The organism is Photorhabdus laumondii subsp. laumondii (assembly GCF_003343245.1).
Taxonomy (GTDB): Bacteria; Pseudomonadota; Gammaproteobacteria; order Enterobacterales; family Enterobacteriaceae; genus Photorhabdus; species Photorhabdus laumondii.
Genome location: NZ_CP024901.1, coordinates 5189737 through 5247407 on the forward strand (window position 1 = coordinate 5189737; position 57671 = coordinate 5247407).

A 57671-nucleotide genomic window follows, 5' to 3' on the forward strand; every position below is an offset into this window, starting at 1 on the left:
TAAAGCACTTCATTTTGAAAAATAGATTAACGGATTAATGGACTCATATTATCATTTATCTTTCTCCCCGAAAACATAACCAAACCAATTTTTATTTCTCCGCTTCCATTAATGGCTTTATAATTGGCAGATTTTAAATTATTATTAAAAGTCATTTTTTAACCGATGATTTTAATTAGCATAAAACTTTAACCGTTGTTTTTACCACTTATAACACTTGCTTTTTCACTAAGTTTAATCATTATGAAATATCATACTTTACGTTTACCTAACGTAGGTTACCCCGGCTTTTTATCTTTATTAACACTATTTTATAGATAATTTTAAGCAGTTTTTATAGACCACCACCATTTGTTTTTTACATGAATTAGCCAATAAATAATCTAATGATATAAAGATACCCCTTTATTTTTTCGGATAATCACCTCTTTTTCAGGGCTTAAATCCGGCCAAATTAACCGTTTTATCCCTTTTTTATTACATTGTTTTTTACAGTTTGCTTCACAAAATAACAGTGAGAAAATACTTTCATATCATCCTGTTAGGATAATAACATTTTACGTACTAGTTTGTTTTCAACTCTCTATTAATAGACTTATACCCGTCATCTTTCAAGTTGCCTCTTTGTTGGCTGCACTCGTTCACCCCGGTCACATAGTTATCTATGCTCCCGGGGATTCACTCCCTTGCCGTCGCGATGCATCTTGAAATCCATAGGGTATAGATTAAATACAATCAACCATTATTATGAATGAAAGTTTATTTATAAAAAATCAATCACTTAAACAAAAACCCCCGACATTTTCGTTTTTAAATAGCCATAACAGGTTAGTAAAATACAAAATAACCGAAGAATAACATTGCCGATAAATGCATTAAACATGGTAGTCAATAGGCCGTTTTTAGTCCCCCTTCACCTTTTAAAAACCTCGCATTAATGGAGCACCTGTTTTTTTAACTCTTAGCTGATTAATCACCGATAAAAATGATCGTGTGATCACCAAAAAATTAATATGCAGGTAAAAAGAAATGGTTAACCATGTTAATAGAGATGATAAACCTATAAAGCAACTCCCGTTACAAGGTTTTTCATCTTTTCAATTAAAAATTCATTTAGAAAATAGTTTTTATTGAGTAGTTTACTGCCTATCTCAATAGGGCTATTTTATTTGCCATTTTGAACCTGGGCAGTGCTCAAACTGCCTGCAACAATTACGTCTATTGAGATAGGCTCTTAATGTAAATATAATAGTTTTTTCATCTCCTAACCCGGTTTAAAACCAGAAAGGGTAAAAGGTATGTTAATGGTATTAAAATCAACGCCCATTTCTTTAATAAATTTTAATCCCGTTAATCCCGTTAAATGTTTTGATATAACATCGTATTATTAGGTTAACACTGTTATTTTATCACTTTGGTTAATCAATTTAAAACCCGTTTCCTCCGATGTTTTCTCTTTTAATATCAATATAACGTCAAGTTTTTTACCCGCTTTAAAAAATCCTTAATCACTTCTTTTTACCTTTGATGATTTAAGTTTTTACCTGTTTACTCATAGTACACTTGCCTCTTTATCACGTTCAGGATAAAGCATATTTACTTCTACTTGAATGAGAGAAAGTTTCTGTAACCCTTTGCTTTCAGATAACACGAAAAACGATAAACCACATAGTCTAGCCTGAGTAAATCAGGATCTGCGAAGTAAGTAAAAAGCGTTCTTTAGGTTAATTGGCGCAGTGTATAAATCTACTTTCTGGGTTGGTCGTGCCGATTTTCACCTTTCTCTACCGCTCTTTTATGACTGATTTCAAGTTTTTTCCGGCCATAACTCAGTCTTTATTGACCGCTTTCGCCAATATCTTAAAGAAACAAAGATAGGTTTCCCGGCTATGCCGACTTGAGTTACGTCAACATAAAATAAAAAACCTTCGTAGTGATTGTAATGATAACTATTCTCACATTAAGATGATGCCGTGATTATTGACTTTTGATGTTATAGGGTATGTCTGACCGCATTGTTGTTTCCGCTGAGCTAACGTTTGAATCGCTTTACGGCGCGCATCATGGCTGGCTGAAAAACTGGCTCACACGCAAATTGCAATCGTCTTTTGACGCCGATGACGTAGCGCAGGATACCTTCCTGCGTGTGATGGCCGGCGACTCGCTACAAGCCATTCGCGACCAAAAATCCTTCCTCTGTACGATCGCCAAAAGGGTAATGATTGATCTGTTTCGCCGCAACGCGCTGGAAAAAGCCTATCTGGAACTGCTGGCGCAACGGCCCGAGGCGTTTATGCCCTCACCGGAAATCCGTCAGTGTCAACTTGAAACACTCCAGCAAATCGACCAGATGATCGATGGCCTGAGCAACAAAACGCGCCAAGCGTTTTTACTGTGCCAGCTTGAAAATCTGACCTACAGCGACATTGCTTCACGCCTCAATGTGTCTGTCAGTTCCGTAAAAAAATATATGGCCAAAGCCACCGAGCACTGCCTGCTGTTTCGCCTGGAACATGGACTCTGATATGAACACCATGTTAACCCACTCTCGCCGCCAGGCATTAAAATCAGCATCACACTGGTATGCAATACTGAGTAGCGATCAGGTCAGTCCGCTGCAAACTGAAAAATGGCAGCGCTGGTACGAACAGCATCAGGATCATCAGTGGGCGTGGCAGCAAGTGGAAAATCTGCGCAACCAGATGCTGGTCGTGCCCGGCAATGTGGCAAGCCATGCACTTCAGGAAACTCACCTGTCACGACGCAGAGTGATGAAAAGCATACTGTTGCTGCTAGGAGCTGGCGGTGGCTGGCAACTGTGGTGTTCGGAAGTGGGTGAGGGCCTGCGGGCCGATTATCATACAACTAAGGGGGATATTCAGCATCATCGACTGAGCGATGGCACACTGCTTACACTCAATACCGACAGTGCCGTCGATGTCCATTTTACTCCTCAACAACGTCTGGTACATCTCCGGTACGGCGAAATTGCCATCACTACCGGGCATGATACCGAAGCAAAACTATTGCGTGTACAAACCCGTCATGCGCAACTAACCGCGCTAGGTACCAAATTTACGGTTCGTCAGGAAGCCAACACCACACTACTTAGCGTGCAGCAACATGCCGTAGAGGTGATACTGACCAGCGCTGACCGCAAATGTATTGTGCGTCAAGGTGAAAGCCTAAGATTCAGCGCCACCGATTTTGGTGAACTGACCGCAGCAACCGACGAAGACAACGTATGGACGCAAGGCATACTATGCTTCAGCGATCAGCCTCTGAGTGAAGTAATAGCAACCCTCGCTCGCTATCGAAGCGGTATATTACGCTGCGACCCGGCCGTTTCCTCATTACGGTTAAGCGGTACTTTCCCGATAAAAAATACCGATACGATATTAACCGTCATAGAGAAAACACTTCCCGTTAAGATTCAGTATATTACCCGTTATTGGGTGAATGTTCTGCCCGCAGAAAAATCGTTAACGTAAAAAATTATCATTTTCAATTGTCCTTTTTGTTTCCTCGTTCGACTTCATAAGTGAATACAGCAACAAAATGATTATGGAGACGTTATGATGCCTTTACGTGCACAGCCACTGCGCGCGCTTCACAAAGCAACACCGCTGGTAATGGCGATTCGTTTGAGCCTGTTACCGGTGGCTTGCCTAACCTCAGGGATAACGTATGCTGCGGTAGAGCCAGCTAGCACACACTATGACATTAATGCGGGCGAATTGGATAAAGTTCTTAATCAGTACTCCACCCACGCCGGTATTACCCTTTCAGTAGATGCCAGCTTAACCCGCGGCAAACAGAGTCGCGGTCTACACGGCAATTACTCCATCACCGATGGACTGAACACCTTGCTGATCGGCACTGATTTGCAGGTGAAGACATTGGGTGATAACACGTTCACACTCAAACCCGCCCCTGTTGCGCAGAAAGATGTGCTGACCGTGGTAGGCGACTGGCTAGGTAGTGCGCGTGAAGCTGACGTGTTTGAACATGCAGGCGCACGTGATGTTATCCGCCGGGAAGATTTTGCCAAAACAGGCGCAACCACTATGCGTGAAGTGCTGAACCGCATTCCCGGCGTCAACGCACCAGAAAACAATGGTACCGGCAGCCACGATCTGGCGATGAACTTTGGCATCCGTGGCCTGAACCCTCGTCTCGCCAGCCGTTCTACGGTTTTGATGGACGGCGTTCCGGTACCCTTCGCGCCTTATGGACAGCCACAGCTATCGTTAGCGCCAGTATCTCTCGGCAACATGGACGCAGTAGATGTGGTACGCGGCGGCGGCGCTGTGCGCTACGGGCCACAAAGCGTCGGTGGTGTGGTGAATTTCGTGACCCGCGCTATCCCGCAGGATTTTGGTATTGACGCAAGTGTGGAAGGACAACTTAGCCCCACATCTTCACAAAATAATCCAAAAGAAACCCATAATTTCATGATTGGCGGTACAGCAGATAACGGTTTCGGCACGGCGCTTCTCTACTCCGGCACACGCGGCAGCGACTGGCGCGAACATAGCGCCACACACATTGACGATGTGATGCTCAAAAGCCGCTATGCTCCCAATGAAGTGCACACCTTCAATAGTCTACTGCAATATTACGATGGCAGTGCGGATATGCCCGGGGGCCTTTCACGCGCCGATTACGATGCCAATCGCTGGCAATCCACTCGCCCATATGACCGCTTCTGGGGCCGCCGTCAGCTCGCAAGTCTCAGCTATCAGTATCAACCCGACCAGCAGCACAAATTCAATATTCAGGGCTTATATACTCATACCTTGCGCAGCGGTTATCTTGAGCAGGGCAAGCGCATTACTCTTTCCCCACGAGAATATTGGGTGCGCAGCATCGAACCACGCTATAGCCAGCTCTTCAATTTAGGGCCTTCGGCCCACGAAGTAGGGATCGGCTACCGTTATGTGAATGAATCCAGTCACGAAATGCGTTACTACACCGCCACCAGCAGCGGCGAATTACCCAGCACGTCAAGCCCTTATGACCGTAATACCCGCTCCGGCACCGAGGCACATGCTTGGTATATTGATGACCGCATTGATATCGGCAACTGGACCATCACGCCGGGGATACGATTCGAACATATCAAATCCTTCCAAAACAACAATGTAAAAGGTACCCGCCAAGAAGTCAGTTATGATGCGCCGTTGCCCGCACTCAATGTGCTTTATCACCTTACTGATAGCTGGAATCTTTACGCCAATACGGAAGGCTCGTTCGGTACCGTACAGTACAGCCAAATTGGCAAAGCGGTGAAAAGCGGCAATGTAGAACCTGAAAAGGCGCGAACCTGGGAAGTCGGAACTCGCTACGACGACGGCGCATTGGCAGCGGAAATGGGGCTGTTCCTGATTAATTTCAACAATCAATACGACTCCAACCAGACTAATGATACGGTTACGGCACGTGGAAAAACCCGACACACTGGGCTGGAAACTCAGGCACGTTACGATCTTTCCGAACTTACTCCCAAACTGAATAACGTTTCGGTTTACGCCAGCTACATATATGTCAACGCGGAAATTCGTGAAGAGGGCAACACCTACGGGAATCAAGTGCCGTTCTCACCGAAACATAAAGGGGCATTTGGCATAGATTACAAACCGGGTAACTGGACCTTCAACCTCAATAGCGCATCCCAATCCAGCCAATTTGCGGATAACGCGAATACCGTGCAGGAAAGCGCCAATGGCAGCACCGGCCGCATTCCGGGCTTTATGCTGTGGGATACGCGCGTGGCGTATGACTTCGGTCCACAAATGGCTAATCTGAGTGTGGCCTTTGGGGTGAAAAACATCTTTGACCACGAGTATTACACCCGTTCCTATGATGATAATAACAAAGGCATCTACGCCGGGCAGCCACGTACGTTCTATATGCAGAGTTCGCTAAAGTTCTGATGTTACATTAATCCGTTCGCCGGGCCATTGCCCGGCTTTGCTATTTCTGGAGTTAAGTTATGTCTGCACTGATTCGCGTTACGTTTATCGCTTTGCTCTTCTTCACCAGCCTGCCCCATGCCATTGCGGTCACGGTACAGGATGAGCAGGGCAGTTTTACCCTCAATACCGTTCCCCAGCGCGTAGTCGTGCTGGAATTGTCATTTGCCGATGCATTGGCCGCCATCAATATCAGTCCGGTAGGTATTGCCGATGATAACGATCCGCAGCGCATTCTCACCGATGTTCGCCAGCGTATTAAGCCCTGGCAATCAACCGGCACTCGCGCCCAACCAAGCCTTGAAGCCATCAGCGCGCTGAAACCTGATCTCATCATTGCAGACAGTCAACGCCACGCGGGGATTTATCGGGCACTCAAGGGCATCGCTCCTGTCCTGCTGCTAAAATCCCGCAACGAAACCTACGAAGAGAACCTGCAATCTGCCGCGATCATCGGCAAAGTCATGGGGAAAGAGAGTGAGATGCAGAAACGGCTGGCAGAGCACCGTGAACGCATGAAAGGCTATGCCAGCCAGTTGCCACAAGGCGTCAGTGTGGTTTTTGGCACCTCGCGCGAACAGCAATTTAACCTGCACTCCAGCGATACCTATACCGGCAGCGTCTTAACAGCATTAGGGCTAAAAGTTCCCGCATCAGTTAATCATGCGGCAATGGTTTCTCTCAACCTGGAACAGTTACTGGCACTCAATCCTGACTGGCTTATCGTGGCCCACTATCGTCAGGAAAGCATCGTGAAACGCTGGCAGCAGGATACTCTGTGGCAGATGATGACAGCACAGCACAAGCATCAGATAGCAGCGGTAGACAGCAACACCTGGGCTCGTATGCGCGGGATATTTGCCGCTGAACGCATTGGCAGCGATGCGGTAAAAATCTTCCACCATCAACCGGTTAATGAAACACCATGAGACGCCGCCATCATCCGGTCTGGCTTTGGGGATTGCCGTTGGTTGCACTGCTTAGTGCATTCTGGCTAAGCCTGTTTTGCTATTCCGCTATTCCCATTCCCGCCATCAGCGCACTCAAGGCACTGGTGCCAGGTCATACACCGACATTGCCTGAAGCACTGGTTATCAATCTGCGGCTACCACGCAGTCTGGTTGCTATTCTGCTTGGCGCGGCTCTGGCATTGGCCGGTGCACTCCTCCAGACGCTCACTCATAATCCGCTGGCCTCCCCCTCCTTACTGGGCATTAACAGTGGTGCAGCACTGGCTATGGCGTTGGTCAGCGCTTTCAGCCCGGCACCGCTAGCCGGATATTCCATTTCTTTGGTGGCGGCCTGTGGCGGTGGAATTAGCTGGATGATGGTGATGGCCGCAAGCGGTAGCTGGCAACAAAAATACGATCGCAACCAACTAATTCTGGCAGGCATTGCCTTATCTGCCTTATGTATGGCACTAACACGTATTACGCTACTGCTTGCCGAAGATCATGCTTACGGCATTTTTTACTGGCTGGCGGGGGGAGTCTCCCATGTCCGCTGGCCTGAATTCTGGCAACTATTCCCTTTCGTGGTGGTCACTGTACCTGTAGTTTTGTTGCTGGCGAAATCACTTAATCTGCTCAACGCTGGCGATGTCAGTGCCCATACGCTTGGCGTGAACCTGACGCGACTGCGCATCTTCGTCAGTCTGGCAGTACTGATTCTGGTAGGGGCCTGCGTCAGTGTAGCGGGACCAATCGTGTTTATTGGTCTGCTAATGCCCCATCTGGCGCGGTTCTGGGTTGGCTACGATCTGCGCCGCACACTGCCAATGTGCATGTTGCTGGGAGCGGTATTTATGCTACTTGCGGATTTACTGGCCCGTGCGCTGGCCTGGCCCGGAGAACTCCCGGCAGGTGCGGTACTGGCGCTGATTGGCGCTCCTTGCTTTGTCTGGCTAGCAAGGAAGCGAACATGAATCGTCAGGTTATCTTACTTTTAGTCGTGTTGCTGGCAGTTACGCTGGTGCTAGCGCTACGCATGGGCACGCAACCACTTCCCTGGGACGCTTTAATAAGCGGCTGGCAACCCGGTGACAAACACCACTTTGTGCTAACGCAGTACCGCTTGCCGCGTATTTTACTCGCCATCGCTGTAGGCGCTGCGCTGGCGCTTTCCGGCGTCTTGGTCCAAGGGATTGTTCGTAATCCTTTAGCCTCCCCCGATGTACTGGGGGTCAATCATGCAGCAAGCCTGGCGTCGGTAAGTGCGCTGATCCTTTTCCCTTCTCTGTCAGTGCAGTGGCTTCCGCTACTCGCTTTTGGCGGTGGAATGGCTGCGCTAATCCTGCTACGAGCGATCGCCGGCCCCTCTTCTCCACTGCGCCTTGCATTAGTTGGCGTGGCACTTTCAGCTACCTGGACAAGCATCACCGATTACCTAATGCTCTCACGCCCACAAGATATCAACAACGCGCTTTTGTGGCTGACAGGCAGTCTGTGGGGGCGCGACTGGCAGTTTGTAGCTATAGCCCTACCGGTATTGATGATACTGATACCACTCAGCCTACGCTTTTGTCGCGATTTAGATTTGCTGGCACTCGGTGATGACAGCGCCAGCACACTGGGCGTTTCGCTCCCACACGTACAATCCTGGGGATTAATGTTGGCAGTAGCGCTCGCCGCAACAGGCGTCGCCGTTTGTGGTCCGATTGGCTTTATCAGCCTCGTAGTACCCCATCTCGTTCGCAGACTTGTGGGAGGACGGCATCGCTGGCTTATACCCGCATCCATGCTTATGGGTGCACAAGTTCTGCTGCTAGCCGATTTGCTGGCAAGGACCATAGCGCCACCGATAGAGCTGCCTGCTGGCGTGCTGACCGCCATCATTGGTGCCCCTTATTTCTTCTGGCTTTTAGTGAGGACACGTTAAATGCAACTGGCTACGGAAAAGTTATCTGCAGGCTATGGGGAGAAACGCATTCTGAATGACCTGTCGCTCACCCTCCCGACCGGAAAAATCACGGCGCTGCTCGGCCCCAATGGCTGCGGAAAATCAACATTACTGAAATGCTTTTCGCGGCTATTAACGCCATTATCCGGAAAGATAACAATAGATAGTGAACCTTTAACGCACTTTTCCTCACGCAAGCTCGCCAAACATCTGGCGCTTTTACCACAACATCCTCTCACACCAGAGGGGATCGCCGTCCATGAACTGGTTGCATACGGACGTAGCCCTTGGCTTACATTTTGGGGGCGTTTAGCACCTCATGATCGTCATCTTATACAACAAGCAATGGAAAAAACGCAGATTAGCCATCTTGCCGATAAATGCGTTACCGATCTTTCAGGCGGGCAGCGCCAACGCGCTTTTCTGGCAATGGTTCTGGCCCAAGATACGCCGGTGGTACTGCTCGACGAACCCACTACATATCTTGACATCAACCATCAGGTGGAATTGATGAAGCTACTGCGTGAACTGAACAACGAAGGAAAAACGGTCGTGACCGTACTTCATGACCTCAATCAGGCTAGCCGGTACTGTGACCACCTGGTGCTGCTTTCCCAAGGGCAGGTTGTCGCCCAAGGCTCACCCGAGGAAGTTATGACACCGAAATTATTACAGCGGGTATTCAGCATCGAAGCGGAAATTCACCCCGAACCCGTTTCAGGTAAACCAATGTGTGTAGTGTGTTAAGCAGGAATCTAATGTAACGTGTTGGTTCTCTTTTCCAGTGTAGCTTAATATGTTCGGCTTTTTGTTAAAGGTTGTTTCGGGATTAATTGTTTATACCTTCCAACCCAAAAAGCCGAGCTTGAATTTATGTGATGCTAATAATTGCTGTTCTTAGGTAAAGTTAACGTTATTTAGGCTTTGCGGTCTCGATTTGACGAACATTAGGCTTCATTTTGGGGCTCATTTTTATCGAAGTGAAGATGCTCTCGCATCCGCAACATCAGGGAATAATTTTATTAAATTATCCATTTAATTTGCTGTTCTCCTCTGGCTATTTCTTCATCACAGCAAATATACGACACTTAACCTATCTTGTAGCTAGCATTCCCGAATAGTGCTTCGTGATAAGGAAGATGAATAAAGTATGGGGGGCTTTGTTACCAGACTGTGACGTATGTCATAACGCTTAAGCCAAACGCCTACAAAACCCATATTGATTGCTGTACTCTTATCATTCAAGGCATTTATTAGATAATTCAAAGAGCTATGATGGCCGCAATTTCCCTTTCGAATGATATTCTCCGTACCTGGCAACGTATAGAATTCTTCCAACCTTATACACTTGAAAAAAAAGATAAAAGCTTACTAATTCCGCTTAAAACACTCTATCAGCTGGGAGATAAGGCACTACCCTGGCTTTCGTCAGAACTCCGTCAACAACATGATATTCCCGATCAAAAAGTCTTATACAACTTGTACGTCGGTTTGTTTGATAAAGCTATCGCTAACGCGATCAGCCAAGCGGTGTTTGGTCCAGATGAAGGGTATTATGCAGAAGAATTTGAGCAACGGCTGGATAAAGAAGGAACAACCTGCTTTGCCAAAATTCCATTAGGCACGGAAGGAAACCCTGCTCTGGATAAATTTTCAGTGAGTTCTCTTCCTTGGGCTTTAGGGCACCTGCGTGATGAACGTTTTGAACAGCTTAATACGAAGGTATTTTCAGCCAGTTGCGAGCATCTTAAAAATACCCTCGGCAACTTTAGCGTCTCTCTGAAGCCAATACGAGAAAATGGCCCCGGTATTTTAAAAGCAAATGATATTTTAACACTGTTGACGACACATCTGGTGAGTTGGGCAGATTTTGAACCCCAATGGCAATATGCTTTACAAATAGACTGGATGGAGGGAAATGGCGACTGTACAGAAGCATCACAAGAAAATAGCGATGAAATTGAAGAAGAAGTCAGCTCTAATGATAAAACCTTTGCACTTCCTATTTTAAATAGTTTTTTCTTTGAGGACATTGAATACGCTATTACGGCCCTAAAACGAGGAGATAGATGCAAAGCTCTCAGAGCATATCTTTCTCATCATAGTGTCCCCAGGAATCCAGACCTTTATTCACAAGACGGGCTTGCCTCCATCATCAGTAAACTCCATCCAGCGAAGATGCCTCATGGACGCTGGCCTTCCGATCCCAAACATGCCATGTCGCTAATGCAGCAATTTGCTATTAATACGGCGATAGAAGAGCTCGCTGATGGTGGGCTGCTTTCCGTCAACGGCCCTCCGGGAACTGGAAAAACAACGCTTCTGCGCGATCTAATAGCACATAACATTGTTGAACGAGCGAAGATACTTACGCGTTATCAAAAAGTTGATGACACGCTGGACAATTCCGGTTTTATTGTGAATGCGCTCACTGGTTTCGAAATGGTCATTGCGTCATCCAACAACGCCGCAGCAGAAAACATATCAAAAGAATTGCCGCAAAAGAAATCATTGGCTGAAGAATTCCAATCGCTTGACTATTTAGCACCAACCGCAAACCAGATAGCTGCCGAGAACCGCCCGAAGCGCGAACATAAAAAAAGTAAAAATAGTCAGGGAAAAGTTAGAACCTATCACCTCTATCGTCCATTGAAGGAAGAGAAACAATGCTGGGGGATCATTTCCGCTGCTTTGGGCAACAAACCAAACCGGACTAAATTTTCTGATCGCTTATTTTTTGATGAACATTTTTTACGCGACACCCCAACTGAAGCCTCTCGTCCCGCTGAAGAGAACTTTCTCAGTCTTTGGCGCTGGAGGCACTATCACAACCCCATCTCTTTCGCCACCGCTAAAAAACGTTTCCTCGTATGTCTGGAAAAAACAAAAAAACTTCAACAGCAATTAGAAATGCTTGTGTATCTGATAGAAAAACAGCATAACGATTCACTCGACACGTTATCACTAAAGTTGAAGCAAACAGAAGAACTGTACGCAACACAGCTTAACAGGCTGGAACAGGTGGAAACAAAACAGGATGTATTAGAAAAACAGCTCCAGCATGCAGAACAGCAACAAAAAATTATCGAAAGTGATGCACCAGGATGGCTAATGCGTCTGATGAATCGCAAGCGAGTGCATGCATATAAAGAAACGTTGCGGTGTGCACAACACGAAGTATTAAGACTGATGGGGTTGCAAACCGAACAAGCCCAGCGCATTGCGGAACAACGCAAGTCAGTTAACGGCATAGCTGAAAAAAAGCGAATCTTACAACAGGATATCGAAAAAATTATCCAACAGCGGGTGAATGACCATCGTTCTCTACAAACTTTGAAGCAGCAGTTTTCCGATATCACATTGCCAGATATCAACCAACCTATCACTGATGCAACATTACAACGAACGGCCCTTTGGCAGAACGCACAGATAAATCGTCAACGTTCCGCATTATTTATCACAGCGATGGAACTTCATCAGGCTTGGCTTTATGAAGCACTAGGAGTACCTCGTTTTAGAGACTTCATAATATTTAATCTCGCGGCTTTTTTAGCACAACCTCATTCCAAAATCACGCCTATACGCTGGTGGCAAACGCTGTTTATGTTTGTGCCCGTATTATCCACAACTTTCGCATCTATAGGGCGCATGTTCCACGGAGTGGAAAGCGAAGAACTTGGCTGGTTAATGATCGATGAAGCCGGCCAAGCACCTCCACAACAAGCTGTCGGGGGACTCTGGCGTGCAAAACGGGTACTGGTTGTTGGAGACCCTTTGCAGATTGAACCGGTATTTACGACCCCTCCGCCGTTGGTTGAACGTCTTTGCCTAGATGCTCTGAATGAAAAGGCTAAAGACTGGAATCCGGGATTACTTTCAGTGCAGCAGGTTGCTGATCGCGTCAATCATTGGGGATGTGAATTAGAAGTCATGAACAACCTGATCTGGCTAGGTATTCCATTGTGGGTACACCGTCGTTGTATTGAACCAATGTTCAGTTTGGCTAATAAGATGGCCTACAATGGCCGCATGATTCATGGGCTTGATGCTGACAAGATTCGCTGCCAACCTGTGAACAACATTCTGGAAAACCATTGGCTGGCATCGGTTGGAGGGACAGGTGAAAAACAATATCGTGACAGCCACGGTAAAGATTTGCTCAAGTTATTGGACCAACTGCTTGTTGCAAATGTTTCTCTTCATTCGATTTATGTTATTACACCGTTCAAAGCAGTTAAGTCAGCACTGTGTGAATTATTAGGAAAGCGTGATCTGGCTACCTGGCGGCAATCTATGCCATTGATGACACGAAAAGAACTCAACGTATGGCAAAAAAATTGTATTGGTACAGTGCATACTTTTCAGGGCAAAGAAAACGATATTGTCATTTTTGTCCTAGGCTGCGACGAAAATAATGATGGTGGCGCAAAATGGGCTGCCAGCAAGCCTAATCTGTTAAACGTTGCGCTCACCCGAGCAAAAAAACACATTTTCATAATTGGCGATCCAGCGGTATGGCATGGTTTGCCTTGGTTTCGTGATGTAGCCAAGGAGTTGCCAGTGGGGACATATCATCATTTACAATAACTCCAAGGTGGAATGATCAAAAAACGAATAACGAAATGAGTAAACAGTCCTTATACCGTTAGGTAATACTGCCTCACAAATTGCATTATTCGTAACATGAACCTGAAGGTGATTAGGGTTATCTAAGCTAATGAATGGTGAGCTAATTGTATAAACAAGGAGTGATAATGAATCGAGCTCAGGCCCAACAACTACTACAAACTGCACTAGCCAATCCAAATGCTGAGTTTCACGATGGTCAGTGGGAAGCTATTGATGCTTTAGTTAACCAACGGCAGAAACTGTTGGTAGTACAGCGTACTGGCTGGGGTAAAAGCTCAGTTTACTTTATCAGCACCAAAATTTTCCGTGATCGCGGCATGGGGCCGACGATTATTGTTTCTCCTTTGCTGGCTCTGATGCGTAACCAGATTGAGTCCGCCCAGCGCCTGCGCATCATAGCCGAGACTATGAATTCCACCAATACAGCGGACTGGCAGACGGTGACACAAAGGATTATAAATAATCAAATAGATTGCCTGCTGATTTCTCCTGAGCGGCTCGCCAATGATAACTTCATTGAAACCGTGCTTCATCCTATCGCTGACCGTATTGCTCTGATGGTGATCGACGAAGCCCACTGCATCTCCGACTGGGGCCATGACTTCCGCCCAGACTATCGGCGTATAGTCAATATTTTGCGCCAGTTGCCACCTAATACACCGGTATTAGGCACAACGGCCACTGCCAATAACCGCGTGGTGGCTGATATCCAAACACAACTGGGTAATATCCAGATCCAGCGTGGTCCACTGATCCGTGAAAGCCTCTCGCTACAAACTATGGTGCTGCCTGATCAATCCTCTCGCCTAGCTTGGTTGGCGCAAGTGATTCCCACATTGCATGGTACTGGCATTGTGTACACCTTAACAGTGCGTGATGCCGAACAGGTAGCAAATTGGTTGAACGTCAATGGCATAAATGCCAGAGCCTACCATAGCAGTATTGAGGCTGATGGTTTTGAAAACAGTAACGATTACCGACAATATCTTGAAGAGTTATTGCTAACCAATCAACTTAAGGTGCTGGTGGCAACTACTGCATTGGGTATGGGGTACGACAAGCCGGACTTAAGCTTTGTGATTCACTATCAAGCACCAGGTTCTATCGTGGCTTACTACCAGCAGGTTGGCCGCGCAGGGCGTGGTATCGACAACGCTATTGGTGTGTTGATATCTGGTATAGAAGATCAAGATATTCATAAGTTTTTCAGGAATTCGGCATTCCCATCAGAAACTCAGGTAAACGAAATTTTGCAAGTACTAGATAATAGTGATGGTTTATCGCTTCGTAGCATTGAAGAGCAAACCAACCTACGCTATGGCCAGATTGAAAAGGTATTAAAACTGCTAAGTACAGAGAACACCGCTCCTGTGATTAAAGTCGGAAACTTATGGCGCAGAATACCCGTGCCTTATGCTATGGATCGCACCCGTATCGCTCACCTCACCAACCAGCGTAAGCAAGAGTGGGCTGAAGTACAGGCTTATCTGTCAGATACCAGATGTAAGATGACTTTCTTGCGCCGTGTACTGGATGATCACGACCCTACACCTTGTGGCAAATGCTCGTCATGCATCGGCCAGCCTGTTGTTAATCAGGCTATTAATCCAGTGTTAGTTCATCAGGCAGGCACTTTTCTTAAACATGCCGAAATGATTATCCAGCCAAGAAAACAGGTAGCAACTTCTAATCGAGCCTTTCCTACATATTGTTTTCCACGGCAGTTAGGTTGCTTAGTTGCTCAGCCAGGTAGGGTTCTCTCTCGATGGGGAGATGCTGGTTGGGGAAAGACTGTTATTGAAAATAAACATTCGGGTTATTTTTCTGATGAACTAGTTGATGCTATGGCTGAAATGATCTCACAGCGTTGGCAGCCTAATCCTAGTCCAACTTGGGTGTGTTGTGTTCCTTCCTTAAGACACCCGAATTTAGTCCCTGCATTTGCATGTCGTTTAGCACAAAGATTGAACCTGACATTTGTTGATGCGGTAGCAAAAGTTCAAGATAACCAGCCCCAAAAGGAACAACAAAATAGTTTTCATCAATGCCACAACCTTGACGGTGTTTTTGAGATAACACAAATTATACAAAATCAACCAGTACTCCTTATCGACGACATCGTTGACTCTGGTTGGACTCTTACCGTTATTGCAGCTTTGTTACAGCAAGCGGGTAGTGGTATTGTATATCCCGCAGCACTTGCCTCTTCTTCGGTGAAAGACTCATGAATTTATCGCCAACAGCACAAGCCACATTATTGCTCACTAGTTATTTTTCCAAGGCGAGCAGTGATGATGTCAAACCCCTCACTAATGCTGAATGGGGTAGGTTTGCGTTATGGCTGAAAGAAAAATCCACAACACCAGCAGATTTGTTGGTATCTGAGCCTAAATCAATATTAAGCACCTGGCAGGATTCCCGCATCAGCACAGAACGCATTATACAGTTACTGAATCGTGGCCACAGCCTGGCGTTAGCCGTTGAAAAATGGCATCGAGCAGGTCTTTGGGTAGTTACCCGCTCTGATCCTGAATATCCCAAGCGCTTAAAACAGCAATTGAAAACCGACTCTCCGCCTGTGCTATTTGGTTGCGGTAATAAAGCTTTACTGAATGTTGGTGGTTTAGCGGTTATTGGCTCACGTGAGGCCAACAATGCGGACTTGTCTTATACCGAGCTGGTCGGTTCAAGAGCGGCATCAGAGGGCATTGCGATTGTATCCGGTGGTGCCCGTGGTGTGGATGAGACGGCTATGGTGGGAGCAATGCTTGGTGGCGGCAACGTTATTGGGGTACTGGCAGATAGCCTATTGAAAGCCGCTACCAGCGCAAAATGGCGCAAGGGTTTGATGAATGGCAGTGTAATGCTGATTTCGCCCTTTTACCCCGAGGCTGGCTTCAGCACTGGAAACGCTATGGCCCGAAACAAATATATCTATTGCTTGGCAGACAGCTCGCTGGTAATTCACTCGGGGAAAAAAGGCGGCACACTAAGCGGGGCAGAAGAAAACCTGAAAAAGTGTTGGGTGCCATTATGGGTAAAACCAACGAATGACAGTAGCGCGGCAAATACTGATTTAGTTGCGAAGGGAGGGCATTGGTGTGAGGCAGATGTTCACAACCTTAAGGTTTCTGATTTGTTCTCCGTAGAAAACTCTACTGCTTCGCAGAAAGAAGCTGAACAGGTTGATCTATTTTTCATGCCAGCACAGTCAGAATTATTTGCGAAACCTGCATCGGAATTTGATCTAGAGGTAGCGGAAAATCGAATAATTGTTGCTCACTCAATCGAACAAGATGAAATCCAGGGTTCAATCGATCACGAAGCAGAAGCAGAAGCAGCAGCAGCAGCAGCAGAAGCAGAAGCAGAAGCAGAAGCAGAAGCAGAAGCAGAAGCAGAAGCAGAAGCAGAAGCAGAAGCAGAAAAAACTGTAATGCAGGCTGTGGATTTTTATCAATTGTTTATTACTGAGCTCCATCGATTGACAGTAAGCCCTATTACACTTGATACCCTTATCGAGAACACTGGTCTGCATAAATCTCAATTGAAGGAATGGTTAAAACGAGCTATTGATGAGGGACAAGTGAAAAAACTCGGTCGTCCTGTTCGTTATCAAATAGAAAAGAAAAATCAAAAAGTTGTTTAAATGATTGTTGTTGTGACTATAACAGAAAAAACCAATGTTCAAGAGGTAACGGCGGTTTACTTGCTGAATAGATTACAGTTGGATGGAATCTGCTATGAGCATGTATGAACGGTTAGATAAGGAATATGATTCACGCTAAGCTTAAGGGTAGGTTCAGAAACGCTGACCTGATAACTTCACTATATGTCAAATAGCTAAAATTGCGATCCTCTGGTTATTAACCAGTACAAACCGAGCTTTGACTTAGTGCTTTATAGCTAGCGGAGAAAGAGGCGTTGCGCCTGGCACTGTATTAGTGTGCAGCTAAATTGCTGTGCACCTTTGCCAATATCAAATAATACTTGAGGTTATTAAGGGGCTAATAATTCAGCCCCAGCCTGACATTTTCTTGTTTTTCTACCTCCTTTTTTTACTGAGATTGATGCCATTACAGATCATTATCTTAATACTATCGTGTTGCTCCCTAGCTTTCCCTACCCGCAAACCGATATTTCAGATACCACCATTTTGAACAACTGGGTTTGATGAGAAGAGACAAACCTTATACATCAGTAAGTTTGTATTCTTTTTCACGAGACTTTGCCGCACAAGCTTCCATGTCTGTTAAATGCATAATTACGGAGTTAAGTGACCAGCCAGCGCTGATAAAAAATTGCGCCCTTGACCACTCGTCTGAATACCTGCGTGAAGCCCTCTCAGTGTGGTTAGCCGCCGGTGTAGAAATTAAATATTCAGCGCAGGACAGAGATATTTTAACAGCCATCGGATTCCGGCCTCACATGGCTTCGCTGGCAGATAATCAGGAAAAATATACACCCGTGCAGAACCTGATTTATGCACTCCGTAAGGCTGAACTGGTCAGGCAGGAGCCTGTGTAAAATCCCCGAAAATCCCGCTATTTTTCCTAAAAAACCATGCATGCATAAGGTGCATGGCTTTACATGCGTTTTCCTTCCTTGCAATCCCCTGCCCGCGCCAGTCCCAGCACAGCCTGAGCACATCCATGCAACAAAACCACCCCAGCGCGTCGTAATGGCGCTGTTGTGTTTCGTATATGCTGACATGTGTGTCGTGTAGTGATGATGCGTATGCGGAGCGCCCGTCTGAGATGCGTTGCTGCAAGATGAGAAACACCGCCCAATCGCGGTGCTTAACGACTTATTTAGAGTTACCGGGGCTATATACCCGTGCTCATTGAAACTGCTTGATTTTCGCCCAAATGAGGTTCATGGTATCAGTCATGAAAATATTCATTACCGATGAACAAAAAGCTGAACTTGAACACCTCCATCACACCTGCCGGGATAAGAGAGAGTGTGATCGCATCAAAGCGGTCCTGCTGGCCTCTGAGGGCTAGAGTTCAGTGATGATCGCTCAGGCCCTGCGTCTTCATGAAACGACCATTAATCGTCATATCAGTGATTACCTTAATCACCGCAAAATCAAGCCCGAAAATGGCGGCTCTCAGAGCCATCTCAGCGAAACACAGACTCAGGAACTTATCGCTTATCTGACCGCGAATCTTCTGCCCACCACACAAGCGGTTATCCGCCTTGTCAAAGAAACATGGGATATCAGTTACACTGTTCCCGGCATGAATAAATGGCTGCACCATAATGGATTTAGTTATAAAAGACCGACCGGCGTGCCGCACAAGTTCAACGCGGAGCAGCAACGGGCCTTTATGGAAACCTACGGGAAACTCAAGCAGGAAGCCGGAGACCATGAACCCATCCTGTTCATTGATGGCGTCCATCCCACGCAGGGGACCAAACTCGCTTATGGCTGGATGCGCAAAGGGCAGAAAACCGCAGTGAAAACCACAGGAAGCCGTACCCGTCTGAACCTGATGGGGGCCCTGAATCTGGCTGATATCAGCAAAACGGTAGTACGTGAGTATGACCGTATCGACAGTTATCACATCGCCGAGTTCTTCATTGCCATCCGTGAGACTTATCCGGTCAGTCAGAAGGTTCATATTATCCTTGACGGAGCCGGTTACCACCGAAGCAGACTGGTGAAAGACTGGGCTTATGTGATGAATATTGCTCTTCATTACTTGCCGCCATACAGCCCGAATCTGAACCCGATAGAAAGGCTGTGGAAGGTGATGAATGAACAGGTCAGGAATACCCCTTATTTCGCCTCGACGGTCTTGTTCAGACAGGCAATACATCGTTTTTTTACGGAAATATTACCGGAACTTGCCAGGAACCTGTCGGGCCGTATTAATGACAACTTCCAGGTTCTGAATCCTGCATCTTCAAGTTAAGCGGGTATATATTAGTGAGCAACAAAACATCTGCACGGTGACTACCTATTGTTGCTTCGAGTTGAGCATTCAATATTTTAACTTTTCTGCGAGGTATATCTACTTCTCTTCCCAAAACCGATAATTTAACTTCTGGTATATCTAAAATTTCCTGTTCAGAAAAATACTCTTGGAAAAATCGATGAAGCATTGTCATATAACATGATTTTTTCTCAGATGTTGCATGCGCGAAATGATGCTCTTTGATTTTACCTTGCTTAGCGATCATCTGATCGTCACAGCCGGGGCAAACACAATTACACTTTCGCCCATTCTTAGCATCGTCCACATGAAGTAGCCGCTTTGTTTCATTACTTATTGCATACTCAAACATGGCCATAAAATGAAACTCCGTTAATCACCTCATTTGCAATTTTTAGCATAACCCCAAATCAATCCCCTTGCCCGATGGTAGTTAACCCATATAAACATAGAATCCATAACGGATGAATCCTATATAGGTAATCCTAGGCTCTCTTTACATGCATTCACTAAGTCGACGTTATAAAAATTGCAGCTTCATCTCCTTACTTTAAAAATATGTAATCTCCGATAACTCTGCTCAGCTCACAACTGTAAATATATATAGGTTTTACTATTCATAAAACAAAAAAAGTGAGATACTATTAAAATAGTCCAGATAAAATTATTTCAACATACTAATAAATAAGAGGTTTTAAAAAAATGGGCGAATTAATTGGAATTCAGGCAGATTTAGCCCGGTTAGTAAGATTGGTTATTAACGAGCAGTACGATGATGTTAGGCTATATGTAGCACGGCTAGTACGTAAGTATCGAGAGAACACGCCGGAGCTATCAGCACAGCTTGACTTGTATTTACGTAGTAAGCCCTTCAAGAAAACTCAAAGCTTACGTAAGGCAACTACACCACCTAATATAATTTCAGAAGCCTTACCAGTAGATGAAGATTCAAGACTAACGCTATTAAAAACATCACCAACGACAGATGCGATACCAAAGCCATTATTAAATACAGGGATTGAAGATGCGTTAGACCAGCTAATTCTTGAACGTAAAAACATTAATAAACTAGAAAAAATCGGATTACAACCGACCCGTTCAGCTATCTTTGTTGGTCCTCCCGGGGTAGGTAAAACATTAACGGCAAGCTGGCTAGCCCAAAAATTAGGCGTGCCTTTCTATGTACTTGACCTAACAGCAGTAATGAGTAGTTATTTAGGCAAAAGTGGTAATAACCTTAGAGCAGCCTTAGATTTTGCCAAAAGAGGTCCATGTGTTTTATTACTAGATGAAATCGATTCAATAGCTAAAAAAAGAAGTGACGATTCGGATGTTGGCGAACTTAAACGTTTAGTTACAGTGATTCTTCAAGAAGTCGATCAATGGCCTTCGTCTAGCGTGTTACTTGCTGCGACAAACTATGAAGAGCTTATCGATCCCGCATTGTGGAGAAGATTTGACCTTGTACTTCATTTTGAAAAACCTGATAGCGAAACAATCAAAGAAGCTATACAACGCTTTCTAGGTTCAGATTATGCCATTTTTGCTCGATGGATCGATATTCTTGTAATCCTGTTTAAAAATGAGTCTTTCAGCAATATTGAACGTTCAATTAACAAATTTCGTCGTTCAATAGCTTTAGGTATCGCATCTGATGAGGTACTAATTGAAGATTTCATTAAAGATAGCTTATCAAAGCTTGATAAAACAGAAAAAAGAAATGTCGCTATTAATTTAAGTAAAAACTCTAAACTATCTCAGCATGCAATATCAGATTTAACAGGTGTTAGTAGAGACACCATTAGAAAATACAGTGCTGCTTAACGGGCTTTAGTAAGGAAATTATATGGCTAATACTAATTTTTTGATCGGTCGTGGCGAACTATTAACACATGATATCCCATCGCCTAAAAGAAGAATGGATAAATCTGAGGTTTATACACTAACAGAAGCAAAAAAACGTTTAACACCTCAAATACAAACAACTAACGATATATTTAAAAAGCTACCAGCACACTCCTGCCCGCATGATTATGCAGTAGCCAAATTAACAATGAACCCTAGCTATATTGCAAGGTCTTATTTCCCTACGGCTATGTTGAGAAATACAGATTTAAAATCTGTGGGTAGCAAAACTGTAAAAATTGTACCTGAAAAATGGAAAAGAAAAATAGATGTTATTGAGCACCCAACTACTCAGCTATTTGTAGCCGGAAAACGTTCAGCATTTAGAAATTTATCTGAGTGGATCAGTGAATTAGAAAATAACTCTGCTGAATCAATTGATTTCGCCAGAATAGAAGCGTTTGAAGCATATCTACCGGAAGAACGTTTTATTATTCCTGAAAATATACAAGAAACACATTTCGAAGTAGGAATTCATCTTCTTCAAAATGATGATGAGGATTTTGTCCAGCGTAAATTTATCGATTATGCAAAGTCATTGGATATAACCGTATACTCTGATCTAACCTTTACGGCCGGCTCTTTATGGTTTTTACCCGTGCAAGGTAATATATCCGCTATAAAAAAACTAGCTCAGTTTACCTTCGTTAGGGTAATAAGGCCTGTTCCTAAATTAAGAGGTTTAAGGCCTTTAAGAAGAACATCCGGTACCGCAATACCGTGTACACTCCCCGAAGAAGCCCCGCTATCAAATGATATAAGAGTTGCAATACTTGATGGTGGGTTGCCTGATAAGCATCCAATAAAACCGTGGTTAAAATCATATCGGGTGTTAGACGAGCATGCGAATGACAATCCCGATGCTTTAGAACATGGTTTAGGCGTTTCGTCTGCATTTTTATTTGGACCGATAAAAAGCAATGTTAAGCCCCCTATCCCGTACGCGTATATTGATAATTTAAGAGTTCTAGATAATAAAGCATATGAAGAAGACCCGTTAGAGTTATACCGAACTTTAGGTTTAATCGAAGAGGTTTTACTCTCTAGGCAATATCAATTCTTAAATTTAAGTTTAGGCCCTGATTTACCGATTGAAGATACTGAGGTTCACGCTTGGACATCCGTTATTGACGATCTTCTAAGTGATGGCGAAACTTTAATGACCGTCGCTGTTGGAAACAATGGAGATATGGATAAAGAATCAGGAAATGCCAGAATTCAAATCCCCGCTGATTGTGTAAACGCTTTAGCAATTGGTGCATCTGATTCAACTAATGATGATAACTGGCAAAAAGCTTCGTATAGTGCAATTGGACCGGGAAGAAGTCCCGGTGTAATGAAACCTGATATTGTAGCTTTTGGGGGTGAAACATCTGAATATTTTCATGTTCTCACGGAAGGCTCTAAGCCTAATATTACTCCTGAGCGTGGCACTAGCTTTGCTGCTCCATATGCACTAAGAAATGCTGTAGGCATAAGAGCTATTTTAGGTAACAATCTCAACTTATTAGCAATTAAAGCACTATTGATTCACTCATCAAAAAATAAAGATCATCCAAGCATTGAAGTTGGGTGGGGGAAAATACCTGAAGATTTAAATGATATTATTGTTAGCCCTAATGGTGTAGCACGCATCGTATATCAAGGGGAATTAAAACCCGGTAAATATTTAAGAGCCCCTGTTCCGTTACCAATCTCAGGCTTAACAGGAAAAATAAATTTAACCGCTACTTTCTGTTACGCAACGGCTACAGATCCACAAGACTCAGCATCATATACAAAAGCCGGGTTAGAAGTATCTTTTAGGCCGAATGACTCTAGAATTAAAGACGGTAAAAAGAACGCTGAAACCGCAGGTTTTTTCGAACTTAAAAAATTTGCCACTGAAAGCGAGCAACGTTCTGATATGGGAAAATGGGAAACCGTCCTTCATGCATCTAAAAATATGCTAGGTTCCACTCTAAAAAGTCCAGTATTCGACATACATTATAATGCTAGAGAGTCCGGGGGAAGTGTTCCGGGAAATAAAGCAGACAAAATTCAATATGCACTAATCATTACTGTAAAGGCCGCAAAACATCAAGATTTATATAATGACATATTACGAGCTTATAATAAAATTTTAGTGCCTATACAGCCTCAAACGTCTATACCGATTCGTTCGTAACGAATCTCATTAATATAGCCTCGTCACAACCATACGAGGCTATTAGATAATTTTTAGCATGGTTCAAAAGTCACACTATCTACTCAGGCAGATTTACCTATAAGCAGCGACATTTTGAGGCGGTACGGGTTGCTGGTGGCAAGGAAAACCATAAAGTAAATCCAGTTCTAAAGTTTCATCCGATGCGGTTAAGCAGCCTAAGATAAAGCTTTCAGCTATTGCCATGCGTTTACGGACTTCACTTTCATTTAACTTATATTTACGGCCTATAGAACGTTTCGACATGCCTTTAGCATAGTGACATTCGATAAAATCGCATTCTTGTTCCATCTGGACGTTACGCAATTTCGCAATACACCCATCAATGATCAGTCCATCCTCGTCACAGCATGAAAGCTTAGTAATGCTCGTTCGGCTCACCAAGCCTTTAAATCCAGCGGTAACAGATGACCAGCCAAGGCCAGAGCGCCCATGAACAACCCAACCACCCCAATGTAAAAGTATCTTCTGAATATCTCTTTGCATTTTTACACGCGCAGTTTTCTGTAGTTAGAACCTATAGTTTTCTATAGTGAAAGCTATAAAGTGATCTGGGTTTTTCTGTACCAGTTGATACATTTTATCAAAGAAAAGAGATAAAACGAATCGCACATAACTAATTGATTTATATTAATTATACTGGATAAGCAGAGTTGAGTTTTAAGGGTGTAGTATTTTGCAAATTGAGGTGGTGGTTTTCAGGCAGGGTTATCTATCACCCGCCAGCTTTTAGAAGTGAATACTTATAGCCAAAGTGTTCACTCTAAAACTTATTAATATTATCAAATAATTAATTACTATATTTATATAAAAATGAACACTATGAACACTTATATATAAGTTTTTAAAATCCTAAATTATCTAAAAGAGTAGATAACTACATTTCAGTGGTGGAGATGTTATCCCCTGCCTGTTGATTGGGCGTAGTCATAGGGTGAAATAAATCCTTGCCTATTAGCATCTAGGTAATCCGCCCACCATTGCAACATAAGGCGACATTCATCTAAATGATGTGATGTGTGTAGGTAAGCCGCTTTAACATTATTTCTTTCCAAGTGGCTCAGTTGCCTCTCTATAACATCATCAGCCCAAATCCCAGACTCTCCCATAGCGCCCCGCGCCATTGTTCTAAATCCGTGGTAACAAATTTCTGTCTTAATGTCGTAGCCCATAACTCGAAGTGCTTTATTCACCGTGTTTTCGCTCATGACCTTATTGGGGTCTCTATCACCGGGGAATAAACATCGATTATCACCGCTATATTCTTTAAGCTTTTCGAGTAGTGCCATAGCTTGACTGCTCAACGGTACTATGTGCGGTGTTTTCATCTTCATCCCGCGTTCTGAAAACTTAACGTTTTCTATGGCTTCGCGCTTACCGGGTATTTCCCATATCGCATTATCAAAGTCGAATTCATCCCACCTAACGAAACGTAGCTTACTGGCTCTAACAAAGGTCAATAAACCAAATTCAATAGCGATACGTGTCACTTCACGCCCTTTAAACAAAGCAGTCCTTTCGAGTAATTCAGGTAACCGGCTAGGCGGTAAAGCAGGATGATGTTCGGTTTTCGTTGTAGAAAGTGCCCCCGCCATATCTAAAGCGGGATTGCTTTCAATAATTCCACATTGCACAGCGTAGCGCATAATAGCGGTAACACATTGCTGTAGACGTTTAGCAACATCGACCTTATCAGCATCATCAACGGCTTTTATAGGTACAAGTAGCTCACGGGTCTTTAACTGACGGATATCAATTTTACCAATATGAGGAAAGATGTATTGTTCAAGGCTGCGCAGTACACGCGCCCGGTTATAGTCACCCCACCGCTTATTACTGGAGTGCCATTTCCTAGCAATAGTTTCAAAATTGAATTCGCCTGATGCCTCAGCTTGTGTCTCTTTCTGTGTTGCTTTGGGATCTATACCATTAGCTATCAGTTTTTTAGCCTCATTACGTTTAGCTCTGGCATCAGCAAGAGAAATTACCGGGTAAACCCCAAATGCTAACCTGTCTTCTTTTTTATCAGTAGGTCGGCGGTATTTCATACGCCAGTATTTTGAACCTCGCGGAGTAATTTCCAGATACAACCCGCCACCATCAGCGAGTTTATAGGCTTTATCTTTTGGCTTTGCTGCCTCTATTTGCCTGGCATTGAGTTTCATGTTGGGGGCACATTATTAATCGAATCGGAAGATGCCCCCACAGATATGTGGATTGTAACGGACGATAATAGACCTTGATAGACTATTTTATTTGATTTATAAGGAGTTTTCTTAGATAAGTGGACTTTGGTGAACTGCTATGAACATAGTCATGGTCGAAGGCCGGACTCGTCAAAAAATACAGTCTATTGATTTTTAATGTATTTCATAAATTAAATATTGTATTGACCACCATTTTGACCCCCTGAATTTTTTATACAACGCTATTTTGGGCAATCTTTACGGCAGATATGAGGGGGAATATTCCCCCCTTTAATCAAATGAGATGAACAAATCTGACAGCCATTAATAACGAGGAACGAACATTGACAAAATTTGTAATTGGACATTTATTGCAGACGTGAGGTCAATCTGCTCTCGCCAAGATTTTACCACATACACAAAACTGATAATCTCTTAATTATAACAAGATTGTTATAATTCATACTGAATCCATTTATCGTTCATAGCAGAAATCGAACACCTCGCTAAAACTGGCTTCCTCCTTCAGTAATCGTGCTTCTAGATCGTCAAGTTTATCAACTTTAGGCAGAGCATTTGTAGGTGAAATCGCGACGTGAAACTCCGCATTGTACTGACGACCTATTCTCGTAAACTCGTTACCCAGCAACTCTAGTATATAATCACGCAAAATCAGCTGGTTTCGCCGAAACCGAATCAGACGATGACAAACGAAAAAGTCTGAACGTTTTGACGAATCATACTTTCTACCATTCCAACCAGTTTCACGGGTAGCACGGTACAATGCTCGCTCTTGCGTATCCCTCCAAACACAAAAATCAAAGTCGTTCTTTGGGTTTGGATTTTCATGTGTCGCCTTAGGAAAGAATCCAGTGCCGTCATATTGGTGTCCATCCAAGACCGCTAAAGTCCGATTCTGTTCAGACAGCATCCGTTTAATTGATCTTGGCATACTAAAGTGCATCAATTTAGCTCTATCCAAGATACGTAATTCTCTGGGATATTCCCTGTCCTCACTATTCCAGTTCTTTTCACATCGTTGTGGCACTAACTGAAAATATATATTTAAAAAACTGAAAACGCCGATTCCACTGAAAGACGCGATGCAGATATTTTCCTCTTCAGGAAAATCATGAAGAAAGTAGTATGCCGTACCGAACGAAACCAATGATCGAGCTATTTCCTCAACTAACTCACGCATTTTTTTATCAATGTTGTGAGATCTATGTCTTGTCTTAATATACCTAAATAATGTTTTTGTAAGCTCATCGTCATTAGACTCGATACTAAAAAGGTTGCTACTTTGTCTGGAGCCAGAACAAAAAATTCTCGCAAAATCCTGATCAAACATGCTTCGGTTAAACGTAGGCCGCTCACTCTTGAGTTTGATAAAAAGCCTATCAATGAAACTGAGATTAACATCAGCAAAGTAATAGCGATCAAATGGGGAGGTCCTGACAATTTTCATTCTGAACCCTCGTCACATTCCTCATCTAAAAACCTGGCGAGAGAAGTGATATGATAATCAATCTCAAAGTCAGTTGGAGAAAAAAGTTGGGGAAGAGCCTCAATGGCGAAAAACAGGTGAGACGCATCTGAATCGGAATAAAGAAACGCTCTAACAATTTTGTTCTTATGAGATTTTCCTCCACTCATCCCCATTTGATCACTGAATCCGTCGTGTCTTGCTCGATGCTCAAATGCCATTTTCCACTTTGACCTAATCATATTTCTGGGCGAAGCACTCAAACTGAAACTATATGAGTTTGACAGGCGTACCATTCTCGTCAGGTACTGTTGTTTGTTTGCCGTTTTATCAATAAGTAGTTTAAATTTATCAAGTGCGGCTTCAGACAATTTCATATTGTCAAAATAATTACTGTAAAGGATAGCGAAGCCGAGGACTGACGCCAAGTCGTTGATCACCGATGAAATGAGATGTAGGCGAAACTCGTCATTCACATTGAGTGCTGGATCAACAAATTTGGAGTCTATCGCCAGCAATGCCAAGGACATAAACATTGGGAAAACTTTACTGAATTTTTTTTCATCATTCTGTTCAAGGTATTGAATACAGGCCTCAGCCAGCTCGAAGTATATCTGTCCAAAATGGTCTGGCAATTCGTCGTTATGTTCGCCCGCAAAAATATGCCCAACAATGTCTGCTCTACCAAGCATCGCGATAGCTTCATCTCGCCCATATGTAAGACGAGCGATCATATCGGCTATATTGATATTCGGTAACTCGTAGTGCTTTTCGGGGTAGTGATTATACTCCCCACATCTTTCTAAGATGTTGAGAAATTTCATCAAACCAGTTAGGCAACTTCCAATAGTTATGCAAACTTGCGAGAATCACTTGAGTTGCAGCTTCTGACATATTCATTTTTGTCAATGAGCTAATAAAACCCGGCACCATACCTCCGTAAAAATCAGATATGATTGGCAATATCTTTGCATATTGCTGCAACAACTTTTGAACGGCTAATTGTTGAACATATTTTGGTTTAGATAATTTCTGTCCTTCAATCTCTTGTTCAAAGTTAATGCGCTCAATAATAAAAGCTAATTCAACCTGCAAGAAAAGGAGGTAACGTCTGTAGAGACTTTTCCGTCCAAATGTCGTTATTAAAGAATTGTCTCAGTTCCTTCTCAAACGTTATCATACGCCGCAACGTTTCAAGGCAAAGATTACTACCTAATGCGGCCCACGAATCTGCAATTCCTATCCGCAGAGTGACTTCTTCATTCCCTGGAATGATATCTGACGAAACAAAGGCTTCTTCAATGAGTTCCTTCATACGCTGAAGCTCTCGCATCCCAATGTCGAACTGGAACTGCTCAGCATAAGTTGATATTCGCGATGAGAATCGGCTAATAAGTTTCAATCCTAGTTTGAAATCACCCATCTCAAACGCAAGCTCAATGTGACCAGCCAACCTTTCAATAATTACATTTTCTAGCCATTGATGGTTTGCTTCTTCTTCGATAGATAATTGGCTATTTGTTTGCAGAGCAGTTGTAGTCGCTAGATCCCCTGCCAAAAACCATTGGTTGTGCTTTTGTCGCCTAGGAAACCAGTAGCTCTGATGGTCGATTCTGTGTTTTTGATGAATGTAGTGTAGAAGCAATACCATATAATCATCACTCAATGCAGGTAAATTATCGCCAAGCCCTACTTTTTCTCCTTTCATACGGTCATCAATATAGCAGAGCTGCTCAAAAGCTGAGCGTGCGACTTTTGAATGATGGTTGGCCAGAGATATTGAATTATTGGGATTAGCTGCACCTTCAATATGGTGCGCAATCCTTGGGAGTATTTCGCTACGCGCCAACTGGTTAAGGTTAAAAAAATTGAATAACCTTTGACCTAATGGAAACAAGGCCAGAGAGCTTATAAGCGTTAAGAATGTCCCTATCGCAGTAATGAAGAGACCGGGTTCAAATCCAACCAACTGGAGAGTAGTTGCACCAAGACAAAAAACAGCTGAAAGCACCAAAACCCGCGAATAAATACTACCAACCTGCTCGGTAGTGAGTAATTGTATTATATCCCGTCTGAGTCTGGTATAGCCAGTACTCAATATGATGCCAATAGTCGCGAAATATATTGAAAATATCGCAGTAAGCAGTTGTGCATATAATCTTAGTTGATCAATATAAAATTTTTTGTCGTCTGCACTAAGCGGCTTGAGTAAAACAGTTTTACTACGAAGATAATCCTCAACGAAACCTAGAATAGATAGCGTCAATACAACCCAAAATAGACTATTTAAGCCAACCCACGTGAAAGATCCAAGAATGCGAACATTAGCCTTCGCCTTAGAAACATACGTGCGGCGTTTGTACGTGCTGTTCTCAAAGAGAAAACTAATTTTTGCAATTCTAGCCCTGAATCGCCAAAACCATGATTGAGAAATCAGCCAGACCCTTATTATATCAATCAAGAAATACCTGCCTTATCGTCAATCCATACAACATAGAACCTCTCCCAGTAGGTATTATTGGTGCAGCCAGTTTGGCACGAACAGCGTGCAAAATCCGGAGCAAAATACATAAGGATTTTGAACACAACGCAAGTTCGAAATGGCAATTGAGATGGTTTCTAAGTCTGCCAGACATAATCAAACCAACACCTTCAACCCATGCTTCTGCACCACGGTAAGCAGTTTCAGCGCCAATCCACCAGGGCGTTTTACGCCGCTTTCCCATTTCTGCACCGTTGACACACTGGTATTCAGATAACTGGCAAAAACTGGCTGGCTGACGTTCAGCTTCTCGCGCAGCGCCTTAATCTCAACAGGTTGCAGGTCGTCCACGTTATTAAGGCACGCTTTATCAAAGTGGCGCATCGTTTCCTGCGGGATAGCATCGACGCTGAATAATCCAGAAGCCGCGCTGTGGATGGCCTCAAATGCAGGACTCTTGAATTTACTTTTTGCAGCCATGGCAAATCTCCACCAGTTCTTTATTCTTAATCAGTGCCGTAATCTTTTCATCAGCAAGGGCAGCGTAGTGCTTTGCTAACTCACGGAATCCGGCCAGTTCGCGATTATCAATGTTTGCCATATCCTGTTTGGCATACAGGAACGTGTAAAACCAGTGTTCCCCACCTTTCGCCAGGATAATGGCGCGATCGCGATTCTGGTTCAGCCGCTTCTTGTAAACTCCCCCGCCGAGGTCGTCAGCCTTACCTTGCATCGCCGCCTCAATAGCCTGGCATAACTCACTATCTTTAATTGCGTGCGATTTAGCCGCCTTGCTGAACCATTTAGTTTTAAATACGCGCATCAGGCTGACATCCTGTTACCTTAACTATAGCACCTGGTGCTAGGTTACTCTCTTTTTTCACTGATGCAAAGTGCTTGAAGCCAACATAATTTTGCCGTATTTTTAACCACGCATACCCGCTGTCAACGACAGCCAGCCAATGTTTCCAGTATCAGGATGATACGAGTGACCTGTGAGAAACGCCTTCGGGTGGTCACGAGCCAAAGTCATATGGAATGGAGTGTGGTCTGAGACTGACGCCTTCGGGCGACCACAAAGAAAGTTGTCGTAACCTGAAAGACAACGCTGGATGCGGTAAACCTGCCCACCTTTGAAAGCAGGTATCGTCAACAAAAACGCACCTATGACGTGACGATAAAGGTTCCTTAAACTTAAGAGACGGCTAATAACGAGCGTTTCCTCGCCGATCGGCATTATTTGTAAAGAATGCTGTATTCGGTCTTCTCCTCAGTGAATGAGTTGCTGCAAGCAAGGCTACAGCTTTTGCCTGCGATGACAGCAGTATCATCACCCGCTTAACGACAGGTACATCCCGTACTGACGGGTTTTCTGTACCTCTTTTCTGGCACGTATTAAACGCCGCTGGCTGCGCCTTGCTATGCCGTCAGGTATCTGCATGCGCCTGCCTTGCTGCGCGCTAATACGTGGCGTCACTTTTTGCGTGTTAACGCATGAAAGTGACGCCACAGCACGAACCAGCCTCAGCCTTTGAGGCAGGCAACTTCACTCAACGAGCCATGAATCTGACGCACAAGTTCGGGAGCCGAACTGACCACTTTTTACAGGAGATTTGAACCGATACCGAGGCAGGCCAACAGCCTGAGGGGATAACCTGCAATCGCAGGAGGCTGCACAGAGTGCATTACCGATGCCCCGCAATACCTCAACTGCTGCCCGCTCTGGCGCACAGGTATCGTTCAGGGCAGGTCAATGTCGATTGTTTCTGCCATTTAGCCCACGCGCCAGAGAAATGCAGCTCGTTGAAATTGAGAAAAGTTAGCTATGAGTAAATTAAGCCGTGAAATGAAGATGCTGGCGAAACAAGTCGGCGGCAGCTTTAAAACTGTTCATGATCGCACCCGCATTATTGACCGATTTTGTCGGCACCTGATTGCACTCAATATCCAGGTCCGGGATGTTCAGCATCTGAAAGCTAAACATATCGAAAGCTATATTGCCGATCGCCAGGCAACAGGTATCTCTGCTCGTACTCTGCATAACGACATGTCGGTGTTTCGGTTGGCCGGCAGGGAAAAGCTCGTTACATCAATACGTTTAGCGAATAAAACGTTGGGATTAAGCGGAGCAAGTCGTGCAGGCACGAAATTCGCGATCCCGGATGAGCGATTTCAGGCCGTATTGCGCAGCGCACAGCAGCATGACCGGGGACTGACTTGCGCCCTTCAACTTGCCCGGTTGCTGGGATTACGTTCACAGGAAGCAGTGCAATGCGCCAGTTCGCTGAAAACATGGGAAAAACAGCTTGAACGCAATCAATCAACGCTCACCATTGTTTTTGGCACTAAAGGCGGCAGGCCACGTGAAACGCGGATCATCGACCGTCATGCTGTTCAGCAGGCGGTAAAAGAGGCTCTGCTGGTTACTAAAACACATAATGGCAAGCTAATCGACAAGCCAGATTTAAAAACTGCCATGAACTTCTGGCGTTCTCATACCACACGGTTAGGGCTAACCGGCCATTATTCCCCGCACAGCCTGCGCTACGCATGGGCGCAGGATGCCATTCGTTATTACCTGTCACAAGGATTCTCCCGCAGTGAAGCCAGGGCGCTGACGTCAATGGATCTCGGTCACGGCGATGGTCGGGGCCGTTACGTTGAGCGTGTTTACACCAGGAAGGAGGACTGACGATGACAAACTTCAAGCTGTTGCGCTTATCAGAAGTAATGGAAAGAACCGGCTTCAGGAAATCATGGATTTATCTTCTGATTAGCCAGGGCGATTTTCCTCCGGCAGTCAAAATTGGTTCCCGCTCCGTGGCATGGCTGGAAAGCGAAGTGAATGACTGGATTGCTGGGCGTATCAGCAAACGCGAGGGAATACAGCAAGCGGGGAAGCGAAACGATGAGTAAATCCGTAACCGATACCGAAGCAGAATTTAAAACCTCGCTTCCTCTGCGCAAAGGTTCTGATGGCTTTGACACCCAACAGGACTATCTGATTAAGGGATATTTGCCAGCCTCATCCGTTGCCAACGCTTACGGTGCCAGCGGATCTTACAAATCCTTCCTGGCGGTATCATGGGGATGCCATATCGCCACTGGCAAACCGTGGGCAGGGAAACCGGTCACACAAGGAGCGGTCATCTATGTCGTCGGTGAAGGTGGGATCGGCGTTCCTCGCCGTATCCGGGCATGGGAACAGACACTTAACGGCGGCAGCCCGATTGATGCGCTTTATCGCATCGATTGCCCGGTCTTTCCTGCCAGCCCGGAGAGTGTACAACAGGTGATACAGGCCGCCAAAGATGTTAAGGCCGCAACCAGTATGCCGATCCGCCTGATCATTCTGGATACCCTCGCCCGCTGCTTCGGTGGCTCAGACGAGAACGCCGCTAAAGACATGGGTGCATTTATTCAGGGATGCGACTATATCAAAGCGGCCACACAGGCTACGGTGCTGATCATTCACCATTCCGGCAAAGATCAGGATAAAGGCGCGCGCGGCTCCAGCGCATTCCGGGCCGCACTGGACGTGGAGTTTAACGTGCGCCGTGAAGGTGATGGTGGTGCATTGATACTCAGTTGCACCAAGATGAAAGATGCCGAAGAGCCGCCACGTCGCGCTTATGACCTGCATTCCGTCGATTTATACGTGGATGATGATGGCGATCGGATCACCTCGCTGGTGCTGAACGATGAAGGCCGTGAAGCCAGGGAAAATGATGTTACCAGCGACCCTGATTTGATCGGCATTTCGCGGCTGACGGAAAATCATTTTGCCCTATGGCAGGCCATTCGTTCGCGCACGGCCAGCGGCGATAGCTGCACCCGCGCATTAGTCAGGGACGATATGAAAGCGATGGGATTTGATGTATCCAAAAAGTTTACCCGCTGGCTGGATAAACTGGAAAAGGATGGTCTGATTGCTTTAGATGGGGAACGCATTACGCCGTTGTCGCAAAGAGATAAAACGAGGGATTAACCGGGGGAAGTGGGGGGAATCTGACTCTGTTAGCTACCAAATTCAACATATTCCCCCACTTCCGCCATGTATATATACGCAAGGTGGGGGAATAACTTAACCCTATAATAATTATTGTTTTTTTCAGAAAGACCAAAAATCTGGTGGGGGAATAAAAATTTATCATTAAGTGGGAATAAAATGGGGGATTGTGTGACCATTACAGACCTTGTTCTCGCGTCAACTTCACGAAAGATATCAACTACAAAGCATTAAATCCGCCTTACCTCTGGTTATCTTACCGCCAACCAGTAACGCTTTTTAGACCTGACTGAGGCGGAGCGCAACGAAGTGAGCACCGAACAGTCAAGTCTAAAAAGTGGAAGAACTGCACAGGCTTTACCGTTCCATCCTCCTGGAAAGTAACTTTTTTGCCACAACAGCTTTTCTTCCTTTTTGATCTCAAACCGACCCAGAAACTAAGTATTACTTAGTATATTTTCATCAAGCACAGATGAGAATCGAGCCAGGACAAGTTAGTCATCTGGGACCCTCATGCTACCTCATCGTTTAAAAGCTGCACGCTTGAAGGCTGGTTTGTCACAGGAACGGCTAGGGATTCTTGCAGGGATAGATGAGGCGACAGCCAGCACCCGTATGAATCAGTATGAGCGCGGTATACATACACCTGATTTTGCACTGGCCTGCCGGTTAGCGTCGGTCATGGGGATTCCTGCCTGCTATTTTTATGTGGTGGAGGACGATCTGGCGGAGATAATACTGGAATATGCGAATACTCGTCAGTCCGGGATCTAACCGATATTTGAACCCATACCGCATATCATCATTTACGATTAGTCATATCCCTGATTGCCCCCGCATAAAGCGCCTCAATATTGATATCCTCATCAATTTCCTCCCAATGGATTCCCCCGCCTGCATTAAGGGTGAAGCGCTTTCTCTGTTCTACCGTAGCGCGTTCGAGGCGAGGGAAGTTTTGGAGTGGAATATTTAGCAGTGCTTTCCCTTTAACCTGAACGTGTAGGCATTCATCTGAGAAATAAACAACGACTGGCGATTGATCAAATAGCAGACTGTTTACCTTCTTCATTCAATTTTTTCCTTATGCGCATTTTTCTGTCCAGTAGCGTACCAGAACTATCAAAATAACGGCTGGGCCAGATCTTCGCAGGATGAACGTCCAGCGCCGTGGCCACAATCCATTCCCCTTTTGGCCACGGACGAGAAAGCACATTGGCGAGTGTTGAAGAACTAAGTCCCGCAGAACGCGATAGCGCGGCCAGTGTTGTACCTTTCTTACGTAAGGCGGCGATGATATCTGCCTGATGCCAGTCATGATGTGATGTCATACCTTTCTCCATTAAGATCCCAAGTAACCACACACCAAATACTAAGGATTACTTAGTATATTTTCAAGACACACAGATGAGAATCGCGACAAGCCACACAAGTAATCAGGATTCTCATGCTACCTCATCGCTTAAAAGCCGCACGTTTAAAGGCTGGCCTGTCGCAGGAACGGTTAGGGATTCTTGCCGGGATAGATGAAGCGACGGCCAGTGCCCGTATGAATCAATATGAGCGCGGGATACACACGCCAGACTTTGAGCTGGCCTGTCGGTTGGCATCGGTGCTACACGTTCCAGCTTGCTATTTTTATGCCGTGGAAGACGATCTGGCGGAAATGATTCTTGGATATTCAGACTCGCAGGAAAAATCAACCCTATAAGACGTATTAGCTCCAGCCCCCCGAGAAATGGGGCTGGAGCAGTATAGAGGTAGATGCGCAGATAATGGATGGATAATATTCCTTAACTATCTGTAAGACTCTTTATTCTTTAAACCATTTAGGCATACTTGATTCAGTTACAGGAACACGTTTTAATGAATCTTGGTTTTTATCATCTTTAATACAGTTGATTTCCTCAAATCCCCATTTTCCATCACGATTAGAAAAATAGACTGTGTATTTATTTGTATTAAATCCAAAATAGTGATCTGTTGAATCACTAATATTCAAGGAACCGCACGTTGCGGAAGTATGCCATTCACTGCTAGTAGCCCAATCAAGCACAACTACTATAAAATTCTCCGCCCAGCGAGGTAAAGCAAACAGCAGTAATGATGTTAACATTATGATGCCAAAAAAAGTCATCAACTGATGCCCTTTTAATTTATTTGATACTAATAGAAAAATACCGTATGAAACTGGTTGTAAGAGCATAAAGAAATAAATAGCAAAAAAAGCAAGTTTCCACCCAAACTCAAGCAACGGGGAATCACTTATATCCATATTACTCATTTGCATAAAATAACTAGCTGCATATGTACTTGTAATGAAATATAATAAGGATACGCTACTGACAAATACAATTTTCAGCTTGCTAAAGATAATATTATTTTCACGCTCCAGGTCATAGAAGGTAAATACTCCGCTGATAACAACAAATATAATAAATACAAGAATAAACCATCTCGCAAGCCACACCAAGCCAATATTTAGTAAGAACAAAGATGATACAAAGAACAACCAGGCTAGTAATGATAGTCCTCCTGAAATCTTTTTGACGATCTTGTCATTATTAAAGTAAATAAAATAATATATTATTTTTTTGAATGCATCCTTTTGATAGAAACAAATAACTATCGTCAAAAAAAGAAACAATACAATAAATGTTTTCTTAAAAATGAATTCGTGCCTAACAAGAAAAGTATTAGTAATTAAAAACATTGATAGAATTATATAAAGAAAATACGTCTTTATCTTCTTGAATAGCATGGTATTTTATCCATAAAATAATTGCAGGTTGAATTATGAGCACATAAAAATCATGCCCCCATAAACTCATACGGCACCACATACCCTTCCCGATTCGCATCCAGATAATCCGCCCACCATTGCAGCATTAGCCTTCGTTCTTCAATATGCTCAGCCTTATGAATATAAGCCGCCCGCACGCTATCGCGTTCCTGGTGACTCATCTGCCGCTCGACCGCATCTCGTGACCACTGCCCTGACTCAACCAGTGCGCTACAGGCCATCGTGCGGAAACCATGCCCGCATAGTTCAGTAGTGGTGTCATATCCCATGACCCGCAATGCATTATTGACGGTGTTTTCACTCATCGGTTTAGTCGGGCGACGATCGCCCGGGAATATCAGTTCGTGACCGCCGCTGATAGCCTGAATTTCTTTCAGCAACGCCAAAGCCTGGCGGGATAACGGTACTAAATGCTCAGTGCGCATTTTTGCCCCACGCTGAGAGTGTTTTACACCCGGTATCGCTTCACGTTCAGCCGGTATAGTCCACATAGCACGTTTAAAATCGATCTCGGTCCAGCGGGCAAAGCGTAGTTCACTGGAACGGATAAAGACGCACAGTGTGAACTTTAAGGCCAGGGTGGTTAATGTCCGCCCTTTATAGTTTTCAATCCTTGCCAGAAAATCCGGTAGCTTATCCAGTTTCAACGCCGGGCGATGGGTTGCCTTCGGCGGCGCTATCGCCCCGGAGAGATCCTGAGCAGGATTACGCTCTATCAAATCATTCTGCACCGCATAGCGCATAATATCGGTCACTCGCTGGCGTAGTCGTGACGCTAAATCGAGATGGCCGTTTTGCTCCACGGCTTTCAGCGGCTCAAGCAAGTCTTTAGTCTTCAGATCCGCTATGTGGCGATGACCTATCGCTGGCAAAATATTGCGTTCCATATCGCGCCATACCCGTCCGGCATGGGTTTCTGACCAGCGGTTTTGGCTGATATTTCGATGCCAGTCTCTTGCCACTTTCTCAAAGGTTATCAGCGCGTCCTGAGCCTCTTTTTTTCCCTCCCCCCGTTTTTCCGCCGGGTTGATACCATCGGCTAGCAACAACCGTACCTCATCGCGCTTTTCTCTGGCTTTCGCCAGTGAGATCAGCGGATAAGCGCCAAAAGCAATCCGGCTTTCCTTACCTTCGAAACGATACTTGAGATACCAGCGCTTAGAGCCGCCAGGGCTTATCATCAGGTACAGGCCATGTGCATCTGCGAGTTTGTAAGCTTGCTCGCGAGGCTTAGCGGTGCGGGCTACAACGTCTGTCAGGGCCATAATTGGGGGTCAACTCCTAATCGAAGTGAATTGACCCTCATCTTGACCCCCAAATCATCTGGATGTCAATGGACGAAAAAAGACCAACGTGGATAAAACAGATAAATCAGAGAATGGGTAGATAAGTAAAAATTACTTATTTAACAATGAAATATGGACATAAATGGAAGATTATGGACATAAAAAAAGCCACCCGAAGGTGACTGATTTTTCCACAATGGTGCCGAAGGCCGGACTCGAACCGGCACACCCGAAGGCGGTTGATTTTGAATCAACTGCGTCTACCGATTTCGCCACTTCGGCACTGAAGTAGTATGCGGAAAACGAGGGCTATTATACCTGTCAGCGATCTGTTAGCAACTGTTATCCTTCTCACTTTGGTTTAAGTGTTGAAAAAAAGATCAAACCCATCTTTCAACACAAATGTGCGTTCAATTACTGAACATCAAAACCCTAAATAAGTACACCTAGCAATATCTTTTCTACCTGAAATAGCTCCTCCTCTGCAATACCAGAGAAAAAACAACTCTCCCCACAACAATTTTTACAGTCATAGTTAGTCAAACCACCTGACGCTGATAGACAACCTATAATCACCTTATATAATCTCAGCATGATAATTCGCTATGAGGTAAATGGTTATGACGATTATTAGCTGGATTGGTGCTGGGATCTTTTTGGGCATTGTCATTGGCGCGTTGATGATGCTGTTTAAAAAGAATAAATAGCCGCTTTTGCTATCTTTATCCTGTTTGTGAATTCACTGGAAATATGCCTGATTGGTCAATTCAAAATGAATAAACAGTTTTTTAAGATCTTCTCCATTTCTGCCATGATGTTGGCTCTCGCAGCCTGCTCTTCTTCAAACAAAATATATTCGGCAAAGTTTCTGCAACCGAAGAAACAACCATTGAAATGGGAAGTGTTCGAAGGAAATGCGAGAACTAAAAAGCTAGCTTCACAGTTGGTTGATCAGTATGCACAGGATATTTTCAACAGCAGTAATGCACAAGGCATGGCGATGGTGGTGATTGATAATAATCAGACGGTTTACCGCAGTTTCGGTGAAACCCGTCCGGGAAACGGCATCCGTCCAAAGCCCGATTCAATCATCCGTATTGCCTCGCTAACTAAGTTGATGACCAGTGAGATTATGATCAAGCTCGAAGAGGATGAGGTTCTGCGTTCCACCGATCCGTTGCAAGACTATAGTTATTATGGCGTGAAAGTGCCCCAATACAGCCCTCTTCAACCCATCCGGTTATTCCACTTGGCAAGCCATACCAGTGGCTTACCTCGTGAGCAGCCGGGAGGTAGATGGGGGCGTCCTGTTTTTGTTTGGCCTACACAAGCCAATCGCTGGACCTGGTTAAAAACAGCTCAATTAGACTCCGCACCAGGCACTACAGCATCTTATTCCAATCTGGCTTACGATTTATTGGCAGATGCGCTCTCTAAGGCTACGGGTAAGCCATATACCCGTTTGTTATACGATAAGATCACCGGCCCTTATTGCATGAAAGACACGACACTGACACCAAACCGTTCTCAGTGTGCTCGTTTGATGGAAAGTTATAAGCCAAGTCCGTGTCTTAACACTGTTGCTGCGGCAGGCAGTGGTGGAATCTATTCAACGCCAAAAGATATGCAGCACTGGATGCAGCAATTTTTATCATCAGACAGTCAGTTACGTAAACAAACCGCGAGTCGCGAACAAGGTATTTATTTTAAGCGTTCCGCTCTGGCTTCAATTAAAGGGATGGATGTTGCCGGTCAGGCAGATGGCGTTGGCCTTGGTTGGGTTTACATGAACGCCCGCGGCGATGTACCGGGTATTTATCAGAAAACCGGCGGTGGTGGAGGGTTCAATACGTATATGGCAATGATCCCCGAACAAAATATCGGGGTGTTTGTGGTGATCACTCGTAAACAACACAGCCTGTTCAGTAGCGTAACAACGGGGGTTAATCAACTAGTAACTGCATTGTCGAAAAATCACCATCAAGCTTGAATCTTTTACGTCGTAAAATCGAGATATCCAGGATAGGGTTTCTTAGCCAAAAACCCTATCCCTATGGACCCTCTAATATCTGGCTCCATACTAGTACCACTATTTCTAAAAGCTACTGTCTTCTCTTAAGGAGTAAATAAATACTCACAGTAAGGAACAATAGGCTTGGTAATAGTGCCGCCAAAACCGCTGGCACGCTGTACACCAAGCTCAGTGGACCAAAGATCTCATTAAGTACATAAAATAGGAAGCCAAAGCTAATCCCTGTTACTATCCTCACTCCCATCGGCACACTGCGCAGTGGTCCGAAGATAAAAGAGAGTGCCATCAACATCATCACTGCAACTGAAAGCGGCGCAAATATTTTTTTCCACATATTCAGTTGATAACGGCCTGATTCCTGTTCACTCTGCTTAAGGTATTTGATGTACTGATATAAGCCACTGATGGAAAGCGCTTCAGGCTCAAGTGCGACTACATTCAACTGTTCTGGCGTCAGGAGAATTTTCCAGTCAGCAGAAATACGTTGTGATCCGGTGATTTTTTTGCTGTCTGTCAGATCAGATTCTTCCACCTGAGAAAGCTTCCATAGGTCGTTATCCTTATCATAAACCGCACTGGCTGCATATTTTACAGAGAGTAGTTTTTTATCATCATTAAAATGATAGATATTGACGCCTTTAATCTCGGTATCACTCACAATCCGCTGGATGTAGATAAAATCGTCCCCATCTATCGTCCACATACCTTTATTTGTTGAAACCAGAGAACCACCAAGCATCTTCTGAGCCCGGTAATTACGCGCCATCTGTTCACCTTGTGGCGCGACCCACTCTCCGATAACCATAGTCAGGATCACCAACGGAATAGCCGTTTTCATCACTGAGCCAGCAATCTGCATACGGGTAAATCCAGAAGCTTGCATAACCACCAATTCACTACGGGTTGCCAGCGTACCAAGCCCCAGTAAGGCACCAAGCAAAGCTGCCATCGGGAAGAATATCTGAATATCTTTCGGCACACTTAACAAAACATAAAGACCAGCAGAAATAGTAGTATATTCCCCCTGCCCCACTTTTCTTAACTGCTCGACAAACTTAATAATACCGGAGAGTGATACCAGCATAAACAGCGTCATCAGAATAGTCTGTAGAATAGTCCGCCCGATATAACGATCCAATACACCAAACATCAGGCTACTCCTCTGCCGTTGAAACGAGCCCGGATCCTACGCACCGGCAACGTATCCCAAATATTGAGAACCAGCGCCAACATCAGATAAGTCCCATTAGTCAGCCACATCCAAATCATCGGGTCCAATTTGCCTTTACTACCGTTAGAACGCAGGGAGCTTTGCAATAAGAAGAAAATCAGATAAAGCAACATTGCGGGCAACATGCTTAATACCCGCCCTTGACGTGGGTTCACCACACTTAACGGTACAACCATCATAGCCATAATCAGTACCGAGAGCACCAAAGTCAAACGCCAATGGAACTCAGCACGGGAGTCCTTATCATTATCCTGCCATAACTGGATAATAGATTTCTGTTCAACTTTATTATTATCTACGATTGAAGTCTGATGCCCAATAATCGCTTGATAATCACGGAACTCAGTGATCCTAAAATCACGCAGCATTGCAGTGCCTTCATAACGCGTACCATGATTAAGGACGACCACCTGTTTGCCGTCAGGTCGCTCCACCATATGACCGCCATTAGAGATCACCACGGAAGGACGCTGGTTATCAACGGGGCGAAGTTGAGCAAGGAATACGTTTTCAAACTTATTGCCGTGCACGTTGCCAATATAGAGCACCAGATTACCATCCTCGGAAGGTTTAAACCTCCCTTCCATGATCGCTGCCAAGCTTGGGTTAGCTTTAGCATCAGCCACCACCTGTTCTTGATATTTCGAGGACCACGGCATGACCCAAATGACATTCACTGCCGCTAGCGCGGAAGTTAACAACGCCAGAATAAGCGCCGAAACCACCAGCACACGCTTGCCCAAACCACACGCATGCATAACAGTAATTTCACTTTCAGTATAGAGTTTACTGAAAGTCATCAATACCCCAAGAAACAGACTCAGGGGCAAAATCAACTGCGCCATTTCAGGCACACCTAATCCTAACAAGGATAAAACTAAATTTGCCGGGACGTTTCCTTCCACTGCGGCACCCAAAATTTCGACTAATCTCTGACAGAAAAAGATCAGTAAAAGGATAAAGAGTATCGCAACTTGGCTTTTCAGGGTTTCCCGTACCAGATATCTAATGATGATCACGCTTATTACGCCTGTGAAAACTTGTCTTTTTGCAGGAAAATCGCTAACTTCATTGTATATATACCATTTATTATGTGCATCAGTTTGGCTTCCTCACTGCTAAAATGATATCGAAGCATTCCATATTCAGGTTCCCAGTCAGAACATACTTATAAGTTAGCTAAATAATAACAAATAGTGCGTTTAGCTTAACATAAATAGTTAATTTTCTATGGGGTAGATTAATGCGGAACGCTATATTTTAGCGATAGCATCCGTCTTTGTCTTTAAGATTCAGGAGAACGCATGGAGTTTAGTGTAAAAAGCGGTAGCCCGGAAAAACAACGTAGTGCATGTATCATTGTCGGCGTTTTCGAACCTCGTCGCCTTTCCTCTATCGCTGAACAACTTGATAAAATAAGTGACGGTTACATCAGTGCATTACTGCGCCGCGGTGAACTAGAAGGCAAAGTTGGTCAATCACTGTTGCTGCATCATGTTCCCAATGTGCTATCTGAACGTATCCTGCTTATCGGCTGTGGTAAAGAGCGCGAATTGGATGAACGCCAGTATAAACAGATTATTCAGAAAACTATCAATACCCTCAATGAAACAGGTTCAATGGAAGCTGTTTGCTTCTTAACAGAATTGCATGTTAAAGGCCGCAATAATTATTGGAAAGTGCGCCAAGCGGTAGAAACAGCAAAAGAATCTCTCTATGCTTTCAACCAGCTAAAAAGTAATAAAAATGAGTTGCGCCGCCCACTGCGTAAAATGGTTTTCAATGTTCCGACCCGTCGGGAGCTAACCAGCGGTGAACGTGCAATCCAACATGGCCTTGCTATTGCTGCCGGTATCAAAGCGGCCAAAGATCTTAGTAATATGCCACCCAATATCTGTAATGCCGCTTATCTGGCTTCTCAGGCACGCCAGCTCGCAGATTCTGCCAATAGCCATATTACAACAAAAGTGATTGGTGAAGAGCAGATGAAAGAGCTAGGCATGAATGCCTACCTGGCTGTTGGTCAAGGTTCTCAGAATGAATCTCTGATGTCAGTCATGGAATATAAAGGCAGTTCAGATAAACATGCCAAACCTATCATCTTGGTTGGCAAGGGGCTGACTTTTGACTCCGGCGGTATTTCAATCAAATCTGCGGGTGGCATGGATGAGATGAAATACGATATGTGTGGGGCTGCAACGGTTTATGGCGTGATGCGTGTGGTTTCTGAGCTACAATTACCGCTCAATGTCATCGGTGTCATGGCAGGCTGTGAGAATATGCCAGGAGGGCGCGCTTACCGTCCCGGGGATATTTTAACCACCCTATCTGGTCAGACTGTCGAAGTACTCAATACCGATGCCGAAGGTCGTCTGGTTCTGTGCGATGCGTTAACTTACGTTGAACGTTTTGATCCAGAATTGGTCATTGATATCGCCACACTGACCGGTGCGTGTATAACAGCTCTTGGTAATCATTACAGTGGGTTGTTATCCAACCATAATCCACTGGCCCATGAGTTACTCAATGCTTCGGAACAATCCGGTGATCGCGCATGGCGTCTGCCAATGACTGATGAGTTTTTCGAGCAAATCGATTCTAACTTTGCCGATCTGGCGAATACCGGCGGCAGTGGCGGTGGTGCAATTACCGCAGCCTGCTTCCTGTCCCGTTTCGCAACAAAGTATCACTGGGCGCATCTGGATATCGCGGGTACGGCCTGGCGTTCAGGTAAAACAAAAGGCGCAACAGGCCGCCCGGTTGCGCTACTGTCACAATTCCTGTTAAATCGGGCAGGAAGTGCCGGTATCAATAACGACGATTGATCTGATTCCTCTCTTAGTTTAAAAGGGCATTTGACAATGCCCTTTCTCCGTAACAGAGACATTATGAAAAGTGCCACGTTTTATTTACTGGAACAGCCATCACCTCAAGCAGATTTGCAAGCTCACGAATGGCTGGCATGCCAGTTTGCGGCTGACCAATGGCGAGCAGGGAAACGGGTGCTAATCGCCTGTGAAAACCAGCAGCAGGCAGAAAAGTTAGATGAAGCCTTATGGCAACGGGAACCTCATCAGTTCGTTCCACATAATCTTGCGGGTGAAGGGCCAAGGTATGGCGCACCGGTTGAGTTATGTTGGCCACAAAAACGGGGAAATGCTCCCCGTGATATCCTAATAAATCTGTTGCCGCAATTTGCAGACTTTGCCACCGCTTTCCATGAAGTGATAGACTTCGTTCCTATAGATGAAAATTTGAAACAGTTGGCGCGTGAACGATATAAATCCTATCGCAGCGTCGGCTTTAATTTGACCATGGCAACGCCGCCAACATACTAAGTATCAAGATAAAATGGAAAAAACACCCGCAACTCAAACGCAAGCCGAGCCATCTCTCGATAAAACGTACAATCCTAAAGAAATTGAACAACCTCTTTATAACCATTGGGAGAAAAGTGGTTACTTCAAGCCTAACGGCGATACTAGCCGTGAGAGTTTTTGTATTGTTATCCCACCACCAAACGTGACCGGTAGCCTGCATATGGGCCATGCATTTCAGCAAACCATTATGGATACCATGATCCGTTATCAGCGAATGCAGGGTAAAAATACTTTGTGGCAGTCCGGTACTGACCACGCAGGTATTGCTACTCAAATGGTGGTTGAGCGCAAGATCGCAGCAGAAGAAGGCAAAACCCGTCACGATTATGGCCGTGAGGCGTTTATCGATAAGATCTGGCAGTGGAAAGCAGAATCCGGCGGCACGATTACCAATCAGATGCGTCGTCTGGGTAACTCTGTTGATTGGGAGCGCGAGCGTTTCACTATGGATGAAGGTCTATCCAATGCCGTAAAAGAAGCCTTTGTCCGTTTGTATCAAGAAAATCTCATTTATCGCGGTAAACGTTTGGTTAACTGGGACCCGAAATTGCACACTGCAATTTCCGATCTGGAAGTTGAGAACCGTGAAGTTAAAGGTTCTATGTGGCATCTACGTTATCCATTGGCCGATGGTGTCACAACCGCAGAAGGGAAAGATTACCTGATCGTTGCAACTACCCGGCCTGAAACTATGCTAGGCGATACCGGCGTAGCAGTTAACCCGGAAGATCCGCGCTATAAGGATTTAATCGGCAAAGAAATTATTCTGCCATTAATTAACCGCCGCATTCCTATTATCGGTGATGAACATGCGGATATGGAAAAAGGTACTGGTTGCGTAAAAATCACACCAGCCCATGACTTTAATGACTATGAAGTCGGTAAGCGACATGCCCTACCGATGATCAATATCATGACTTTTGATGGCAACATCCGTCATAAAGCAGAAGTTTTCGATACTCATGGTGAGATTTCTGACAGTTACAGCTCTGATATTCCGGCTGAATATCAAGGCATAGAGCGTTTCGCTGCCCGTAAAACTATCGTGGCGGAGTTCGAAAGACTGGGCCTGCTGGTTGAAATTAAAGCTCATGATCTAACCGTTCCCTATGGCGATCGCGGCGGTGTAGTTATTGAACCTATGCTGACTGATCAATGGTATGTCCGTACCGCGCCTCTGGCGAAAGTGGCTATCGAAGCCGTTGAAAATGGCGATATCCAGTTTGTACCTAAGCAGTATGAAAATATGTATTACTCCTGGATGCGCGATATTCAGGATTGGTGTATCTCTCGCCAATTATGGTGGGGCCACCGTATTCCGGCATGGTATGACACCAACGGTAATGTCTATGTTGGTCGCAGTGAAGAAGAAGTCCGTCGTGAAAATAATCTGGGCACAGATATCTCTTTAAACCAAGATGAAGATGTACTGGATACCTGGTTCTCTTCCGGTTTATGGACTTTCTCTACCCTTGGTTGGCCTGAACAAACTGACGCGCTGAAAACTTTCCACCCAACCGATGTGTTAGTGAGTGGCTTTGATATCATCTTTTTCTGGATTGCCCGTATGATCATGATGACCATGCATTTCATCAAAGATGAAAATGGCAAACCTCAGGTTCCATTTAAGACTGTCTACATGACCGGTCTTATCCGGGATGAAGAAGGTCAGAAGATGTCCAAATCCAAAGGGAATGTTATTGACCCGCTGGACATGGTTGACGGTATTTCTCTGGAAGAACTGCTGGAAAAACGCACCGGCAATATGATGCAGCCCCAGTTGGCTGAAAAAATCCGCAAACGTACCGAGAAGCAATTCCCGGCAGGTATTGAAACGCATGGTACCGATGCCCTGCGCTTTACGTTAGCCGCGCTGGCCTCAACAGGTCGTGATATCAACTGGGATATGAAACGCCTGCAAGGTTACCGTAATTTCTGCAACAAATTATGGAACGCCAGCCGCTTTGTTCTGATGAATACAGAAGGTCAGGATTGCGGCCAACATGGTGGCGAAATGGCGCTATCGTTGGCTGATCGTTGGATTCTGGCTGAATTTAACCAGACAGTAAAAGCCTACCGTGAAGCCCTGGACACATATCGTTTTGATATGGCGGCCAATATTCTTTATGAGTTCACTTGGAACCAGTTCTGTGACTGGTATCTGGAGCTCTCTAAACCGGCGATTAACAAAGGTTCAGAGGCGGAAGTTCGTGGTGCCCGTCATACGCTAATTGAAGTTCTGGAAGGATTATTGCGCCTGGCTCACCCGATTATTCCATTTATCACCGAAACCATCTGGCAGAGAGTGAAAATAGTGAAGGGAATTGAGGCAGATACCATTATGCTGCAACCGTTCCCAGAATTTGCTCAAGAAAAAACTGATGAACTGGCACTGACCGATCTGGAATGGATTAAGGAAGCGATTATTGCAGTACGTAATATCCGTGCTGAAATGAATATCGCACCGGGTAAGCCACTGGAAGTTCTGCTGCGTAATGCTGATGCTGGTGCCCAACGCCGTGTAGCAGAAAACCTGAATTTTATTCAGGCAATGGGCCGCTTATCTTCTGTGACTCTTCTGTCTACGGACGAAGAAGCACCGATTTCTGTCACTAAATTGATTAATGGCGCAGAAGTATTAATCCCAATGGCTGGCTTAGTCGATAAAGAAGCTGAACTAAGCCGCTTAAATAAAGAGATTGAGAAGCTGGATAAAGAGATTGGTGCCATTGAAGGTAAGCTATCAAATGAAGGCTTCGTTAGCCGTGCACCCGAAGCTGTTGTAACCAAAGAGCGTGAACGTCTGGCAAACTGCAATACATCCAAAGAAAAGCTGCTGGCTCAGAAAGAAACCATTGCCGCGCTGTAATATTTTCAAAAAGTAAATTCTCACCAAGCCACTGACAATGAATTGCAGTGGCTTTTTAATTTAAATAGTAAACGATAAAATTAATAATAAAATATAAATTCAACTCATTCTATATAAACATAATCAAAAATATTGAAAATAACAATACCTATCTCCTTAACATAAGTGAATATTTATTTTATTCATTTTTAAATTTACATATCTTAAATGACAATATGATATAATTTTATTTTATATATAAACCATTATATTTAGCATATTATACAGAGAGTAAAATCATATAAATATATTATTACAAGTAAAAAGGAAACTAATAATGCAATTCTAGCCCAATTAAATATCCAATTATTTATTGTTATGAATAATTTATTTCAGCGGAAATTATTAAGGTAGTAATAAATTAATTCACTAATTTATTACTACCCGGAGAAACAAAATGAAAACACTTATTACCCTATTATTGGCAAATACTATCCAATTCGGTCTCGTATATTCAGCTAATGCAGAACCAACCCTTGATAAGATTAAATCCACCGGCACACTCAGAATAGCAACGGAAGGAGCTTATCCACCATTTACTTATCGCGACGCCTCGGGTACTTTAACTGGCTTCGATGTCGACATTGGCCGTGAAATTGCACACCGATTGCATGTCAAACCAACATTTATTGAAGGAAAATGGGACGGACTTATTGCCGGGCTGGATGCCGGACGTTCTGATGCAGTAATTAATCAAATTGCAATTACACCTGAGCGCAAGAAAAAATATGACTTCTCCATCCCCTATATCACATCGCAAGCGGTACTTATCATTAATAAAAATAATAATAACATTAGAAAATTCAGCGATTTAAAAGGCAAAACCTCAGCACATACTCTAACCAATAATTTTGCCCAAATAGCCAGAGATAATGGTGCAGAAATTATCGGCACTAATGGATTTAGTCAAGAAATCGAGCTGGTTAGTACCGGCAGAGCCGATGCCACTATTAATGATAGCCTATCTTATCTGGACTATAAGAAACATAAGCCAAACGCACCAGTAAAAATTGTTGCAGCAACCCCCAATGCGGGTCAAACAGCAGTGTTGCTCCGCAAGGGCGAGCCAGAACTAAAAGTTGCTATTGATCAAGCAATAACTGACATCAAAACCGATGGCACTTACCAACGTATCTGGACTCACTATTTTGGCGATAATCTTCCCGAATAAGTGAAAGATTATCTTATTCAGATAGACAGTTCCCTAAAAGTTGAATACAAACTCTGACCAGGGAACTTTATCATCAACCGTGTTGAATTGAGTAATCAGAAAATATTTTAGTTAAATATTATATATATTAATTTATATAAATTTTTTATATATCTAAAATAACCATATGATATAACTATATCTTATATATGTAAGTTGACAGCTTGCCATATGATATTTAAAAAAATCACTATAAATATATATACCCTATGGATTTCAAGATGCATCGCGACGGCAAGGGAGCGAATCCCCGGGAGCATAGAAAACTATGTGACCGGGGTGAGCGAGTGCAGCCAACAAAGAGGCAACTTGAAAGATAACGGGTATAGTTATATTACACACAATAGGGAAAATATATGGAACCCTCTTGGTTCAATCTAGTACTCGATTCTTTTTGGCCTATGCTTTATGCGGGCTTTGCTTTTACTATTCCACTAACTCTTATTACTTTTACTCTCGGTATCATACTGGGTTTTATTGTTGCGCTCATCCGGCTTTACGGGCCAAAACCACTTATTGCTGTCGCCAAATTCTACGTCTGGCTGATCCGTGGCACACCGTTGCTGGTACAACTGTTTCTTATTTTTTATGCCTTACCTAGCGTCGGCATTACGTTAGGTGCATTTACCTCGGCAGTGATTGGTTTCACATTAAATATTGGTGCCTATACCTCTGAGATAATTCGCGCCACTTTATTGTCTGTACCAAAAGGGCAGTGGGAAGCAGCTTATTCTATCGGCATGAGCTGGACACAATCATTGCGTCGGATCATTCTACCTCAAGCCGCAAGAATCGCCATTCCACCACTCTCAAACACATTTATTTCACTGGTGAAAGATACTTCACTGGCTTCAGTCATTACCGTACCGGAGCTTTTCCTTGCTGCACAACGTATTGCAGCGGTGACTTATCAACCTCTCATTCTTTATACTGAGGCGGCAATACTTTATCTGATAATCAGTTCAGTATTGTCATCACTACAAACCCGTCTGGAAAAGAAGTTTTCGCAAAAGAGTGACATACAGGAATTAAAAGATGATTCAACTCTCCGGCATTGAAAAAAGTTTTGACGGGCAAAAGGTCCTGAAAAAAATCGAACTTACCATTGAGGAAGGCAGCCTGACCGCACTAATTGGCCCATCCGGAAGTGGCAAAAGCACGCTATTACGCTGCATCAACTTATTAGAAATTCCCCAAGCCGGGAAGCTCCAAATCGACAATGAAAACATAACCTTCACCGGCAAAGGGCGGATTGCTCACAAGGATATACAACGGATCCGCCAACAAACCGGCATGGTGTTTCAAAACTTTCAGCTTTTCCCTCACCTCACCGTCATTGAAAACATCATGGAAGGGTTAATCTGGGTTCAGAAATGGTCACGTGAACAGGCTAAACAGCGAGCGCTTGAACTACTGGAAAAGGTTGACATGTCACACAAGGCCGATGTCTTTCCAGCCACACTCTCCGGTGGTCAGCAACAGCGCGTAGCAATTGCCAGAGCACTGGCACCCTCACCCAAAGTATTATTATGCGACGAACCAACTTCCGCACTTGATCCAGAGTTATCGCAAGAAGTTGTTGCCGTATTAAAGCAGTTGGCTAAAGAAGGAACCACGATGTTAATGGCTACCCATGATCTGCGTTTGGCAGCTAATCTTGCCCACAACGTCATATTTTTAGAATCCGGGGAAATCGTCGAATCGGGAACGTCGAAAACGATTTTCACCGGTGCCCTTAAACAACGTACTGTGGAATTTGTTTCAACCTTAACCAATACCTTACCGGATTGGGAAATATAGCCCACCGTTAAAATAACTTTGCCGTAATTGATCTGAGAATCAGTTGATAACAATCAAATAAATCTTTTAACAGTTTGGAGAAAGAAAATGAAAATGTTGCTTACCGCATTATTAGCGGGTGTCATTCAATTCGGCATTGCATATTCTGCGCATGCAGAATCTGGCCTTGATAACATTAAATCAGCAGGCGTATTCAAAATCGCTACCGAAGGAACTTACCCGCCATTTACCTATCACGATGTCTCAGGAGCTTTAACTGGATTTGATATTGATATTGGCCGCGAAATCGCACGACGTCTGAATGTTAAAGCCGAGTTTACCGAAGGCAAGTGGGATGGGCTTATTGCCGGGCTTGATGCCAAACGCTATGACGCGGTACTCAATCAAGTCGCTATCACACCAGAACGCAAAAAGAAATATGACTTTTCCGGCCCATATATCATATCTAAAGCCGTACTTATCACCCGGAAAAATAATGACAGTATAAAAACGTTCAGCGACCTGAAAGGTAAAACCTCAAGCCATAGCTTAACCAGCAATTATGCCCAGTTAGCAAAACATTTCGGTGCGGAAATCGTCCCCACCGAAGGATTTAATCAGGCCATCGATTTGGTTGCTACAGGCAGAGCCGATGCCACTATCAACGATAATCTGTCCTATCTCGATTTTAGGAAACACAAACCCAATGCACCGGTAAAAGTTGTCGCGTCCGAACCCAATGGTGATCTAGTCGGGGTGCTAATTCGTAAAGGCGAGCCAGAATTACAAGCCGCTATCGATAAGGCACTAGCCGATATCAAAGCCGATGGCACCTATTTACGCATTTCCACTCAATATTTCGGCACCGATGTTTCTAAATAAGAAAATAATCACCTCTTCTTACAAGAGGTGGTTATCTATTTATCAATTAATTATCTCTCTTTTTACATTCAAAAAATTTCAATCATTATTAAATTAATATTTTCTCGTTAACGATTACTTTAAATATATATTCAAGTCAGTTATTAATTAATTTTTTCTTAATCACAATCGAATAATTAAAATATTTATTTCCCCTTTCGTATTCTATCCCTATCTATTGGGATATTAATTCTCATACTGTCAATCTCAAAAATTATCACGCTATTCTGTTAAAAATTTTATTCATTCCGTAGTAAAGTCTCAGGTCGTTACTATTAAGCCGACTAACAGATTAAAACAACATAAGGGACTGCAATATGATTCGTTACAATTCTGCAATTAACCGAAATACCCCATCTGTCAGCGTACGAGATAATCGAGGGTTAAATATACATACGCTGGAATATCTGCGGACTCAAGCTGATGAAACCAATAGCAACGAATTGATCACTCGCTATCAATTTAATACTCACGGACTTCAAGTAAAAAGCACAGACCCACGTAGATATAAAAACCAGAGTGGTTCAAACTTCACTCGTATCTTTAGTCTCGCTGGGAATACACTGCGTGAAGAAAGTATCGATGCTGGCCGAACGATTACCTTGAACGATATCGAAGGACGCCCAGTACTGACTATCAATGCAATCGGCGCTCGTCAGACCCATCACTATGAAGGTAATACCTTGCCCGGCCGCTTGCTGGCTGTCACCGAGTTAATACAAAAGAACGAGAAAACCACGGAGCGCCTTATTTGGGCAAACAATACAGATGCAGAGAAAAACCAGAATCTCGCCGGGCAATGTATACGCCATTATGATCCTGCGGGGCTGGTACAACTGGAAAGTTTGTCCTTAACAGGATCGGTTTTATCACAGTCTCGTCAATTAATAGCCGACGATCAGGAAGCTGATTGGCGCGGTGATGATGAAAATAGCTGGCGTACAAAACTGAATGGCAACATATTCACGACTCAACATAAAACTGATGCCATTGGTGCTCTGCTAACTCAAATCGACGCCAAGGGAAATATGCAACGGCTGGCCTATGATGTCGCGGGCCAACTGAAAGGTAGCTGGTTAACACTAAAAGGCCAAGCCGAAAAAGTTATTGTACAGTCTATTACCTGGTCAGCAGCCGGACAAAAATTACGAGAAGAGCACGGTAATGGCGTTATTACGGAATATACCTATGAACCAGAGACCCAACGATTAATTAACATTACAACCCGCCGAACTAGAGATAGTACAAAACCACTACAAGATTTACGTTATGAATATGATCCCGTTGGCAATGTGATCAATATTCGTAATGATGCAGAAGCAACCCGATTCTGGCGTAATCAGAAAATAGTACCGGAAAATGCATATTCCTATGATTCTCTGTACCAACTCATCCAAGCAACCGGCCGCGAAATGGCTAACATTGGTCAGCAAGGAAGCCAGCTCCCTCCTTTAATTACCCCTCTTCCTACCGATGACAATACTTATACTAACTATATTCGTACTTATACCTACGACGATAGCGGCAACCTGACACAAATCCAGCACAGTGCTCCGGCAAGTAACAATAACTACACCACAAATATCACCATTTCAAACCGTAATAACCGCGGTGTCCTCAGTACCCTCACCAACGACCCCAATCTCGTTGATACATTCTTTGATGCAGGTGGTCATCAAACCAGTCTGTTCTCAGGGCAATCCTTAAACTGGACACCACGGGGAGAACTACAACAAGTGAACCAAAGTGGTAATACCGCGCGTGAGTGGTACCACTATGACAGTGACGGCATGCGGCTACTGAAAATAAACGAACAGCAAACATCCAATACCACGCAGCAGCAACGAGTCACTTATCTGCCAGGGTTGGAATTACACACCACACAAAGCGGCACCAATATCACCGAAGACTTACAAGTTATTACTGTCAGGCAAGCAGGAAAAGCACAAGTACGCGTACTACACTGGGAAAAAGGCCAACCCACCGGCATAAATAACGATCAAGTCAGATATAGCTACGATAATCTTACACACAGCAGCGAATTAGAACTGGATATGCACGGAGAAATGATCAGTTGGGAAGAGTATTACCCCTATGGTGGCACCGCAGTATGGGCAGCAAGAAATCAGATTGAAGCTGGTTACAAAACCATTCGTTATTCAGGTAAAGAACGTGATGCAACGGGACTGTACTATTACGGCTACCGCTATTATCAACCGTGGGCCGGTAGATGGTTAAGCGCTGACCCGGCTGGAACCGTAGATGGTCTGAATTTGTACCGTATGGTAAGAAATAATCCAATGACCGGCATAGATGAAGATGGGCGTATGTTTAAAACCGTAGCAACAGGTGCATTAGGCATTGGCGGTATGGCATACGAGCTTTACAAATATAAAAATCAACAAGTTGAAAAGCCTCAGATGCCATCTCCTGTCTCTGAATCCTACGGTGATCAACAAGTCAGCAAAATCACCCAAAAAGCGAGTGCTTTAAAAGCAAACTATGACCCGATGAAGCAGATGGCCCATAACATAACGGGGCGTAAAGAAGCCGCAGAACATCTCGCACAGGGTCAAGTCCCTGGCGCTCAAGCAATAAAAGAAGGGGCAAGCTTAGTCGCGGCTGCCGGAGAATTTGCTGCGGCTGGCAATGTCGGTGAACTAAACAAAACCACGCTAACAAAAGCCGCCGGCACCGACGCAATTAATAATTTTAGTCTCACCTTGGACGGTATAAAAAAGGTATTTAAGGCAGGCGCGGCTAGTGCTACCGTCAGCCCAGAAAAATTGGAAGAGCTGCAAAAAGCAACTGATGATTTAAAAGAGGTCGCAACAGATACGCTAATTACCGGGGCATCGCTAGGTGCGACAGTCGGAGCCACACTGGATACCGCCGCCGCGGTCGTGCCACACCCGGTAGCCAAAGTGGCACTCAAAGGTCTGTCATTGGCATGGAAAGTTACCGGCATTGTTCACACCGCAGAAGAATTAAGCGAGCTCGCAGAAAAACATAAGGATCTGGTTTCTAATGAGCTAGGACAAGAATTAAAAAGGGAGGTCACCGAGGCAAACCAAATTAGGCGGGGAACCATTCTCGCAAAAGTTAGAGAACACGGTTTGATAAAATAGTCTATTAAATGCAATAGTCCTTATTCGCCGAAGCAGATAAGGACTATTTTGTTTTGAATCATATGTATCAATCACGACCAGAATTAACACAAGATTCTTAACATACTGATCATACTAATGAAGTCTACTCTCACCCTGCTCCGGCAAATCATCTTCATCTTGCTCATCAGGATCTTCGAAGTAAGTGCCCCAACCGTCATAATTAATGCCAATTTTTTCAGCTAGATTCACCAACTGTTCAACCTGGGCATCAATCAGTTCTGCATTCAATCCACACTCACTGATAACATCACAACACATCAGAATAGTCCCATCTTCGACTTCCAATTCTTCCGCATCAGTCACTTCATAACCCAGTTTAAAGGCTTCAACCGCAGCCTTTTCCAACAGACTAAAATCCTCAGCAGAAAAGTGATGCTCAATGGCATAAAGTGCATCTGGATCACTACCATCTTCCAGTAATTCTTCAATAATAAGCCGCGTTTCTTCGCGTTGTTCTTCTAAGTCTCTCTGATTTGCCATACCTAATATCCTCAAGCAGTTGGCCGTCCCAATACTCATTCTCCCACACCATAGGCGGGCTAACCACTGTTTACATCAAAGAAATCTAATACGGAGTTGAAATTGCATTTTTATAGATATAGATTGAATTTAAATGCAAACAATAAATACGGAGACACCAAACAATGAATCCGTTCCATCAGCGTCATTTTCTAAGGTTACTTGATTTTTCCTCAGCAGAAATTCATGCCTTGCTAAAGCTAGCTGCTGAATTAAAATCGACTAAAAAATCTGGTACAGAAAAAGCCCTGTTAACAGGCAAAAACATCGTGCTGATTTTTGAAAAAGATTCCACCCGTACCCGCTGTTCATTTGAAGTGGCAGCTTACGATCAAGGAGCAAATATCACCTATCTCGGTCCCAGTGGCAACCAGATTGGACATAAAGAATCGATCAAAGATACCGCTCGTATACTTGGCCGTATGTATGACGGTATTCAATATCGCGGCTATGCCCAAACAATCGTTGAATCGCTGGCAAAATATGCAGGTGTTCCGGTATGGAATGGGCTAACAGATGAATTTCACCCTACTCAGCTACTGGCAGATCTACTAACTATTCAGGAACATCAACCAGAAAAACCATTGTCAGAAATCAAATTCGCCTACTTGGGGGATGCCCGTAACAATATGGGTAATACCATGCTAGAAGCCGCGGCACTAACGGGTATGGATGTTCGGTTGATTGCCCCTGAAAAATACTGGCCCAATGCCGCACTGGTGACTGAATGCCAGAAACTGGCTGAAAAAACAGGAGGTAAAATTACTCTGACGGAAAATATCACCGAAGGGGTTAAAAATACCGATTTTCTTTATACCGATGTCTGGGTTTCTATGGGCGAGCCAAAAGATGTTTGGCAACAACGAGTTCACCTCTTGAAACCTTATCAAGTCAATATGGATGTGGTGAGTATGACAGGCAATCCACAAGTCAAATTCCTGCACTGCCTGCCAGCATTTCATGATGAAGAAACGGCATTAGGCAAACAACTCGCTGCTGAATTTAATATGTATGGAGGACTGGAAGTTACCAATGAAGTTTTTGAATCAGAGCACAGCATTGTGTTTGATCAAGGAGAAAATCGCCTGCATACCATTAAAGCGGTAATGGTCGCAACATTAGCAAATGATCTTAAAATTTAATTAGTTGGAATATCGGCAGGATTATGTCTTTAAAGATATGCTCCTGCCAATATTATTTTTCTTCGGTCAAATGTTTGCTGTAAGATTTTTCGCGAGTATAATGCGCCACAATTTGCCGGGAGAAATCATGAAAGACAGCGCTTATTTTTGTCATCAAGCACAACTGCCTGAAAGAAGGCAGCTAGCCGTCATTGTTTTCCCGTTGCTAAACCAATCATTTAACGCCCCTCAATGAGGGGCTTTTTTTTGCCCGGTAATCAATTCATGATCGCCACCCCGGATGTCAGCATTAGAGGAGAGTGAAAAATGGCTAATCCGTTATATCGCAAACATATCATCTCAATAAATGATCTGAGCCGCGAAGATCTGGAATTGGTGTTGCAGACTGCTGCTACACTGAAAGCCAGACCACAACCTGAATTGCTGAAACCCAAGGTTATCGCCAGTTGTTTCTTCGAAGCCTCCACCCGTACTCGCCTCTCTTTTGAAACAGCAATCCACCGCCTTGGCGCTTCAGTTGTCGGTTTCTCAGACAGCAGTAACACCTCTCTGGGTAAGAAAGGTGAAACGCTAGCCGATACTATTTCCGTTATCAGCCAATATGTTGACGCCATCGTGATACGTCATCCACAGGAAGGTGCTCCACGTCTGGCTTCTGAATTTTCCGGTGACACTCCGATTATCAATGCCGGTGATGGTGCTAACCAACATCCGACTCAAACCTTGCTGGATCTATTCACTATTCAGGAAACTCAGCAACGGCTGGATAGTCTGAATATCGCGATGGTTGGTGATCTGAAATATGGCCGCACGGTCCATTCGCTATCACAAGCACTGGCGAAATTTAATGGCAATCACTTTTATTTTATCGCCCCGGAAGCATTGGCAATGCCAAACCATATTCTTCATATGCTGAATGAAAAAGGTGCGACCTACAGCCAACACGCTAATATTGAAGAAGTATTACCGGAGCTAGATATTCTTTATATGACCCGCGTACAGAAAGAGCGCCTTGATCCATCCGAATATGCCAACGTAAAAGCACAATTTGTTCTGCGTGCTTCCGATCTGATCGGAGCGAAAGAGAACCTCAAAGTTCTGCATCCATTGCCACGTATTGATGAAATCACTGCCGATGTCGATAAAACGCCCTATGCTTATTATTTCCAACAGGCAGAGAATGGTATTTATGCTCGTCAGGCTCTACTATCTTTAGTTTTAAATGAATGATTAAAGTAACGAGAATATAATTGACCATGTTAATTTTATATTTAAGTTAATCCAAAATACTTCTTGCCCATTAACGGGCAAGATAAAATTAAAATTCGTTAAATAATTATCTTTTAACCTGAAAAATAATTTAAATTCAGTCTTTAAATAAAGATAATAAACAATTTTCCATAGGAATAACAGAAAACAATAAAATAAGAGGTATCATAATTATGAAAAGTTATTTATATCCATTGAATATTTAATTCTATAATTAAGATTATACCCTATGGATTTCAAGATGCATCGCAGCGGCAAGGGAGCGAATCCCCGGGAGCATAGATAACTATGTGACCGGGGTGAGTGAGT

Annotated in this window: 47 protein-coding genes, 1 tRNA gene and 2 pseudogenes; 31 read left to right on the forward strand and 19 right to left on the reverse strand. The window is 44.2% G+C overall.

Features of this window, described 5'->3' with window-relative positions:
- Positions 1–2002: 2002 nt before the first annotated feature.
- The 12 genes and pseudogenes from fecI (at position 2003) to PluTT01m_RS22830 (ending at position 19420) form a co-directional block, all read left to right on the forward strand.
- Positions 2003–2524 (forward strand): ferric citrate uptake sigma factor FecI, encoded by a 522-nt coding sequence (fecI, locus tag PluTT01m_RS22770; RefSeq protein ID WP_011148527.1) that lies wholly within the window; start codon positions 2003–2005, stop codon positions 2522–2524.
- 1 nt (position 2525) lies between these two features.
- Positions 2526–3491, forward strand: coding sequence for a ferric citrate uptake sigma factor regulator FecR (gene fecR / locus PluTT01m_RS22775; protein ID WP_011148528.1), 966 nt, complete (start codon positions 2526–2528; stop codon positions 3489–3491).
- Between the two features lie 84 nt (positions 3492–3575).
- Positions 3576–5936 carry a TonB-dependent Fe(3+) dicitrate receptor FecA gene (fecA, locus tag PluTT01m_RS22780; RefSeq protein WP_011148529.1) on the forward strand — a complete coding sequence of 787 codons (2361 nt, stop codon included), beginning with the start codon at positions 3576–3578 and terminating at the stop codon, positions 5934–5936.
- Between the two features lie 59 nt (positions 5937–5995).
- Positions 5996–6904: a Fe(3+) dicitrate ABC transporter substrate-binding protein FecB gene (locus PluTT01m_RS22785; protein WP_011148530.1), complete on the forward strand. Its 909-nt coding sequence runs from the start codon at positions 5996–5998 to the stop codon at positions 6902–6904.
- Entirely contained in the window at positions 6901–7899 is a 999-nt protein-coding gene (fecC, locus tag PluTT01m_RS22790) for an iron-dicitrate ABC transporter permease FecC (protein ID WP_011148531.1), read from the forward strand. The genes PluTT01m_RS22785 and fecC overlap by 4 nt, the downstream gene beginning before the upstream one ends.
- Positions 7896–8852, forward strand: a complete 957-nt coding sequence (fecD, locus tag PluTT01m_RS22795) for a Fe(3+) dicitrate ABC transporter permease subunit FecD (RefSeq protein ID WP_011148532.1) — start codon at positions 7896–7898, stop codon at positions 8850–8852. Before fecC ends, fecD begins: the two co-directional genes overlap by 4 nt.
- Complete coding sequence (fecE, locus tag PluTT01m_RS22800) at positions 8853–9620, forward strand: Fe(3+) dicitrate ABC transporter ATP-binding protein FecE (RefSeq protein ID WP_011148533.1); 768 nt, start codon at positions 8853–8855, stop codon at positions 9618–9620.
- A gap of 528 nt (positions 9621–10148) precedes the next feature.
- Complete coding sequence (locus PluTT01m_RS22805; RefSeq protein WP_041380409.1) at positions 10149–13460, forward strand: DEAD/DEAH box helicase; 3312 nt, start codon at positions 10149–10151, stop codon at positions 13458–13460.
- A gap of 167 nt (positions 13461–13627) precedes the next feature.
- On the forward strand, positions 13628–15730 hold the full coding sequence (locus PluTT01m_RS22810) for a RecQ family ATP-dependent DNA helicase (protein ID WP_011148535.1): 2103 nt from the start codon (positions 13628–13630) through the stop codon (positions 15728–15730).
- The gene (locus PluTT01m_RS22815) at positions 15727–17148 is read left to right on the forward strand and encodes a DNA-processing protein DprA (RefSeq protein WP_011148536.1); all 1422 of its coding nucleotides are present in this window, start codon (positions 15727–15729) and stop codon (positions 17146–17148) included. The genes PluTT01m_RS22810 and PluTT01m_RS22815 overlap by 4 nt, the downstream gene beginning before the upstream one ends.
- A 623-nt stretch (positions 17149–17771) precedes the next feature.
- Positions 17772–18026 (forward strand): annotated as a pseudogene (locus PluTT01m_RS22825) (phage polarity suppression protein); the annotation flags it as partial.
- Between the two features lie 362 nt (positions 18027–18388).
- A pseudogene (locus PluTT01m_RS22830) lies at positions 18389–19420 on the forward strand (IS630 family transposase).
- Here PluTT01m_RS22830 and PluTT01m_RS22835 read toward each other — a convergent pair.
- Entirely contained in the window at positions 19377–19799 is a 423-nt protein-coding gene (locus PluTT01m_RS22835) for a competence protein CoiA family protein (protein WP_041380411.1), read from the reverse strand. The pseudogene PluTT01m_RS22830 and the gene PluTT01m_RS22835 sit on opposite strands and share 44 nt — an antisense overlap.
- Before the next feature lie 344 nt (positions 19800–20143).
- Here PluTT01m_RS22835 and PluTT01m_RS22840 point away from each other — a divergent pair, with 344 nt between their 5' ends.
- Together PluTT01m_RS22840 and PluTT01m_RS22845 are read left to right on the forward strand one after the other, a co-directional pair.
- A complete protein-coding gene (locus PluTT01m_RS22840) occupies positions 20144–21265 on the forward strand; it encodes an AAA family ATPase (protein ID WP_011148538.1) in 1122 nt (373 codons plus the stop codon).
- 22 nt (positions 21266–21287) lie between these two features.
- The gene (locus PluTT01m_RS22845) at positions 21288–23513 is read left to right on the forward strand and encodes a S8 family peptidase (protein ID WP_011148539.1); all 2226 of its coding nucleotides are present in this window, start codon (positions 21288–21290) and stop codon (positions 23511–23513) included.
- Positions 23514–23606: 93 nt separating this feature from the next.
- On the opposite strand, the gene PluTT01m_RS22850 is transcribed toward PluTT01m_RS22845, so the two are convergent.
- The 10 genes from PluTT01m_RS22850 to PluTT01m_RS26430 form a co-directional block, all read right to left on the reverse strand.
- Complete coding sequence (locus PluTT01m_RS22850; RefSeq protein WP_011148540.1) at positions 23607–24038, reverse strand: antiterminator Q family protein; 432 nt, start codon at positions 24036–24038, stop codon at positions 23607–23609.
- A gap of 413 nt (positions 24039–24451) precedes the next feature.
- Entirely contained in the window at positions 24452–25717 is a 1266-nt protein-coding gene (locus PluTT01m_RS22855) for a tyrosine-type recombinase/integrase (RefSeq protein WP_011148541.1), read from the reverse strand.
- Between the two features lie 496 nt (positions 25718–26213).
- Entirely contained in the window at positions 26214–27206 is a 993-nt protein-coding gene (locus PluTT01m_RS22860) for a hypothetical protein (protein WP_011148542.1), read from the reverse strand.
- Positions 27203–28048, reverse strand: coding sequence for a hypothetical protein (locus tag PluTT01m_RS27780; protein ID WP_228956782.1), 846 nt, complete (start codon positions 28046–28048; stop codon positions 27203–27205). Before PluTT01m_RS27780 ends, PluTT01m_RS22860 begins: the two co-directional genes overlap by 4 nt.
- Entirely contained in the window at positions 28008–28319 is a 312-nt protein-coding gene (locus PluTT01m_RS27785; RefSeq protein ID WP_011148544.1) for a hypothetical protein, read from the reverse strand. Before PluTT01m_RS27785 ends, PluTT01m_RS27780 begins: the two co-directional genes overlap by 41 nt.
- Positions 28309–29685: a hypothetical protein gene (locus tag PluTT01m_RS27790; protein ID WP_011148545.1), complete on the reverse strand. Its 1377-nt coding sequence runs from the start codon at positions 29683–29685 to the stop codon at positions 28309–28311. The genes PluTT01m_RS27785 and PluTT01m_RS27790 overlap by 11 nt, the downstream gene beginning before the upstream one ends.
- Positions 29686–29862: 177 nt before the next feature.
- A complete protein-coding gene (locus tag PluTT01m_RS22870; RefSeq protein WP_011148547.1) occupies positions 29863–30186 on the reverse strand; it encodes a helix-turn-helix domain-containing protein in 324 nt (107 codons plus the stop codon).
- Positions 30170–30529 carry a type II toxin-antitoxin system RelE/ParE family toxin gene (locus tag PluTT01m_RS22875; RefSeq protein ID WP_011148548.1) on the reverse strand — a complete coding sequence of 120 codons (360 nt, stop codon included), beginning with the start codon at positions 30527–30529 and terminating at the stop codon, positions 30170–30172. The genes PluTT01m_RS22870 and PluTT01m_RS22875 overlap by 17 nt, the downstream gene beginning before the upstream one ends.
- A gap of 102 nt (positions 30530–30631) precedes the next feature.
- Positions 30632–30859 (reverse strand): hypothetical protein, encoded by a 228-nt coding sequence (locus tag PluTT01m_RS22880; RefSeq protein WP_125026260.1) that lies wholly within the window; start codon positions 30857–30859, stop codon positions 30632–30634.
- Positions 30860–31036: 177 nt separating this feature from the next.
- Complete coding sequence (locus PluTT01m_RS26430; protein WP_125026261.1) at positions 31037–31216, reverse strand: hypothetical protein; 180 nt, start codon at positions 31214–31216, stop codon at positions 31037–31039.
- Between the two features lie 181 nt (positions 31217–31397).
- Here PluTT01m_RS26430 and PluTT01m_RS27990 point away from each other — a divergent pair, with 181 nt between their 5' ends.
- From PluTT01m_RS27990 to PluTT01m_RS22905, 5 genes are all read left to right on the forward strand, one after another.
- Positions 31398–31529 carry a hypothetical protein gene (locus PluTT01m_RS27990; RefSeq protein WP_255562383.1) on the forward strand — a complete coding sequence of 44 codons (132 nt, stop codon included), beginning with the start codon at positions 31398–31400 and terminating at the stop codon, positions 31527–31529.
- 2 nt (positions 31530–31531) lie between these two features.
- On the forward strand, positions 31532–32398 hold the full coding sequence (locus PluTT01m_RS22890) for an integrase domain-containing protein (RefSeq protein WP_011148551.1): 867 nt from the start codon (positions 31532–31534) through the stop codon (positions 32396–32398).
- A 2-nt stretch (positions 32399–32400) separates the two neighbouring features.
- Positions 32401–32622: a helix-turn-helix transcriptional regulator gene (locus PluTT01m_RS22895; RefSeq protein ID WP_041380412.1), complete on the forward strand. Its 222-nt coding sequence runs from the start codon at positions 32401–32403 to the stop codon at positions 32620–32622.
- Positions 32615–33694 carry a helicase RepA family protein gene (locus PluTT01m_RS22900; RefSeq protein ID WP_041380413.1) on the forward strand — a complete coding sequence of 360 codons (1080 nt, stop codon included), beginning with the start codon at positions 32615–32617 and terminating at the stop codon, positions 33692–33694. Before PluTT01m_RS22895 ends, PluTT01m_RS22900 begins: the two co-directional genes overlap by 8 nt.
- A 534-nt stretch (positions 33695–34228) precedes the next feature.
- A complete protein-coding gene (locus PluTT01m_RS22905) occupies positions 34229–34489 on the forward strand; it encodes a helix-turn-helix transcriptional regulator (protein WP_011148553.1) in 261 nt (86 codons plus the stop codon).
- 28 nt (positions 34490–34517) lie between these two features.
- On the opposite strand, the gene PluTT01m_RS22910 is transcribed toward PluTT01m_RS22905, so the two are convergent.
- The gene (locus tag PluTT01m_RS22910; RefSeq protein WP_011148554.1) at positions 34518–34784 is read right to left on the reverse strand and encodes a DUF2442 domain-containing protein; all 267 of its coding nucleotides are present in this window, start codon (positions 34782–34784) and stop codon (positions 34518–34520) included.
- Complete coding sequence (locus tag PluTT01m_RS22915) at positions 34756–35043, reverse strand: helix-turn-helix domain-containing protein (RefSeq protein WP_011148555.1); 288 nt, start codon at positions 35041–35043, stop codon at positions 34756–34758. The genes PluTT01m_RS22910 and PluTT01m_RS22915 overlap by 29 nt, the downstream gene beginning before the upstream one ends.
- A gap of 116 nt (positions 35044–35159) precedes the next feature.
- Here PluTT01m_RS22915 and PluTT01m_RS22920 point away from each other — a divergent pair, with 116 nt between their 5' ends.
- A complete protein-coding gene (locus PluTT01m_RS22920) occupies positions 35160–35423 on the forward strand; it encodes a helix-turn-helix transcriptional regulator (protein ID WP_011148556.1) in 264 nt (87 codons plus the stop codon).
- A gap of 102 nt (positions 35424–35525) precedes the next feature.
- Here the strand turns inward: PluTT01m_RS22920 and PluTT01m_RS22925 are convergent, their stop codons facing one another.
- From PluTT01m_RS22925 to PluTT01m_RS22935, 3 genes are all read right to left on the reverse strand, one after another.
- Positions 35526–36347, reverse strand: a complete 822-nt coding sequence (locus tag PluTT01m_RS22925; RefSeq protein WP_125026262.1) for a hypothetical protein — start codon at positions 36345–36347, stop codon at positions 35526–35528.
- Positions 36348–36523: 176 nt separating this feature from the next.
- On the reverse strand, positions 36524–37780 hold the full coding sequence (locus PluTT01m_RS22930; RefSeq protein ID WP_011148558.1) for a tyrosine-type recombinase/integrase: 1257 nt from the start codon (positions 37778–37780) through the stop codon (positions 36524–36526).
- A 218-nt stretch (positions 37781–37998) separates the two neighbouring features.
- Positions 37999–38083, reverse strand: a tRNA-Leu gene (locus tag PluTT01m_RS22935).
- Positions 38084–38573: 490 nt separating this feature from the next.
- On the opposite strand from PluTT01m_RS22935, the gene ampH reads away from it, so the two are divergent.
- Positions 38574–39791 carry a D-alanyl-D-alanine-carboxypeptidase/endopeptidase AmpH gene (gene ampH / locus PluTT01m_RS22940; protein ID WP_011148559.1) on the forward strand — a complete coding sequence of 406 codons (1218 nt, stop codon included), beginning with the start codon at positions 38574–38576 and terminating at the stop codon, positions 39789–39791.
- A gap of 112 nt (positions 39792–39903) precedes the next feature.
- On the opposite strand, the gene lptG is transcribed toward ampH, so the two are convergent.
- Positions 39904–40983, reverse strand: a complete 1080-nt coding sequence (lptG, locus tag PluTT01m_RS22945) for an LPS export ABC transporter permease LptG (RefSeq protein ID WP_011148560.1) — start codon at positions 40981–40983, stop codon at positions 39904–39906.
- Complete coding sequence (gene lptF / locus PluTT01m_RS22950) at positions 40983–42083, reverse strand: LPS export ABC transporter permease LptF (protein WP_011148561.1); 1101 nt, start codon at positions 42081–42083, stop codon at positions 40983–40985. Before lptF ends, lptG begins: the two co-directional genes overlap by 1 nt.
- A 285-nt stretch (positions 42084–42368) precedes the next feature.
- Here lptF and pepA point away from each other — a divergent pair, with 285 nt between their 5' ends.
- From pepA to PluTT01m_RS22995, 8 genes are all read left to right on the forward strand, one after another.
- Positions 42369–43889, forward strand: a complete 1521-nt coding sequence (pepA, locus tag PluTT01m_RS22955) for a leucyl aminopeptidase (RefSeq protein WP_011148562.1) — start codon at positions 42369–42371, stop codon at positions 43887–43889.
- A gap of 63 nt (positions 43890–43952) precedes the next feature.
- Positions 43953–44402, forward strand: a complete 450-nt coding sequence (locus PluTT01m_RS22960) for a DNA polymerase III subunit chi (protein WP_011148563.1) — start codon at positions 43953–43955, stop codon at positions 44400–44402.
- 13 nt (positions 44403–44415) lie between these two features.
- Positions 44416–47313, forward strand: coding sequence for a valine--tRNA ligase (locus tag PluTT01m_RS22965; RefSeq protein WP_011148564.1), 2898 nt, complete (start codon positions 44416–44418; stop codon positions 47311–47313).
- 436 nt (positions 47314–47749) lie between these two features.
- Positions 47750–48523 (forward strand): amino acid ABC transporter substrate-binding protein, encoded by a 774-nt coding sequence (locus PluTT01m_RS22970; protein ID WP_011148565.1) that lies wholly within the window; start codon positions 47750–47752, stop codon positions 48521–48523.
- 395 nt (positions 48524–48918) lie between these two features.
- Positions 48919–49620 (forward strand): amino acid ABC transporter permease, encoded by a 702-nt coding sequence (locus PluTT01m_RS22980; RefSeq protein ID WP_011148566.1) that lies wholly within the window; start codon positions 48919–48921, stop codon positions 49618–49620.
- Positions 49598–50362, forward strand: a complete 765-nt coding sequence (locus PluTT01m_RS22985; RefSeq protein ID WP_011148567.1) for an amino acid ABC transporter ATP-binding protein — start codon at positions 49598–49600, stop codon at positions 50360–50362. The genes PluTT01m_RS22980 and PluTT01m_RS22985 overlap by 23 nt, the downstream gene beginning before the upstream one ends.
- A gap of 87 nt (positions 50363–50449) precedes the next feature.
- Positions 50450–51223: an amino acid ABC transporter substrate-binding protein gene (locus tag PluTT01m_RS22990; RefSeq protein WP_011148568.1), complete on the forward strand. Its 774-nt coding sequence runs from the start codon at positions 50450–50452 to the stop codon at positions 51221–51223.
- 356 nt (positions 51224–51579) lie between these two features.
- A complete protein-coding gene (locus tag PluTT01m_RS22995; RefSeq protein ID WP_011148569.1) occupies positions 51580–54390 on the forward strand; it encodes an RHS repeat domain-containing protein in 2811 nt (936 codons plus the stop codon).
- A 114-nt stretch (positions 54391–54504) separates the two neighbouring features.
- Here the strand turns inward: PluTT01m_RS22995 and rraB are convergent, their stop codons facing one another.
- Complete coding sequence (gene rraB, locus PluTT01m_RS23000) at positions 54505–54912, reverse strand: ribonuclease E inhibitor RraB (protein ID WP_011148570.1); 408 nt, start codon at positions 54910–54912, stop codon at positions 54505–54507.
- A 164-nt stretch (positions 54913–55076) separates the two neighbouring features.
- On the opposite strand from rraB, the gene argF reads away from it, so the two are divergent.
- Positions 55077–56093 carry an ornithine carbamoyltransferase gene (gene argF, locus PluTT01m_RS23005; protein ID WP_011148571.1) on the forward strand — a complete coding sequence of 339 codons (1017 nt, stop codon included), beginning with the start codon at positions 55077–55079 and terminating at the stop codon, positions 56091–56093.
- A gap of 306 nt (positions 56094–56399) precedes the next feature.
- Complete coding sequence (pyrB, locus tag PluTT01m_RS23015) at positions 56400–57323, forward strand: aspartate carbamoyltransferase (protein ID WP_011148573.1); 924 nt, start codon at positions 56400–56402, stop codon at positions 57321–57323.
- Positions 57324–57671 lie beyond the last annotated feature (348 nt).

Coding starts and splice junctions, on each gene's coding strand:
- PluTT01m_RS22905 (WP_011148553.1), top strand. CDS start 34,229: ATGCTACCTCATCGTTTAAAAGCTGCACGCTTGAAGGCTGGTTTGTCA.
- fecA (WP_011148529.1), top strand. CDS start 3,576: ATGATGCCTTTACGTGCACAGCCACTGCGCGCGCTTCACAAAGCAACA.
- PluTT01m_RS22900 (WP_041380413.1), top strand. CDS start 32,615: ATGAGTAAATCCGTAACCGATACCGAAGCAGAATTTAAAACCTCGCTT.
- PluTT01m_RS22815 (WP_011148536.1), top strand. CDS start 15,727: ATGAATTTATCGCCAACAGCACAAGCCACATTATTGCTCACTAGTTAT.
- PluTT01m_RS22845 (WP_011148539.1), top strand. CDS start 21,288: ATGGCTAATACTAATTTTTTGATCGGTCGTGGCGAACTATTAACACAT.
- PluTT01m_RS22995 (WP_011148569.1), top strand. CDS start 51,580: ATGATTCGTTACAATTCTGCAATTAACCGAAATACCCCATCTGTCAGC.
- lptG (WP_011148560.1), bottom strand. CDS start 40,983: ATGTTTGGTGTATTGGATCGTTATATCGGGCGGACTATTCTACAGACT.
- fecE (WP_011148533.1), top strand. CDS start 8,853: ATGCAACTGGCTACGGAAAAGTTATCTGCAGGCTATGGGGAGAAACGC.
- fecI (WP_011148527.1), top strand. CDS start 2,003: ATGTCTGACCGCATTGTTGTTTCCGCTGAGCTAACGTTTGAATCGCTT.
- fecD (WP_011148532.1), top strand. CDS start 7,896: ATGAATCGTCAGGTTATCTTACTTTTAGTCGTGTTGCTGGCAGTTACG.
- PluTT01m_RS22850 (WP_011148540.1), bottom strand. CDS start 24,038: ATGCAAAGAGATATTCAGAAGATACTTTTACATTGGGGTGGTTGGGTT.
- PluTT01m_RS27780 (WP_228956782.1), bottom strand. CDS start 28,048: ATGAAATTTCTCAACATCTTAGAAAGATGTGGGGAGTATAATCACTAC.
- PluTT01m_RS22835 (WP_041380411.1), bottom strand. CDS start 19,799: ATGGCCATGTTTGAGTATGCAATAAGTAATGAAACAAAGCGGCTACTT.
- PluTT01m_RS22840 (WP_011148538.1), top strand. CDS start 20,144: ATGGGCGAATTAATTGGAATTCAGGCAGATTTAGCCCGGTTAGTAAGA.
- PluTT01m_RS22990 (WP_011148568.1), top strand. CDS start 50,450: ATGAAAATGTTGCTTACCGCATTATTAGCGGGTGTCATTCAATTCGGC.
- pyrB (WP_011148573.1), top strand. CDS start 56,400: ATGGCTAATCCGTTATATCGCAAACATATCATCTCAATAAATGATCTG.
- PluTT01m_RS22810 (WP_011148535.1), top strand. CDS start 13,628: ATGAATCGAGCTCAGGCCCAACAACTACTACAAACTGCACTAGCCAAT.
- PluTT01m_RS22910 (WP_011148554.1), bottom strand. CDS start 34,784: ATGAAGAAGGTAAACAGTCTGCTATTTGATCAATCGCCAGTCGTTGTT.
- argF (WP_011148571.1), top strand. CDS start 55,077: ATGAATCCGTTCCATCAGCGTCATTTTCTAAGGTTACTTGATTTTTCC.
- PluTT01m_RS22870 (WP_011148547.1), bottom strand. CDS start 30,186: ATGGCTGCAAAAAGTAAATTCAAGAGTCCTGCATTTGAGGCCATCCAC.
- ampH (WP_011148559.1), top strand. CDS start 38,574: ATGAATAAACAGTTTTTTAAGATCTTCTCCATTTCTGCCATGATGTTG.
- rraB (WP_011148570.1), bottom strand. CDS start 54,912: ATGGCAAATCAGAGAGACTTAGAAGAACAACGCGAAGAAACGCGGCTT.
- PluTT01m_RS22915 (WP_011148555.1), bottom strand. CDS start 35,043: ATGACATCACATCATGACTGGCATCAGGCAGATATCATCGCCGCCTTA.
- PluTT01m_RS22785 (WP_011148530.1), top strand. CDS start 5,996: ATGTCTGCACTGATTCGCGTTACGTTTATCGCTTTGCTCTTCTTCACC.
- PluTT01m_RS22930 (WP_011148558.1), bottom strand. CDS start 37,780: ATGGCCCTGACAGACGTTGTAGCCCGCACCGCTAAGCCTCGCGAGCAA.
- PluTT01m_RS27990 (WP_255562383.1), top strand. CDS start 31,398: ATGCCCCGCAATACCTCAACTGCTGCCCGCTCTGGCGCACAGGTATCG.
- PluTT01m_RS22895 (WP_041380412.1), top strand. CDS start 32,401: ATGACAAACTTCAAGCTGTTGCGCTTATCAGAAGTAATGGAAAGAACC.
- fecR (WP_011148528.1), top strand. CDS start 2,526: ATGAACACCATGTTAACCCACTCTCGCCGCCAGGCATTAAAATCAGCA.
- PluTT01m_RS22960 (WP_011148563.1), top strand. CDS start 43,953: ATGAAAAGTGCCACGTTTTATTTACTGGAACAGCCATCACCTCAAGCA.
- PluTT01m_RS22860 (WP_011148542.1), bottom strand. CDS start 27,206: ATGAAAATTGTCAGGACCTCCCCATTTGATCGCTATTACTTTGCTGAT.
- PluTT01m_RS22965 (WP_011148564.1), top strand. CDS start 44,416: ATGGAAAAAACACCCGCAACTCAAACGCAAGCCGAGCCATCTCTCGAT.
- PluTT01m_RS22970 (WP_011148565.1), top strand. CDS start 47,750: ATGAAAACACTTATTACCCTATTATTGGCAAATACTATCCAATTCGGT.
- pepA (WP_011148562.1), top strand. CDS start 42,369: ATGGAGTTTAGTGTAAAAAGCGGTAGCCCGGAAAAACAACGTAGTGCA.
- PluTT01m_RS22980 (WP_011148566.1), top strand. CDS start 48,919: ATGGAACCCTCTTGGTTCAATCTAGTACTCGATTCTTTTTGGCCTATG.
- PluTT01m_RS22920 (WP_011148556.1), top strand. CDS start 35,160: ATGCTACCTCATCGCTTAAAAGCCGCACGTTTAAAGGCTGGCCTGTCG.
- PluTT01m_RS22890 (WP_011148551.1), top strand. CDS start 31,532: ATGAGTAAATTAAGCCGTGAAATGAAGATGCTGGCGAAACAAGTCGGC.
- PluTT01m_RS22855 (WP_011148541.1), bottom strand. CDS start 25,717: ATGAAACTCAATGCCAGGCAAATAGAGGCAGCAAAGCCAAAAGATAAA.
- PluTT01m_RS22805 (WP_041380409.1), top strand. CDS start 10,149: ATGGCCGCAATTTCCCTTTCGAATGATATTCTCCGTACCTGGCAACGT.
- PluTT01m_RS22875 (WP_011148548.1), bottom strand. CDS start 30,529: ATGCGCGTATTTAAAACTAAATGGTTCAGCAAGGCGGCTAAATCGCAC.
- fecC (WP_011148531.1), top strand. CDS start 6,901: ATGAGACGCCGCCATCATCCGGTCTGGCTTTGGGGATTGCCGTTGGTT.
- PluTT01m_RS22985 (WP_011148567.1), top strand. CDS start 49,598: ATGATTCAACTCTCCGGCATTGAAAAAAGTTTTGACGGGCAAAAGGTC.